51 protein-coding genes (1 of these 51 running past the window's edge) are annotated in these 57671 nt (G+C 32.5%); 29 read left to right on the top strand and 22 right to left on the bottom strand.

Features of this window, described 5'->3' with window-relative positions:
• The 14 genes from BHU68_RS15360 to BHU68_RS15295 all read left to right on the top strand — a co-directional run.
• Positions 1–1148, top strand: the 3' portion of a protein-coding gene (locus tag BHU68_RS15360) for a glycosyltransferase family 4 protein (RefSeq protein ID WP_069472163.1). It extends 10 nt beyond the left edge of the window; the window shows 1148 of its 1158 coding nt (coding positions 11–1158); the start codon falls outside the window, past its left edge; its stop codon occupies positions 1146–1148.
• Between the two features lie 23 nt (positions 1149–1171).
• Complete coding sequence (locus BHU68_RS15355; RefSeq protein WP_069472162.1) at positions 1172–2302, top strand: glycosyltransferase family 4 protein; 1131 nt, start codon at positions 1172–1174, stop codon at positions 2300–2302.
• Positions 2299–3414 carry a glycosyltransferase family 4 protein gene (locus tag BHU68_RS15350; RefSeq protein ID WP_069472161.1) on the top strand — a complete coding sequence of 372 codons (1116 nt, stop codon included), beginning with the start codon at positions 2299–2301 and terminating at the stop codon, positions 3412–3414. Before BHU68_RS15355 ends, BHU68_RS15350 begins: the two co-directional genes overlap by 4 nt.
• A complete protein-coding gene (locus tag BHU68_RS15345; RefSeq protein ID WP_069472160.1) occupies positions 3411–4268 on the top strand; it encodes an FkbM family methyltransferase in 858 nt (285 codons plus the stop codon). Before BHU68_RS15350 ends, BHU68_RS15345 begins: the two co-directional genes overlap by 4 nt.
• Positions 4265–5272 (top strand): glycosyltransferase family 4 protein, encoded by a 1008-nt coding sequence (locus BHU68_RS15340; RefSeq protein ID WP_069472159.1) that lies wholly within the window; start codon positions 4265–4267, stop codon positions 5270–5272. The genes BHU68_RS15345 and BHU68_RS15340 overlap by 4 nt, the downstream gene beginning before the upstream one ends.
• Before the next feature lie 10 nt (positions 5273–5282).
• Positions 5283–7013 (top strand): asparagine synthase-related protein, encoded by a 1731-nt coding sequence (locus BHU68_RS15335; protein WP_069472158.1) that lies wholly within the window; start codon positions 5283–5285, stop codon positions 7011–7013.
• Positions 6982–8121 (top strand): glycosyltransferase family 4 protein, encoded by a 1140-nt coding sequence (locus tag BHU68_RS15330; protein ID WP_069472157.1) that lies wholly within the window; start codon positions 6982–6984, stop codon positions 8119–8121. The genes BHU68_RS15335 and BHU68_RS15330 overlap by 32 nt, the downstream gene beginning before the upstream one ends.
• Before the next feature lie 15 nt (positions 8122–8136).
• Entirely contained in the window at positions 8137–9243 is a 1107-nt protein-coding gene (locus tag BHU68_RS15325) for a glycosyltransferase family 4 protein (protein WP_069472156.1), read from the top strand.
• Complete coding sequence (locus BHU68_RS15320; RefSeq protein WP_141698913.1) at positions 9233–10672, top strand: hypothetical protein; 1440 nt, start codon at positions 9233–9235, stop codon at positions 10670–10672. The genes BHU68_RS15325 and BHU68_RS15320 overlap by 11 nt, the downstream gene beginning before the upstream one ends.
• Before the next feature lie 119 nt (positions 10673–10791).
• A complete protein-coding gene (locus tag BHU68_RS15315) occupies positions 10792–12924 on the top strand; it encodes a bi-domain-containing oxidoreductase (RefSeq protein WP_069472154.1) in 2133 nt (710 codons plus the stop codon).
• Between the two features lie 15 nt (positions 12925–12939).
• On the top strand, positions 12940–13962 hold the full coding sequence (locus BHU68_RS15310) for an SGNH/GDSL hydrolase family protein (RefSeq protein ID WP_069472153.1): 1023 nt from the start codon (positions 12940–12942) through the stop codon (positions 13960–13962).
• Between the two features lie 5 nt (positions 13963–13967).
• The gene (locus BHU68_RS15305; RefSeq protein ID WP_069472152.1) at positions 13968–14996 is read left to right on the top strand and encodes a hypothetical protein; all 1029 of its coding nucleotides are present in this window, start codon (positions 13968–13970) and stop codon (positions 14994–14996) included.
• A 3-nt stretch (positions 14997–14999) separates the two neighbouring features.
• The gene (locus tag BHU68_RS15300; RefSeq protein ID WP_069472151.1) at positions 15000–16670 is read left to right on the top strand and encodes an alginate lyase family protein; all 1671 of its coding nucleotides are present in this window, start codon (positions 15000–15002) and stop codon (positions 16668–16670) included.
• Entirely contained in the window at positions 16667–17407 is a 741-nt protein-coding gene (locus BHU68_RS15295; RefSeq protein WP_069472150.1) for a WecB/TagA/CpsF family glycosyltransferase, read from the top strand. Before BHU68_RS15300 ends, BHU68_RS15295 begins: the two co-directional genes overlap by 4 nt.
• Here BHU68_RS15295 and BHU68_RS15290 read toward each other — a convergent pair whose 3' ends face one another.
• From BHU68_RS15290 to wecB, 5 genes are read right to left on the bottom strand one after another with little or no spacing between them, the layout of a single operon-like run.
• Entirely contained in the window at positions 17408–18601 is a 1194-nt protein-coding gene (locus tag BHU68_RS15290) for a hypothetical protein (RefSeq protein ID WP_069472149.1), read from the bottom strand. It lies immediately after the preceding gene.
• A 1-nt stretch (position 18602) separates the two neighbouring features.
• Entirely contained in the window at positions 18603–19718 is a 1116-nt protein-coding gene (locus BHU68_RS15285) for an MBOAT family O-acyltransferase (RefSeq protein ID WP_253180910.1), read from the bottom strand.
• Complete coding sequence (locus BHU68_RS17960) at positions 19719–20102, bottom strand: hypothetical protein (RefSeq protein ID WP_253180909.1); 384 nt, start codon at positions 20100–20102, stop codon at positions 19719–19721. It lies immediately after the preceding gene.
• On the bottom strand, positions 20092–21303 hold the full coding sequence (gene wecC, locus BHU68_RS15280; RefSeq protein ID WP_069472148.1) for a UDP-N-acetyl-D-mannosamine dehydrogenase: 1212 nt from the start codon (positions 21301–21303) through the stop codon (positions 20092–20094). Before wecC ends, BHU68_RS17960 begins: the two co-directional genes overlap by 11 nt.
• Positions 21293–22441, bottom strand: a complete 1149-nt coding sequence (wecB, locus tag BHU68_RS15275; RefSeq protein ID WP_069472147.1) for a non-hydrolyzing UDP-N-acetylglucosamine 2-epimerase — start codon at positions 22439–22441, stop codon at positions 21293–21295. The genes wecC and wecB overlap by 11 nt, the downstream gene beginning before the upstream one ends.
• A gap of 136 nt (positions 22442–22577) precedes the next feature.
• Between wecB and BHU68_RS15270 the strand changes: the two genes are divergently transcribed.
• From BHU68_RS15270 to BHU68_RS15205, 13 genes are all read left to right on the top strand, one after another.
• The gene (locus BHU68_RS15270) at positions 22578–23513 is read left to right on the top strand and encodes a polysaccharide deacetylase family protein (protein ID WP_069472318.1); all 936 of its coding nucleotides are present in this window, start codon (positions 22578–22580) and stop codon (positions 23511–23513) included.
• Positions 23514–23515: 2 nt separating this feature from the next.
• On the top strand, positions 23516–24925 hold the full coding sequence (locus BHU68_RS15265; RefSeq protein ID WP_069472146.1) for a lipopolysaccharide biosynthesis protein: 1410 nt from the start codon (positions 23516–23518) through the stop codon (positions 24923–24925).
• 595 nt (positions 24926–25520) lie between these two features.
• Positions 25521–26240, top strand: a complete 720-nt coding sequence (locus tag BHU68_RS15255) for a hypothetical protein (protein WP_069472144.1) — start codon at positions 25521–25523, stop codon at positions 26238–26240.
• An 18-nt stretch (positions 26241–26258) separates the two neighbouring features.
• Complete coding sequence (locus tag BHU68_RS15250) at positions 26259–27044, top strand: polysaccharide deacetylase family protein (RefSeq protein ID WP_069472143.1); 786 nt, start codon at positions 26259–26261, stop codon at positions 27042–27044.
• Positions 27041–28186 carry a glycosyltransferase family 4 protein gene (locus tag BHU68_RS15245; protein WP_069472142.1) on the top strand — a complete coding sequence of 382 codons (1146 nt, stop codon included), beginning with the start codon at positions 27041–27043 and terminating at the stop codon, positions 28184–28186. Before BHU68_RS15250 ends, BHU68_RS15245 begins: the two co-directional genes overlap by 4 nt.
• Positions 28187–28188: 2 nt before the next feature.
• The gene (locus tag BHU68_RS15240; RefSeq protein WP_216092575.1) at positions 28189–29352 is read left to right on the top strand and encodes a glycosyltransferase; all 1164 of its coding nucleotides are present in this window, start codon (positions 28189–28191) and stop codon (positions 29350–29352) included.
• A gap of 45 nt (positions 29353–29397) precedes the next feature.
• Positions 29398–30960, top strand: coding sequence for an MBOAT family O-acyltransferase (locus BHU68_RS15235; protein WP_069472140.1), 1563 nt, complete (start codon positions 29398–29400; stop codon positions 30958–30960).
• 13 nt (positions 30961–30973) lie between these two features.
• Positions 30974–32149 carry a hypothetical protein gene (locus BHU68_RS15230; protein ID WP_069472139.1) on the top strand — a complete coding sequence of 392 codons (1176 nt, stop codon included), beginning with the start codon at positions 30974–30976 and terminating at the stop codon, positions 32147–32149.
• An 85-nt stretch (positions 32150–32234) separates the two neighbouring features.
• Positions 32235–33281, top strand: coding sequence for a glycosyltransferase family 4 protein (locus BHU68_RS15225; protein ID WP_069472138.1), 1047 nt, complete (start codon positions 32235–32237; stop codon positions 33279–33281).
• Positions 33271–34491: a hypothetical protein gene (locus BHU68_RS15220; RefSeq protein WP_141698793.1), complete on the top strand. Its 1221-nt coding sequence runs from the start codon at positions 33271–33273 to the stop codon at positions 34489–34491. Before BHU68_RS15225 ends, BHU68_RS15220 begins: the two co-directional genes overlap by 11 nt.
• A gap of 36 nt (positions 34492–34527) precedes the next feature.
• Positions 34528–36414 carry an asparagine synthase (glutamine-hydrolyzing) gene (gene asnB / locus BHU68_RS15215; RefSeq protein WP_069472136.1) on the top strand — a complete coding sequence of 629 codons (1887 nt, stop codon included), beginning with the start codon at positions 34528–34530 and terminating at the stop codon, positions 36412–36414.
• Entirely contained in the window at positions 36411–37523 is a 1113-nt protein-coding gene (locus BHU68_RS15210; protein ID WP_069472135.1) for a glycosyltransferase family 4 protein, read from the top strand. Before asnB ends, BHU68_RS15210 begins: the two co-directional genes overlap by 4 nt.
• A 135-nt stretch (positions 37524–37658) precedes the next feature.
• Positions 37659–38672, top strand: coding sequence for a hypothetical protein (locus BHU68_RS15205; protein ID WP_069472134.1), 1014 nt, complete (start codon positions 37659–37661; stop codon positions 38670–38672).
• Here the strand turns inward: BHU68_RS15205 and tgt are convergent.
• Positions 38649–39734: a tRNA guanosine(34) transglycosylase Tgt gene (tgt, locus tag BHU68_RS15200; protein ID WP_069472133.1), complete on the bottom strand. Its 1086-nt coding sequence runs from the start codon at positions 39732–39734 to the stop codon at positions 38649–38651. The two genes, BHU68_RS15205 and tgt, sit on opposite strands and share 24 nt — an antisense overlap.
• 17 nt (positions 39735–39751) lie before the next feature.
• Complete coding sequence (locus BHU68_RS15195) at positions 39752–40180, bottom strand: DUF29 domain-containing protein (RefSeq protein WP_102135572.1); 429 nt, start codon at positions 40178–40180, stop codon at positions 39752–39754.
• Positions 40181–40656: 476 nt separating this feature from the next.
• Between BHU68_RS15195 and BHU68_RS15190 the strand changes: the two genes are divergently transcribed.
• Complete coding sequence (locus BHU68_RS15190; protein ID WP_069472132.1) at positions 40657–41082, top strand: hypothetical protein; 426 nt, start codon at positions 40657–40659, stop codon at positions 41080–41082.
• Here BHU68_RS15190 and BHU68_RS17800 read toward each other — a convergent pair.
• From BHU68_RS17800 to pstA, 13 genes are all read right to left on the bottom strand, one after another.
• Positions 41072–41371 carry a hypothetical protein gene (locus BHU68_RS17800; RefSeq protein WP_069472131.1) on the bottom strand — a complete coding sequence of 100 codons (300 nt, stop codon included), beginning with the start codon at positions 41369–41371 and terminating at the stop codon, positions 41072–41074. The genes BHU68_RS15190 and BHU68_RS17800 overlap by 11 nt on opposite strands.
• Before the next feature lie 36 nt (positions 41372–41407).
• Positions 41408–42004: a class I SAM-dependent methyltransferase gene (locus BHU68_RS15180; protein ID WP_069472130.1), complete on the bottom strand. Its 597-nt coding sequence runs from the start codon at positions 42002–42004 to the stop codon at positions 41408–41410.
• Complete coding sequence (locus BHU68_RS15175) at positions 41991–42761, bottom strand: exodeoxyribonuclease III (protein ID WP_069472129.1); 771 nt, start codon at positions 42759–42761, stop codon at positions 41991–41993. Before BHU68_RS15175 ends, BHU68_RS15180 begins: the two co-directional genes overlap by 14 nt.
• Before the next feature lie 3 nt (positions 42762–42764).
• Entirely contained in the window at positions 42765–43466 is a 702-nt protein-coding gene (locus BHU68_RS15170; protein ID WP_083234132.1) for a methyltransferase family protein, read from the bottom strand.
• A gap of 193 nt (positions 43467–43659) precedes the next feature.
• Positions 43660–44772 (bottom strand): peptidase inhibitor family I36 protein, encoded by a 1113-nt coding sequence (locus tag BHU68_RS15165; RefSeq protein ID WP_069472127.1) that lies wholly within the window; start codon positions 44770–44772, stop codon positions 43660–43662.
• A 110-nt stretch (positions 44773–44882) separates the two neighbouring features.
• A complete protein-coding gene (gene tilS / locus BHU68_RS15160; RefSeq protein ID WP_069472126.1) occupies positions 44883–46118 on the bottom strand; it encodes a tRNA lysidine(34) synthetase TilS in 1236 nt (411 codons plus the stop codon).
• Between the two features lie 3 nt (positions 46119–46121).
• Positions 46122–46880, bottom strand: a complete 759-nt coding sequence (locus BHU68_RS15155; protein ID WP_069472125.1) for a TorF family putative porin — start codon at positions 46878–46880, stop codon at positions 46122–46124.
• 49 nt (positions 46881–46929) lie between these two features.
• Positions 46930–47658, bottom strand: coding sequence for a TorF family putative porin (locus BHU68_RS15150; RefSeq protein ID WP_069472124.1), 729 nt, complete (start codon positions 47656–47658; stop codon positions 46930–46932).
• A 78-nt stretch (positions 47659–47736) separates the two neighbouring features.
• Positions 47737–48273, bottom strand: coding sequence for a hypothetical protein (locus tag BHU68_RS15145; protein WP_069472123.1), 537 nt, complete (start codon positions 48271–48273; stop codon positions 47737–47739).
• A 225-nt stretch (positions 48274–48498) separates the two neighbouring features.
• Positions 48499–48861 (bottom strand): response regulator, encoded by a 363-nt coding sequence (locus tag BHU68_RS15140; protein WP_069472122.1) that lies wholly within the window; start codon positions 48859–48861, stop codon positions 48499–48501.
• A 75-nt stretch (positions 48862–48936) separates the two neighbouring features.
• Positions 48937–49641 (bottom strand): phosphate signaling complex protein PhoU, encoded by a 705-nt coding sequence (phoU, locus tag BHU68_RS15135; RefSeq protein ID WP_069472121.1) that lies wholly within the window; start codon positions 49639–49641, stop codon positions 48937–48939.
• Positions 49634–50449 (bottom strand): phosphate ABC transporter ATP-binding protein PstB, encoded by an 816-nt coding sequence (gene pstB, locus BHU68_RS15130; protein ID WP_069472120.1) that lies wholly within the window; start codon positions 50447–50449, stop codon positions 49634–49636. Before pstB ends, phoU begins: the two co-directional genes overlap by 8 nt.
• Positions 50449–52053, bottom strand: coding sequence for a phosphate ABC transporter permease PstA (gene pstA / locus BHU68_RS15125; protein WP_069472119.1), 1605 nt, complete (start codon positions 52051–52053; stop codon positions 50449–50451). Before pstA ends, pstB begins: the two co-directional genes overlap by 1 nt.
• Before the next feature lie 146 nt (positions 52054–52199).
• Here pstA and BHU68_RS15120 point away from each other — a divergent pair, with 146 nt between their 5' ends.
• Complete coding sequence (locus BHU68_RS15120; protein WP_171899470.1) at positions 52200–53948, top strand: ATP-dependent nuclease; 1749 nt, start codon at positions 52200–52202, stop codon at positions 53946–53948.
• Between the two features lie 383 nt (positions 53949–54331).
• Here the strand turns inward: BHU68_RS15120 and BHU68_RS15115 are convergent, their stop codons facing one another.
• Positions 54332–56563 (bottom strand): ABC transporter permease subunit, encoded by a 2232-nt coding sequence (locus BHU68_RS15115; protein ID WP_069472118.1) that lies wholly within the window; start codon positions 56561–56563, stop codon positions 54332–54334.
• A 61-nt stretch (positions 56564–56624) separates the two neighbouring features.
• A complete protein-coding gene (locus BHU68_RS15110) occupies positions 56625–57416 on the bottom strand; it encodes a GxxExxY protein (protein ID WP_069472117.1) in 792 nt (263 codons plus the stop codon).
• Positions 57417–57671 lie beyond the last annotated feature (255 nt).

Raw genomic sequence — 57671 nt, 5'->3', positions numbered from 1 at the left:
TACGTGTAGGTATTATAACTGAAAACCACTTCCCCCGTTTAGGGGGAATGGAAATTGCATCTCACAATCTTGCTCAATCTTTAAATAAATTACCAGATGTAAGTGCAGCAATTTCGTGCAGCACTATGCCAGAAATTCCACAAAACTATCATTACCCTTATAAAGTTTACAGAAGTAAATCTTTTTCAATACTAACACCCATACTCAATTGGAAAAACATTGAAAAAATGATAAAAAAAGAAAAAATTAATATTTTACATGGACTAATGTTTCATGGTGGCGGAGCTACAGCCATAGAAATAGGCAAAAAATTTAACTTACCAGTAATAGTACAATCACATGGATCAGACGTTCAAGTAGTGCCAGAAATTAATTATGGAGCCAGCCTCAAGCCTGAAATTGCCTCCAAAATAAATAATGTCATTCAACATGCTGACAAAATCATTGCAATAAGCAATATAAATAAACAAATGATATTAGCACGAGGTGGAGCAAAAGAAAAAATTAGCGTCATACCCAATGGTATTCAACATGAAGAAATTGGAGCCATTCCTTTTGAAGATATACGAAGCCGCTATAATCTGACACCAAGCGACTTTGTGTTACTCACAGTTGGGCGCAACCGCCCGATTAAGAGAATGGAACTACTTTTCAAAGCAATAGCATTAATAAAAGATAAAAATCCACAAATAAAATGTATTTGTGTTGGACCAAAAGCTGATTTATCTAAAATGGTACAAACATACCATTTAGAACAAAATATCATACTAACAGGCTCAATACCAAAACAATTAACTATAAACAACCCACCATATCCAGAACTAATTAACTTATATCGCAACTCAAATTTATACGTATCAGTATCTTACATAGAATCCTTTGGGCTAAGCGCACTAGACGCTTTATCAACAGGGACTCCAGTGCTAGTGGGTAAAAAACATGGAATAAGAGATGCAATCACAGAAGGCAAAACAGGATTTACTTTACAACAAGAAACACCAGAATATTTGGCAGAAATGTTGCAAATAATATCTACACAAAAACAACAACTAGAAACACAAAGAAATAACATTAGAAACTCAGTATCACATTTAACATGGGATAACATAGCTAAACAATTAAGGAATATGTATCTCTCACTAATTTAATTAACCGGATGAATTGAATTACCATGAAAATAGCTTTTTTAGCCGAATCATTTTTATCTGACAAATCAACAGGCATTAATGGCTCTCAAGTGCAAATGTACAACTTAGCATTAGCCTTCAAAAAAGCAGGATTAGAGGTACACTATATTACTTTAAGCAATGCTTATACAAGAAAGAATGAAATCATAAATGGAATTAATATTTCTTGGATTCCAAATAGACATTTTTTATTTTCTTGGATTCAAAATATAAAAGTTTTTAAGCAAATTTTAGATAAAATACAGCCAGACATTTTATATCAAAGAGGACGTTCTCCTCTTACTTATACAGCAGCTAAATGGGCTAAAAAAAATCAAAAAAATTTTTTTTGGGGAAGTAATGGCGAAAATTCCTGTGAATTTTGGAAACAACTGAAACAATTAAAAAAATCACAAAAAGCCTTATGGCGTAAATTACTACTTTTTCCTGATATGATAATACAGGATATACTAATTCACAAAGGCATTCATGGAGCCACTAAAGTAATTAATCAAACCTACCATCAAAAAAATGAACTTTGGAAAAATTTCAAAAAGACGGGCATAGTTCTTCCTTCCTACTTTTTACCACCAACAACCAAACAGCAACAAAAGAAAAAAATAGTACTCTGGTTAGCTAATTTAATTCCAAATAAACAACCAGAATTATTTATAAAATTTGCTGAACAAAATCAAGATTTAGAATGGAAATTCATTCTAGCAGGTGGTACCAATAATAAAAAATATTGGCAAAGCTTATTACATCAAGCTGCTAAATTGAAAAATCTACAAATGATAGGAAGAGTAGCATTTGAGGAAAATAAAAAATATTATTCTCAAGCCTCTCTCTTTGTAAATACCAGTATCAATGAAGGTATTTCTAATACCTTTGTGCAAGCATGGCTAAATAGTACCCCTGTCTTATGTTTCAACATTGACCCCAATGACTGGATAAAAACACATAATCTAGGATATTGCGCCCACGGCAATGAAGAACAATTTTTGCATAATGGAAGAAACTTATTAGAAAACTATGAACACATAGAATCAATGCAAGAAAATTGTCAACAATTTGCCTTAGAAACATTTGCAGCCAAGGAAACCATTGATAGCTATCTGAAACTTTTTAAATCATGAAAAAAATCTGCTTTGCAATGAACTATTTATATAAGCAAAGACTTGGTGGCGCTGAAGTACAAGCTTGGTTATTAGCCAAACAATTAGCCAAAAGCGGTCATCAAGTTACTTATATTGCTGAAAATCTAAATAATTCATCAAAAAAAATAGAAACAATTGAAGGCGTAGAAATTCACTGGATACCGAAACGGTATTATTTTGATATTCTCAATCACAATATTTATTCCAAAACATTAAAACAAATATCTCCAGATATTATTGTTCATCGTTATACATCTCTTTATACCGGTATAATTGGAAATTACGCCAAATTACATAACATACCATTTATTTGGATTTGCACAGATGATGGCATTCCGTTTAAAAATTACTTTAGACAACGTCAACAAGCAATCTTTCAACGTAGTTCAAAAAATGTTGTTACCAAATTAATAACACAATCATATAGTTTTATAAGAGATACATATAAAAATTATGGAATGAAATATGTAACACATCCTTGTGTACAAAACCAAGATCAATATGAATTATTATTAAATAATTTTGGTTTAAAAGGAAATTTCATCCATTCAGGTCATGAAAAACCCAAATCTAGCCATCGCGCTGATCCACCTATAATTCTTTGGGTTGGTAATTTGGGACCACGTAAAAGACCAGAAATATTTATAAAACTAGCCAAACAATGTTCTAAACTAAATCTACGTTTTCGGATGATTGGCACACATCCTGATAAAGCACGATTAGATAAATTATTTTCTGAGAACTTAACTAACTTAGAATGGAAAGGTGCCTTACCATTAGAAGAAACCTTAACTGTGTTTGATCAAGCATCAATACTAGTATCAACCTCAACTTATGAAGGCTTTCCTAACACATTCGTTCAAGCATGGCTAAGAGGAATACCAGTTATTAGTTTTGGAATCAATCCAAATGAAGTTGTGACTAAACATAACTTAGGAAAAATAGTTGACTCCATTCCAGAAGCACAACAAGCAATTATACAATATATATCAAACGATACATCTACAGAACGACAAACAATTAAACAATACGCACAACAACATCACAGCATAGAATCAGTTGAAAAACGATTTTGGGAAATATTATCATGAATATAACATGGCGTTTTAGAGAAAAATTACTAGGATTTATTGGTATTAATAGAATAGTTCATAGACTCGAATTAAACAATAAAGTTTCAATTTTACGAGCTAGACAAGAAATATTAAATTCAGAAAAATATAAAGATGACAAACGACTAGCAAAATATGGATTTAAAGCCTATTCACAAGGAGATGAAGATGGAATGATTCAAGAAATTTTTCAAAGGATAGGCACAAAAAGCAAAACATTTGTAGAATTCGGAGTTGGTAACGGACTAGAAAACAATACAATATATTTATTATATCAAGGATGGAAAGGATTGTGGATTGAAGGTGATAGCCAACAAGTTAAATTCATTAAAAATAAATTTGCAAACCCCATAAAATCTAAACAATTAAAACTAATACAAGATTATGTAACTAAAGACAATATTGAGGATCTACTTTCACAATTTCCAGAAAGCAAGGAACTTGATTTGCTAAGTATTGATATAGATGGCAATGATTATCATATATTTGAAGCAATTAATTCTATTAAACCGCGCGTTATAGTTATGGAATACAATGCTAAATTTGCTCCACCGGTTAAATGGGTTATGAAATATAATTCAAAGCATCTCTGGGATGGCACCGATTATATGGGAGCATCATTAAAATCCTTTGAAAAATTATTTGACGAAAAAGGATATGTATTAGTTGGATGTAGCATCAACGGAGTCAACGCCTTTTTTGTCAGAAAAGATTTAGCAGAAGATAAATTTAGTCAACCTTATAACGCAGAAAATCATTATGAACCAGCTAGATTTTGGTTGAAATATCCTTCTGGTCATGTTGCTAACTTTAACGATTATCTATCACAATGAAAAAAATAATTTGGCAAACTCCATCTTCCATATTATATGAATCAGTTAATAATCAAAAGATGGTAAACAAGATACCCGGTGGACATGCCTATAACTTTCAAGCTTGTATGGCAATGAAATCGGATTTTAATATTTCTATTGATTCCCCAGTAGTAAGACATAAACAAGAAAGCATAATCCCATATTTGTGGCGTATAAAAAGACATCGCGCTGATGCAGATCTTATAATTAAAGATGCTTTTACGATTACTTGGGGTAACAATAGCAGCTCACCTCAAATTGGCATGATTCATCATCTAGCAGATGAACTCAAAAATAACTCTTTCAAATATCGTTGGCATTTTCGTAGATTAGAAAAACGACTCAAACAATTAGACTATGTAATTACAGTATCCAAATATTGGGAACAACGACTACAAAGCTTAGGTTGCCAAAATACTAAAGTTATTTATAACTCTTTTGATTTAAAAGAATTTCAATTTTCTGCGACAGAAATAGCAGAGTTTAAGGAAAAATATCAATTAAACTCAGATAAACAACTTATTTATATAGGAAATGCCAAAGCCAACAAAGGTGTAATAGATGTTTATAAAGCATTAGGTACTGAAAAATTTAACCTGATTATGTCAGGTCCAAAAGACCATAACCTATCCTTACCAGTACATCATTTAGATTTGCAAAGAAAAGACTATTTACGTCTCCTAAAATCTTGTGATCTAGTTCTCACTATGTCCACTATGATGGAAGGTTGGAATCGTACCGCACATGAAGCGATGTTATGCAAAACACCTGTTATTGGAACCGGTATTGGTGGCATGAAAGAACTTTTAACTGAAGGGCGACAAATTATTCAACCTCAGTTTCAAGGATTAACTGACACAGTACTATCAGCATTACAACATAAAAAACCATTATCTAAAGATGGATTTAAATATGTACAACAATTTGATATGGATTATTTTAATACTGAATGGCAACAGTTTATGAAACAAATTCTTGGATAGGATAAACAACATGAAAAATAACAACAATTATCCAGTAATATTTGGTAAATATTCCTTTAAAGAATCATCAAACAAAATTTTTATATCTCAATTAGGTGATTCTAAAGAAATACTGCAACTAAAGGATGAAACAAGCCAAAATAAATTTATACTATTTGGGCGCGTATATACTCCTATTAAAGTCAATCATTATGAAGCTGATATTAATCAAAAACTACAAAAATTATCAAAGACTGATTTAAAAAATCTTCAAGGTAGTTTTATTCATATAAAAGCAATTAATGGAACAACTTTAAAAATATCCACTGACAAATATGGTTTCAAGCCCCTTTTTTATTATCACCATAATAATGAACTATATTTTGCCACGCATCTTAGTGGATTAAAAAAACTGTTAAATAATAAGTTACCTGAAATATCTACAGACGCGCTATTACATTATTACAATTTTGGCTTTACTTCAAATAATCAAACACTCTTAGAGGGTATCTATAAAATACCACCCGGTTCTACTTTAACAATAGAAAATAACAGCTTCAAAATATCCCCATATTTTGATTTGGTTGACTTATATCAACCAGATAAATATCAACAATACACAGAAAAAGAACTTGCAACCACAATAGACAACTACTTATTAGATTCCATAAAAAGTCAGATACCTGCAAATAGTAAAGCTGTAGGACTTTCTATAAGTGGCGGTGTTGACTCTGGTTATATCGCGCAAAAAATAGTTCAATGCAATGTACCCCTGATTAGCTACAATCTAGCCTATGGAGATTATTATGATGAATTTAGCAGAGTAGATTTTTTAGCCAAAAATTTAAATATAGAAGTTAAAAAACTTACTCTTACCGCAGAACAAATAATTAACAATTTTGAACAAGTAAATGCTTTCAGTAGTGAACCAATAGGACTTAATAACGCTACCATGCGCTTTGTAGTAAAAGCGGCACAACAAGATAATGTTACCACATTATTTGATGGTGATGGTGCGGATAGACTATTTCTAGGTATGAACCGACAGCTTCAATATAAAAAAATCATTAATCTCTATCATATTCTAAAAAAACTACAATTACTACCTATTGCTCAACAATTTTTAAAAAATATTCCAAATAATGAATTTAAAAAATTATATATTAACTTTCAAAATTGGAATAATGGATTATGCCCTTACCCAGAAAGAGATATGGGAGGTTTAAAAAAATATGATCAACAATATGAACAGAAATTATATGATTTAGCTATAAAAAATTATAGAACACAATTTGAAACTAAATTTGGAACCAAAGAATTTGGCAAATTCTTTACCTACCAATCTATCCTAATGTGCCCAGAAATGTTTTTCTCTGCACCTTCTGAAATTCAAACACAACTTCAACAATTTCCAGTTTCCGCTTTTTGGAGTGATCAAATGGTATCCTTAGCTTTAAGCTTAGATACCAAATGGAAACTTAAAAAGAATACAACTAAATACATTCTAAGAAAAGCAGCAGCTAAAAATTTAGATCCTAAATATTGGATGCTACCCAAAATTGGCTTACAGAATGCATACCACTATCTAAATCAATCCAGCCAAAATTGGATTACAGAACAAAGAAAAAAAGTACAAGCTTCAGACGAATACAAAATATTACAAAACCTTTTGCCCAATACAGAAGTACAAGCAGATAAATTGATTAGCTTAATCATTTGGAAACAACAAAATGAGATTACCACGCATTCTACTGATAACTAACATACCAAACCCATACCGTATTCCGTTATTTAATGAATTAAACCAGCAATTATTAGCTGAAGGATACGCGCTAAAAGTAGTATTTGGTGCCCTTGGTTATAGTAGAAGACAATGGAATATTAATCTGGAAGATTGTGAGTTTGATTATATTGTTCTACCTAGTAAAACTATTAAGAGTGGGGATAATGAGAATGTTATATTTACCTACCCTCAGCTTAACAAACTATTGAAGGATGAACAGCCAGTTGCCATTGTCACCAATGCTTTTTCCATAGCTACCACAAAATTGTGGCTACGAAATTTAATAATACCCACCCCATATATCATATGGTCTGGTGGTATCAATAATAAGTATCGTCAGGTATCAAAATATAGAACATGGCAACGAAAACTTTTAGTAAAAGGGGCAAGCGGCTTTATAAGTTATGGAACAAAGGCTAAAGAATATTTAGTATCTCTTGGTGCCGATGCTTCTAAAGTTCATCTTGGAATAAACACAGTAGATACCAAGTTTTTTGCACAACAAGTAGAACGTTTGCGTGATAACACAAACAAAAATAAACTTCTTTATTTGGGTCATTTAACCCAAGGGAAACGTTTAGATTTATTGCTTAAAGCAATAAAGATACTTTCAAAACAAAATCTTGATTTTATGCTCTATCTGGTTGGAGATGGACCAGAAAGAAAAAAACTGGAAACCTTAGTAAAACAATTACGTATAGATAATTTTGTTAGATTTGAAGGATTTAAGCAGAAGCAAGATATACCTAATTATCTAGCACAATCATGTTGTTTTCTTTTTCCTTCACAATATGACATTTGGGGACTTGTTCTTGTTGAAGCAATGGCTTCAGGTGTAGCTAGCATAGCCTCTATTCACGCTGGTGCTACAAGTGATCTTATTCAAGATGGTAAAACTGGATTTGCTATGGATTTCTCCGATCCACAAAAAGTTGCTGAGCGAATTAAATGGATATTAGAACATCCAGAACCAGCAAAAGCTATTGGAGTTGCTGCTCAAAATTTTATTAAGGAAAAAGTTAATCTGCACGTTTCTGCACAGGGCTTTGTTGATGCACTATTGTCATGCAGCAATGCTGGTAAATAAATAAGGTATTAAATAATGAAAAGAAAAATTATATTTCTTGGCCCACTTCCACCGCCATATATGGGACCAAGTCTAGCAACAGAAGTACTACTAAATTCTAAATTAAAAGATGAATTTGATTTAATTCATCTGGATACTTCAGATCATAGAGATTTAAAAACATTAGGAGCTGTAGATTTTTGGAATCTTTATTTGCCATTAAAGTTCTATTTTAACTTAATTAAATTAATTTTTACTAAAAAACCTGATTTCGTATATATACCTATTAGTCAAACTACATTAGGCTACTTAAAAGATTCAATATTTATAATTATATCTAAGCTATTTCGTAGAAAAGTGGTTTGTCATCTTCGTGGTGGTAACTTCCAAAATTGGCTAAATGCAGCAAGTTCTGCAACTAATTGGTATGTGATAAAAGTACATTCCCTTGTTGATGCACAAATAGTTCTAGGTGAAAATTTAAGATATTTATTTAAAGATATAGTTCCAGATGAAAAAATATTTGTTGTACCTAATGGTAAAGATATTTATAACCCTAAATATGATCAACACAATGAAAATATAAAAGTGCTATTTTTAGCAAATATGAAAAGAACAAAGGGAGTTCTTGATGTTTTTTACGCAATACCACAGGTATATGGAAAATTTCCAAATGTAGAATTTTTATTTGGCGGTGACTGGAATGAAGAAGATGTCAAAAAAGAGATGGAAACCTATCTACTGAAACACCCTAATCTACCAATTAAATTACTTGGAATGGTGTGTGGAAAAGAGAAGTATGATTTACTTAATACAGCAGATATTTTTGTATTCCCGACATATTATCCACCAGAAGGGCATCCATGGGTTATCATAGAAGCAATGGCGAGCCAATTACCAATTATTACAACAGATCATGCTGCGATTTCAGAATCAGTAGAGAATAATATTAATGGTTTTCTTGTAGAAAAGCGAAATTCCGATGATATCGCAGAAAAATTAATGATCTTACTTCGTAATAATAAATTACGAAAAAATATGGGACTAGAAAGTTTAAAACTTTATCAAGAAAAATTTACAGAAGAAAAGATGATACAACGTATCTCTTTAGTTTTTAATTCAATTTTTGAATGTGAAAAATAACCATATCATAACATCTGTATTAATAATACTATTTTTAATTAAGCCAACTATAGATTTAACATGGACTTTTAGAGTAAGCTTGCCGGGAATTTCAATTTCTCCTTTGCATGTAGCTGGTCTGTTTGTATTAATTTTTTTTGGTATTCAGTATCTTAAAAATACAGATATTACTGCGCCTTATGCAATAATTTTTGCGATTTTCATTATTGTTAATATTATTTCCGTAATAATAGGATTATTTTTTTATAAATTCACTATTATGGGAATAATGGATATTATGATTCGCATATTAGATTCCTACATTATATACAATGTTGCATTCCTTGCCGGAACCCTAGATAGAAATATTAATTATAATAAATTAATTAAGGCTATTATGATAGGTTCAAGCATAGCGGTGATTATTAACCTTATCGCTATAAAGCTAGGATACGGAGGTATAAAAGATGGCGCAGCAAGTATTAATTCCGATTTACGTGAATCAGGGCTATATTTTGATGCTGGTGGTATGTCAAATGTAGCCCTGTTTAATATTATATTTACAGTGTTATTTTTACATCTCTTGGAAAAAAAGACCAAAATTATAAAGAAGTTATTTTGGTATATTTTTTGTTTAACAATCATTGTTATATGCGTATATGTAATATTTTTAGGGCTATCTCGTTCAGTAATGTTGCAATTAGTTCTTTTTACATTTTGTTATATATTACTGGTTCAAAAAGCAGCCGGCAAAATAGTACTGTCTTCATTGATTGTAATTGTGGTTATGGGTGGCTTAATTCAGGGTTCTACCTACGATAGATTGTTAGCTAGGTTTCAGGGAGATATGCAAGTCTTTGAAGAGAGCGAGGAAGATGTAGTAGAAGAAACAGAAGGTGTCTCACTGGGGAAATATGAGCAACTAGGTAACAATAGAGGTAAAAACTGGGCTCTAGCTCTAAATTCACTTATTGATCGAACAGTAATTGAGATGATATTAGGCAATTTTAGAGGTACGGCTGCTCATTCTGATTATCTAGATGTTTTAAGTAGAAATGGTATTATTGGTCTGATTCTTTACTTATCCCTATTATTCGGTTTATTCTCGAAAACTCTTGCATTAACATTAATTGGCAGAACTGGCGAACAACATGACATGATACATATATGGGCATGGATGCTAATTACTTTGTATATAGTTTATGCCCTCCCATTTCGTCCTCTTATGTACACAACAACTGCTTGGTATATGTGGGCAATGCTTGGGTTTTCCATGGCACTGGCTGAGGGTGGAAGCAAATCCTCGTCTATGAATGAGTATTCAACAGTAAACAATATATTATCAAAACGTAAAGTCATACTAAGTATTCGCTTACCTAAGAAAAAACCATTGTTAATTATAAGGAACGGGGTAATGGATAGTAAAAAACTAAATAGGGAGTACGGATAATACTGATCCATTATTCATAAGTTCCAGTTCTTCATTTATTCAAAAAAATACTCATATGCACACTATTTGCATCCTAAAATAAGAAAAAATTTTCTACTATTATAGCATGAGGTTTACCTATGAAACAAATTGTACAAAACTACCGTACTGGCGAATTACAAGTCGAAGAAGTACCTGCTCCTAACTTACAATCAGACGGATTATTAGTCGCCACTGAATTTTCTCTAATCAGTGCTGGTACCGAAAAATCAACTGTTACAGTTGCTAAAAAAAATTTAGCTGGCAAGGCAATGGAACGACCTGATTTAGTTAAAAAAGTTATTACTCAGGTACAAAAAGATGGTTTAGCTGATACTATGAAAATGGTTTTTGGGCGACTCGATAAACCCGGAGCCTTGGGTTATAGTTGTGCCGGAATCGTAAAAGCAGTTGGTAATAATGTTACTGGTTTTTCAATTGGAGATCGAGTAGCATGTTCCGGACAAAACTATGCTTCTCATGCTGAATTAAATTTCATTCCAAAAAATTTATGCGTCAAAATTCCAGATGGAGTATCTTCAGAAGCAGCCGCTTATGTAGCATTAGGCTCAATTGCCTTACAAGGTGTGCGTCAAGCAGAACCTAAATTGGGAGAGTTTGTTGCCGTTATTGGCTTGGGTTTACTAGGTCAATTAGTAGTACAAATGTTAAAAGCCAATGGTTGCATTGTAATAGCAACAGATATTGATCCAAAAAAATTAGAATTAGCCAAAAAATTAGGTGCTGATCAAACAATTTTAGCTGAAGAATTAGAAAATGTAGTCACTAGTGTCACACAAAGTCATGGTGTTGATTCTGTCATCATAACAGCTAGCACCAAAGATAATACACCTATAGAAGTAGCTGGAGAAATATGTCGTAAAAAAGGTCGTGTTGTAATTGTTGGTGCAGTAGGTATGAATGTACCACGAGAATCTTATTATAAAAAAGAACTTGAGTTACGTCTATCAACCTCTTATGGCCCCGGACGCTATGATACTCAATATGAGGAACAAGGACAGGATTACCCTTACGCTTATGTTCGTTGGACAGAACAACGTAATATGATTGCATTTCTCAATTTAATTCAACAAGGAAAAATAGATGTCAAAAGCCTAACATCACATAGTTATGCAATTGAATCAGCGCAACAAGCCTATGAATTAATAATGAAGAATACCGAACCATATCTAGGAATATTATTATCTTATAACATAAACACATATAAAGATAAACACAAAATAAATATTATTGCTAATCAAAAAACAGAATTAGTAAATATTGGACTTATTGGTGCTGGCAATCATATTCAAGATAGATTATTACCACATTTAAAAAAATTAAATGATATTCAAATAAGTGCAGTTTGCACAGGAACAGGAATTAATAGTAAAGCACTAGCAAAAAAAATCAAAGCCTCTTATTGCACTAATGATTATAAAGATATTTTAAAAGATAAAAATATTAACGCAGTTTTAATTGGTACACGCCATAACAGTCATGGACAAATAACTCTAGAAGCTCTTGAAGCTGGAAAACATATATTTGTTGAGAAACCTCTATGTTTAACAGAAGAAGAATTAGAAAAGATAGCAGCAACTTATGCTGATAAAAGTTTGCAAATAATGGTCGGATTTAATCGCCGTTATTCTTCACATGGAAAAACAGCACAAACATTTTTTGCCGATCATAAAGAACCATTAGTAATGGCATTTAGAATCAACGCTGGAGCAATTCCAGAAGAACATTGGATTCAAGATCCAGAAATTGGAGGTGGGCGTATTATTGGAGAAGCTTGCCACTTTATAGATTATATGCAATTTATTTGTGGTGCCAAACCTGTTTCTGTTTATGCAAAACGAATTAGTCATCATAGCTCCGGTATTACAGATGATCAAAGTATTTTATCTTTAAGCTTTGCTGATGGTTCCATTGGAACAATTATTTACGCTGCTGGTGGAGATAAAGCTTTAGCTAAAGAACATTTTGAAGTATTTGGAGATGGCAAATCATTAGTAATGGAAGATTTTACTATTTCAGAATTCTATGAACGTGGTAAAAAAACTAGCTTTAAAACTCGTAAATGCGATAAAGGTTTTAAAGATGAAATGTTACAGTTTAAAAATATTATCCTGAATGGAGATTCAATTCCATTTGATGAAATTTATGCAACAACTAAAGCCAGTTTGTTAGCTGTTAAAAGTTTTCAAACCGGAAAAAGCTATAATATATAAATCAAGGTATCAGTTATGAAAAAATTCTTCTTTAGTATTATATTATTTTTAATAGTTATTGTTTCTACAATAGTTTTGAGCGAAATAACAATAAGAATATTTGCTCCACAAGCAATTGTTCCAAGATTTGTTGAAAGTGCCCCTTGGGGTATTCGGAAAGTCATTGCTAATGTAGATGCTATTCATAAAACAGATGAATATCATTATCGTTATAGAACTAATTATCAAGGATTTAGAGCTACAAAAGAATATAGTCTCAATCCTGAAGATGGAGTTTATCGAATTGTGGTTCAAGGAGATTCAGTGACTCTTGGTCATGGTGTCAAAGATAATGAAACTTTTTCTGCGGTGCTTGAGGATATGCTAAGAAAAAAAGGTATCAATGCTGAAGTTATTAATATAGGGGTTTCAGGTTTTGGTACAGCTGAGGAACTTATTCAGTTTGAGAATGTTGCTAAAAAATATAATCCTAATTTGATAATTCTAGCTTATTTTCAAAATGATGATAAAAATAATCATGTTTCTAAATTATACGAAGTAAAAGATGCTAAATTAGAACGAAAGTTGGAAACATTTCAACCGGGTATTTATTTAAGAGATAGAATTAGTGCAATACCTTTTTATAATTTTTTATCTCAAAATTCACATTTATTAACTTTTTTTAGAAATTATTTTAGTAGCTATATTTTGCGACAACTAAAAGAACAGATTCCTGAGAATGTTAAATCCAAAAAATCAAATGAAGAGGCTAGCCTGCTAACACAATTATTACTTAATAAGTATATAGAAAATGTTACCAAATCAGGTACCAATTTGATACTTCTTGACATTGTTGATAAACGCTTTCAAACAGATTTTCCTAAAAAGCAGCTTGTACTTAATGAACATACTAAAATAGTTGAAACATCTTCTAAATTTATAAGTGCTAAGGAAAATGGCATCAAATTATACTATGATGTTGATAGTCATCCTATAGCCGCCGGACATAAATTGATAGCGAAAATTCTTACTGAAAATATCCTTGATATTGAGAAATAAAGATTATGCCTAAATCAAATCAAAGAAATATCAACATTGATTTAACTAAAGGCGCACTAGTGATAGCAATGATATTTTATCATTGCACATTTAATATCTCTGCTCAATATTTATATATTGCACATAATATAACAGAAACACTAGAATTTTTACATTATGCCTTTTTGTTTATTTCAGGATATTTGTGTGGATTTCATTATTTACCTTTGTCAATAGTTGGTTCTTCTCATAAAGTTGGACAAAGGTTAAGAGTACGTGCTCTCAAAATATTTTTAATTTTTATTTTAGGCAATCTAACATTGTATGTTCTTGGCTTAACTTACTCTATTGACACTCTTTTAAAAGAAATTACATCATTTCATGATGTGGCAACAAATTTTATTTTAAACGTCAATGGTAGTTTTGCAGCATTTGAAGTTCTTTATTATATAGCTGCCTTTTTGTTTCTCATTTCATATATTCTTACTCCAATTCGCATACTGGTTTTTTGCGCTTTGATGGCTTTCATAGTATGGAATTTTTCCGAGCATCTTTTTTCATTCGTATTCATTGGTTCCGTTGGAATGTTATTAGGTTGGTTGAAAACCAGAGGAGTATTTCAAAAAATTGAGCAATTTTTAGAAGCTGGAAATGGCGTATTTCCAATTATACTATTCCTATTATTTCAGATATATAAGTCGAATATATATATCTTCTACCAAGAAAATACTCTCTTGGTATTGTTTATGCTTATATTAGAAACTTTATTATGGTTCGCTACCTTTATCAGTATTATAAAGTTACTGAAATGGTCATGGCTAACTAATATGTTAGTGATATTTGGAAAATACACCTTGTTTGCATACATAGTTCAAATGTTTTTAATTCGTATTGGAGCTGCTATTTTAGGAAAACTTGGTGATTACGATATTATCTTCTATACGGTTAATCTTTTAATAAGCACAATACTACTTTATATAGTAATTTTATTATTAGATAATTGGCGAAAGAATCAAATATTAGTGAATAATATATACAAACGGATTTTCTTATAATAAATGAACTTGCCTAAAAAACTTGCTTGGTATATAAAACGTTTTAGTGTAATGTCGCCTCATGATGTTTTACATCGTGTAGGTGAACAATTTACATTAAAAAAATTATATTTGAATTATTTATTCAATAAACGTAGCTATAGTTATTCGATTGAATCGTTTGCATTTTGTTCAAGTGCTAAATCTCGCCTTCCTATTCTGAAATGGAATTTTAATGCTGATGTATTAGAACTATCTGGTTCTAATACAGATCGCTGGCCCCGGAAATTCTTTAACTCAATTCCTTATCGAGATGGAAATCCTTATGGCGATATTCGCGTTGCTTGGGAGTCAGCGCGTTTACAGCACTTGATTGAAAATCAATCCTGTGAAAAGCAATTTTTATCTTGGGTCAAAGACAATCCTCCTTTATTAGGAATTCATTACATTTCAGTAATGGAATGCGGCTTACGTATTTTATCTGTTTGTTATGCCTTAGATAAAATGCGAGACAAATTAGAATCTCCAACTGAAACTTGGAATGCTTTGCTACAATTAGTAGAATCTCATGCGACGTTGATTGAAAAAAGACTGTCACTATATTCTTCTGCTGGTAATCATACCATAGCTGAATGTGTTGGATTAATTTATGCCGCTGTACTATTTCCTGAATTTAAAGCAGCTAAACGTTGGAAAAAAAAGGGCTTAAGCATTTTAGAACAAGAAGCAGCGCGACAAATTTTACCAGATGGCGGAGGATTAGAACAATCTTTTTGGTATTTACTATTCATTACTGATTTATGTGGTTTAACCATAAAATTATTAGAACATTATGATGAAGTGGTACCAATAAGTATTAATTCAGCTTATATTCGTGCAACAAAATTTCTCAATAGTTTTGCCAACTCTCCAAAAGAATTACCAAGTATTGGTGACACTGATAATGGTTATGCGCTCTCACCTTATTTAGATATTTCTTGGAATCATAATAGCTCCAATACTGTTTGCAAGACGTTTGATAATAGTGGCTATACTCTTATTCAAGGGAAAACCTTTAAATTGATTTTTGATCATGGATCATTAGGTATGTCACCATCTTATGGACATGGACATGCTGATGCTTTATCAATAATCTTACAAGTTGATGGTGAAAATATTTTAGTTGATCCCGGTACTTATAGTTATACAGGTAATTGGCGACATTATTTTCGTAGCACTAAAGCGCATAACACAATCAATATTGATAATCAGGATCAAGCCAGCCAAGAAACCGCTTTTATGTGGTCAAAACCATTTCAATGCCAATTAGTCCATAATGATGGTAAATTTTTACTTGCTAAGCATAATGGCTATCAATATATTTCTAATATTATTCATTGGCGCGGTATTATCTATTACCCTATTGGTATATTCATAATATGGGATCATATTACTGGAGAAGGTAGCCATAATATTGAATTAAATTGGCATTGTCGTTTACCTATTGATTTATCTATTGAAAGCAGTCAATCAATTCAAAACATTAAAACTTGGCAATCTAATTATTATGGACACAAACAACCTATTAATACCATTAGAGCATCAACTACCAATCAACTTCCTCAAACTTTAATAACTCGTATAAATTTAAATGCAGCGGCAGCAAAAATTAATATTAATGATGATATAGAAAAATTTCAGGAATGGATAACATGAAACCAAAACGAATAAATATACTAGGCACACCCGTAGATTGTGTAACAATGTCAACAGCTTTAGATTATGTAGAAGACATCATACTTAAAGCCAATAAGCCCTCCTCAATTCTGGCGATCAATCCTGAAAAAATCATAAAAGCTAAAAAAGAACCCTTACTATTGAAATCACTAAAGCAGGCAAAACTAGTAATTCCTGATGGAGTTGGTGTAGTATGGGCAGCGCGTTTATTAGGATTAGGCAAAATGAAACGTGTACCCGGTGCAGAACTTATGCCTGCAATATGTGAACGCGCAGCACAAAAAGGCTATAAACTCTTTTTGTTCGGCGGCAAAGCAGAAGTGAATGCACGAGCAGTCGCAGTATTACGAAAGCAATATCCCGGTATTCAAATAGTTGGTCATCATCATGGTTATGTATCAAAACAAGAAATGCCTAATTTAATTGAAAAAATTAATACTTCGGAAGCTGAAGTGTTATTTATTGCGCTAGGTAGCCCCACACAAGAACTTTGGATGGAGCAATATTTTCCGAAATTGAAAAATATTAAAGTTTGCCAAGGAGTAGGTGGAACCTTTGATGTAATAGCCGGTACAATACGACGTGCGCCGTTAATATTTCGTCAATTGTCATTAGAATGGCTATACCGTTTAATATCACAACCACGTCGTTTTTTTCGGCAAGTCGCATTACCCAAATTTGTTTATAAAATTTTTGTATGCAGACTTACCCAATAACTATTTACGTAGCTTTGCTGTTTCTTCAGCAAGCTTTTTAACTTCAGCAGCATCAATAGGATGAGATTTACGATATTGTTGCTGCTTAATACGAATATCAGCTAAATGTTTATCAATATTTTTAGCATTGATTAACACTCCAAAATCTTCAGCTATTTTAGCTTCAAACACGCTATTCAATACTATATTTCCAAGTTCTTGTTTATAATGAGAAGATTCCCAATACCATTTCATATTATCTGTTATAGTTTCAGTAGTATAAGCATTATAACCACTAAAATCCCATAATGGAAATGGTTGTTTGCCATATTTTTTCGCCTGCTGTTCATTTATAGTTACTACTTCTCGTTTCCATTGTTCAAATTTAGACCATAAACCTACTGCGTGCAGAGCTTCCCAAAGACGAGCATGTGATGGAGATATAAGCATACGTAAATCAATCTTATCACGATAGGCAATATCAAGTAATTTACGTAAATTATCAAAACTTGATTGCCCGGTTTCTGGAGCAAAAAATTGATAATTATGGGGACGTTTATACCATGTTTTATTCATATGTTTTTTCTCAACCTTACGAAATAGTTTTCGTAGTCCACCTAATAGTTGAATCTTTTCAAGATTCTGATTAGCTTCTAAATCATTTTCATTAAATAATATTTGGATGCTGTCGTTAAGTGTATCAATAGAACCTAACATGAGAAATTTTTTATAACTAGAAAACTGGGAATTTATATTTCCATTAGCTGTTGTAATGAAACTTGACTCATCAAACCCCTGTTTGCCTTTTTGATCAAAGGCATTAAACATAAGAAAATCAAGTCCTAATACAACTCGCTTTTGAGCTTCTAATGCATGAGCATGTTGAAAGTAGCGTAATGTTTCATACATATTAGTACCATGATGAGCAAGATTATAAACTTCTTGACAATCCCATCCTGGATGATTTGAATTTAAGCCATATATACTACGAGATGATCCCAAAATAATACAATTTGGTTTTTGTTTATAAATATTCCAAGCATTTGCCATGCGTAATTTGCCAGCTGATATTGATTTGAATTTATTGATTCCTTTTATCTCAAGACTATGATAAAATCCATAAGGATTCATAAACCAATTAAAACTCACAATAGTTATAATAGCTGTAGCCATTAATATCACAGATATTTTTAAATAAGATTTTGATTTATTCATATTAAAATTGAAAATATAAAAATTCAGACATACGAGTTAAATTGAGTATGGTGTAAATACTCAATGTTGTGATACTGATTGCCCAAATAGGTGAAGGTTTCCATTGTGATTTCATAAACTCTTGAGTGTTTGGAAAGTACCAAACCAAAATCAGTAGTAAAAATAAATCTTTTACTTCTTCAAAGCCTTTAAAGAAGTTCATAGGCATAAATAACCATCCTTGAGCCACTAAATAATTTCCTAGTCCAGCAATATGGTTGAAAGAAGCTAAATAATGTTCAGGTAATGCAAACCCATTGATGCCTATCATGCCAGATAATATATTAATTGCAGCATCAAAGCTTTCAGCTCGAAAAAATACCCAAGCAACAACAATTGCTATAAAAGTAATCAGTTGCGACAAACCACGCCCCCACCAACTGGAACGGCTAAGATCATGACCTAATGCACTACGTACTGTATGCCAAGCATGATTAATCATCAGATAAAAACCATGTAAGGCTCCCCATACAACAAAAGTCCATCCAGCACCATGCCATAAACCTCCTAACAACATAGTAATCATAAGATTTAAATAGCGTCGCATTTTACCTTTGCGACTACCTCCTAATGGAATGTATAAATAATCACGCAGAAAACGAGAAAGTGTAATATGCCAACGTCGCCAGAATTCAATTATATTGACAGCTTTATAAGGAGAATGAAAATTAAGCGGCAAACGAACCCCAAACATTCTGGCAATCCCTATTGCCATATCAGAATAACCAGAAAAATCAAAATACAATTGAAAAGTATAAGCTAATGCGCCTCCCCATGCCTCAAAAAAAGTAAGCGCAACACCTTGTTCAGCCGCTGCAAATACTGGAGTTGCATAAATAGCTATTCCATCAGCTAGAACCACTTTTTTAAATAATCCTAGAAAGAAGATTGTAAGACCAACCGCTAAATGTTCATGATTCAATTTATAAATTGTATTTTTGGCAAATTGAGGTAACATTTCTCGGTGATGAACAATTGGTCCAGCTATTAGTTGCGGAAAAAATGTTACAAATAGGCAATAATGAAGAAACTTATATTCCTTAGTTTCACCTTTATAGGCATCGACTAGATAAGTAATTTATTGAAAAGTAAAAAAGGAAATAGCTAAAGGTAAGAGAATAGTTTCTAAATGATAATTAGTTCCAGTAAGTTGATTTAAGTTATCGACAAAGAAATTGGCATATTTAAAATATCCTAATAGAAATAAATTAACCCCAATACCAAAAGTTAGAGTGAGTTTATGAGTTTTGTTAGCTAAAGCAACGCCGATTGCATAATTAAACAGAATGGAAATTAACATTAACCCAAGATAAGCCGGATTCCACCAAGCATAAAAAAACAAAGATGCTCCTACTAGCCATGCAATGGCGATTCTATGATGTCCCTTGCCACCTATACTAAAAAATATGATTAAGCTAATAGGTAAAAATAAAAATATAAACTCATAAGAATTAAATAGCATTATTAAAAATTCCACAAAAATCTAAAACTATTTTGTCCTGAATTTCCAATGCTAAAAATTCTCTATGTTTTACTAAAAATACAATAATATCAGCTTGTTCAATTGCTTCTTTATAATTATATAATTTCAATTTATCATGATGTTTTATATTTGGTTCTACTGCTAATATATCTAATTGTAAAGATTTAGCAATATATAATGCAGGTGATTCTCTTAAATCATCAATATCAGGCTTAAAAGCTAAACCCATACACGCAATTTTAGGTTTTTTATTTTGTTCTAATTCAAAGGCTAAAGCTGTTGATTTAATCTTTTCAATTACCCAATCAGCTTTATAATCATTTACTTCACGAGCTGTTTTAATTAATTTAGCTTGTTTTGGATCACTAGCTACCAGAAACCAAGGATCAACAGCAATACAATGTCCACCAACACCACAACTTGGTTGTAAAATATTAACGCGAGGATGACGATTAGCTAATTTTATTACTTCATGCACATTAATGTTGTGAACATCACTTAATATAGATAATTCATTAGCAAAAGCTATATTTACATCTCGATAACTATTTTCTACCAATTTACTCATTTCAGCAGTATTGCTATCAGTTTCCAAAACTTCACCGCGCACAAATGTCTGATAAAATTCCTTAACCTTTTGTGTTGAAGCAGCATTAAATCCACCTACTATTCGATCATTTTCTATCAATTCCACCATAATTTTGCCCGGTAATACTCGTTCAGGGCAATAAGCTAAAAATATTTGTTCAACATCAACACCAGCTCTTTTTAAAGTTTCATAAATTTGCGCGGTAGTACCAACTGGTGAAGTAGATTCTAAAATTACAATATCACCGGGTTTAATATAAGGGACAATTGCTTCAGTAGCCGCTAAAACATATTCCAAATTAGGTTCTGGAATATCACCACCATTCACATAAAAAGGTGTTGGTACACATAACATAAAAATATCAGCCGCTTGTGGCTGAGTATAAGCTTTTAATTTGCCAGAACATACTGCTGATTTTACAAAATTAGCCAAATCAGGTTCAACTATATGAATCTTACCCTGATTAATGATATCTACTGCTGTAGAATTAACATCAACTCCAATTATTTCATAACCAGTATTAGCTAATAAAGCAGCAGTAGGTAAACCGATATAACCCAATCCAACAACACAAATCTTTTTATCTTTCATAGTTATTTTCCTTTAAAGCATTAACAATACGGGCGCAAGCATGACCATCTCCATAAGGATTATGTGCTTTTGACATGCGAGCATACAATTTATCTTGCTGAAGCAAATTTAATACCTCTGTTACAATAGTTTCAGATTTAGTACCTACCAATTTAACTGTACCTGCTTCTACCGCTTCTGGTCGTTCAGTTGTATCACGCATGACCAAGACAGGTTTACCTAGACTAGGTGCCTCTTCTTGAATACCACCACTATCTGTTAAGACCAAATATGCGTGACTCATAAGATATAAAAAAGGTTCATAATCCAATGGTTCTATTAGATGAATATTGCTGACTCCGTTTAAAAGGCGTTGTACTGGTTCACGAACATTAGGATTTAAGTGCATGGGATAAATAATATGTACATTTGGTTGCAGTTCAGCAATTTGTTTCAAAGCAAAGCAAATATTTTCAAAGCCATTACCAAAATTTTCTCTACGATGACCTGTGACTAAAATAAATCTTTTTCTCTCCAAGTCTATATTCAATACGTTTGCCATCTGTATTTCTAACTGCTTACGACGCAGTGGTTCTGTCTTAATTCGTGCCAATACCCACTGTAAAGCATCAATAACAGTATTACCAGTAACTACTATTTGTTTGGCAGGAATATTTTCTTGCAACAAATTTTGCTGACTAGAGATTGTAGGAGCAAAATGATAATTAGCAATTTTAGAAGTTAATTGGCGGTTTAATTCCTCTGGATAAGGAGAATACTGATTATAAGTTCTCAAACCTGCTTCTACATGCCCAACAGGAATACGATGATAAAATGCTGCTAGAGAGGCAGTGAATGTAGTTGTAGTATCGCCATGTACCAACACCCTGTCTGGTTTATATTGTTGCAAAACATTTTTCAGTTTTAAGAACATAGCGGCAGTCATATCGCAAAGAGTTTGATTAGGCTGCATAATATCCAAATCAAAATCAGCTTGAATATCAAAGATATTCAATACAGAATCCAACATTTGTCGATGTTGTGCTGTGATACAAGTAGAAGTAACAAAATTACTTGAATTAGCTTCAAAGGCTTTCACTAAAGGAGCCATTTTAATAGCTTCCGGGCGAGTGCCGAAAATAAATAGAATTTTTTTCATATTAATATTAGTCAATTATATAATTATAATACTTGATAAAAAAGCATAAAATATTCCAACATAATCTCTTATAAATTAAGGTATGATTTATGCTTTTTATGTAAGAAAAACATTTATAAAATCAGCATATAAATTTATGAATAAACAAGCATTTATTATTACAATTGATACAGAAGGTGACAATCTATGGCAACAGCCACGCGAAATTACCACTAAAAACGCAGCATTTCTACCTAGATTTCAATCACTTTGTGAACGCTATGGTTTTAAACCTACATATTTAACCAACTATGAAATGGCTCAATCTGAGCAATTTGTTGAATTTGGCAAAGATGTGCTTCATCGTGGCACAGGAGAAATTGGTATGCACCTTCATGCTTGGAATTCTCCACCTCTGATTCCACTCACCAGTGATGACTTTAAATATCATCCATTTTTGATTGATTATCCAGAATCAATAATGCGCGATAAAATCGCATTTATGACGGATTTATTAGAAGATAAATTTCAAACCAAAATGATTAGTCATCGCGCTGGAAGATGGAGTTTTAATGATATTTATGCTCGACTATTGATCGAACAAGGATATTGCGTAGATTGTTCTGTTACACCTCATGTATCATGGAAAACAACTTTAGGTGATCCAAATGGAGCTGGAGGTACTGATTTTTCTGAATATCCTGAAAGTGCTTATTTGATTGAAAATAAATTACTTGAATTACCAATGACGATTATAAATCACAATCGTTCACAACTAATTAACAAACTATCAGAACTACCAAAAATTGGACGCTTTATACGACATAAATTGCCTCAAAGAACATGGCTACGCCCTAATAGACGCAACCTAAAAGCAATGTTAAAACTTGTAAAACAAGCAGCAGTAGAAAAACGTCCATACATTGAATTTATGCTTCATTCATCAGAATTCATGCCCGGCGGTAGTCCAAATTTTGTAAATGAATCACAGATTGAAAAATTATATCAAGATATGGAACAATTATTTAATCTAATACAACAAAAATGTTTTGTTGGAATGACACTAAAAGATTACTATAAACAGGTAACATGATAATGAAACCTATCGGGCATATTGCCACTGGCTCCATAATTCAACAGATTTTATCTATCATAATTTTTATTATTCTGACTCGTCATCTTGGTGCAGAAGGATATGGGATGGTTGCAGCCGCTTTAGCATTAGCAACTTCTATCTATAACTTTAGCAATGTCTGGATGGCACCTTATATGATAAGAGCAGGGGCAAAACAAGTATTTCATTATAATAAGCTTGGAGATGTCTATGTTACAACTGGTGTTATATCGTTTATCCTAATGGTCTTAGGATTAATAATAGTCATTCTTTTAGAAAGCTTCAAGATTATAAACCTCAATATTTATGCTGATCTACCTTTATTAATGATGCTGTTGTCAGGTTTATTTTTCTTGAACTTATTCAGAATAGGTCTCCAATCAACTCAATCCTTTCGTGGATATGGATACTCACTATGGATGGATAAAATATTTTACTTAGCCGCCATTATAATACTGTTTTTTTACTGGCAATTAGAGAGCAAAAGTGCATTATACGGCAATGCTGTTGCCATGTTGTTAATCGGTATATTAGGGCTGCTTTATTTTGCTAAAACCCATATCAGCCTTAAGATAAAGTCTTTTTGTTGGCGTGAGTTTTTTAAAACAACAAGTCCTGTATTGTTAGCGACTATTGCACTTTACTTCTCTTCGCCTCCCTTTGTGATCCTGCTTGCGGGCAATTTATCTGGACTAGAGCAAGCAGGGTTTGTCAGTGTCGCGTTTGTGTTATTTGGATTTTTTTTACAACCTATACAATGGATAACACCAACTCTGTTACCAAAATTTACAATAGCAATAGAATCTGGCAACGAAGAAATATTACAGGAAAAAATTGATAAAGTGGTTTTCCCTTTCATTATTTTCTACAGTATTGCTGTAGTAGCGTTTATTATGATTACCCTCTCAACACCACTTATTCCTTATATGATTGGCGAAGATTTTCGTCAGGGTATTCCGGTTATTGTTGTAATTATTGGCACTGTTGTTGCTGAAGTTTTTCATCTGTTAGTTATTTCGATGCTGTATGCTCGCCATCAAGAAACACTAATTCTTATTGCAACCGTTGCACGTAGTCTGTCTTTTTTATTGATAGCTATATTTTCAGCTGATTCACAACTGCTAATTATTGGTTTTTTAGTGAGTTCTTGGATTTTCGTTGCCGTGGAAATATGGGCATTGAGGGACTTAGTATCTTGGAAAATAAGGTTCACAATATTGATACTTTTTGGATTATTTATAACACTCTCTTTTTTGATTTTTATGACAGCTAATCAAACAGTATTGTCTGCTTGTGCTTTTATTTTGCTTATACTAGGAATAATGGCATTTGAACATCGAGTATTGTTTTGGAATTATGCACGAAAAGCAGTGGGACAACCTGCGATATAAACTGCTCATAAATGCCAATTAAATTTAATTACAACTAATTATACGAGGATTTATATATGAACCAAAACACTACCATAGACTTCTATACATCAATTAATCACAAAAGTTGGTGAAATGCCAAGAGAGTTAAAATGTATATGGATGATGAGGATATCCAAACACCAGAACAAAACTATATAGGTATGGATTATTCTCCATAAATGGTTGAATGCTGTCGTCAACGGTTTCCAGACATTGAATTTATGGAAGGAAATGCTTGTGATCTCAGGCGTTTCCATGATGGGAATTTTTATATCGTATTTTTGTCTTACAATGGCATTGATTATGTATCTATCTCATAAAGATAGGCTTCGCATTCTTTCAGAGATCTATAGAGTACTTAAAGATGGAGGATTTTTTATTTTTTCAAGTCATAATCTTGATGCAGATCGGCGATCCGCTTGGTATTTTCATAACCTGAGATTGTCTTATAATCCGTTTCGTTCTCTGTGGCGAATTTTAAGGCATTTTATAGCCTTAGTTAACCATCTACGACAAAAATGCACGATGTTTATGGCGATAACTATGCCATCATTAATGATCAAGGATTTAAATCATGCTTATATTAAAAATTAAAAAAGGTCCTTTTACCTCTAATATTAAATGGTTTTGTCCACGCCCTCGGATAAGAGAAGCATTTGGATTTTTTGAATATAGACAGAGTCTATATCAAAAACCAGTATTAGGTTTTCACTATGATAGTTTCTACACAATCCAGATTGATCTAACTAGCGATGAAAAAACTCTACTAGCTAATTGTAGAAAAAATACCCGCTATGAAATAAATCGTGCGCGACGAGAAGGTGTGAAGTTTCAGATAGGAAATGATATTGATGAATTTATAAAATTCTACAATGAATTCGCCCTTTCCAAAAATATGGCACAAATATCAAACTCAGATTTAAAACTATTTACCCCCAAACTTTATATCACAAAAGCACTATATCAAGAACAAATTCTTGTTATGCATACCTATTTGTTTGATGATGATATAAAACGTGTACGTTTACTTCATAGCGCATCCTTATTTCGTAATTGTGATGATTCCATAAAGCATCAAATTATCGGACGTGCTAATCGCTTTTTACATTTTGAAGACATGTTATATTTTAAAAAGATAGGTGTCAAGGTTTATGATTTTGGAGGCTACGCAGTAGATGATATTAATGAGGAACGTGAAAAAATCAATCAATTTAAAAAAGGTTTTGGTGGAAAGATAGTTAAAGAACCGAACTATTATTCTTATCCTCTTTACCTTTATTTATGTATGTTTTAAAAAACTATTTAATAAATCATGAAACAATTTATAAAACAAATATTTTTTATTACTTTAGAATTTTTTTTAGTAAACAAACTATTCAGGTATTTAAATAGAGGAAAAATAAAAGTATTACTTTACCATAATATAGTAAGTTCAGAACAAAAAACATTATTTAGTAATGCAATCACAGAAAACATATTTCGTAAACAAATAACATATTTACAAAAAAACTACAATTTTATCAGTTTATCTCAGCAAGGTAAATGGCATCATATTTCCAAGGTAAAAGTCAATGTCTTACTTACTTTTGATGATGGCTTTATTAATAATTATGAAATTGTATTGCCAATTTTACAGGAATTTGGAATTCAAGCATCTTTTTTCCTAATTACCAAATGTCTTGAAGAAAGTAATGTACCTTCATTTATTCAAAATCCAGAAAGCCATCAAGAATTTAGAACTATTAATATTAATCAAGCTAAATATATGCTAAAACAAGGAATGAATATTGGTTCACATAGCCTATATCACAATGACAATTCCAAATTGTCTGTAAAAGATTCTGTACAGAATGCAGAGCAATCAAAACAATCTCTTGAAAAAATGCTTGAAACTCCAGTTGAATGTTTTGCCTTTCCTTGGGGATTTTATAGAGAAGAACAAATTGAACCAATAAAAAAAACATTTAGTCGTATCTTTACAGTCAAACATGGTTTTAACTTCAAGGAAGATCAGATTCTTAATAGGAATGAAGTAGATGGTCTTTACCACTTATATGCTACAGCTTCAGGTGCATTAGATTACTTTAAAAAACAATGAAAATTCTTCATATCATCGAATCTCTTCCCATAGGGGGTGCTGAACAAGTACTAATTAATTTGGTACCAAAATTATGTGATCGCGGTTTGAATTGTGAAGTTGCTGCTTTATGGTCACCTTATACTTTAGCATCTAAATTAGAATCACAAAATATTCAAGTACATCGTTTGAATATACCTTCTCGTTGGTCTCTTATAGAGGCAAACTTTAAGCTAAATAAGTTATTACGTAAAAAACAGTATGACATAATACATGCACATTTGTTTTTTTCAGAATTTTATACAGCTCTTACTTATCCATTGTTTCCATCAGCGCGTAGAGTAGTTTCTTTTCATAATTTAGCTTATGCAAGCTATCCTGCGAATACCTTGTGGAAAAAAAATCGTAAGCAAATGCATAGTTTTCTTATTCGTAACTGTATAGATGCTCAAATAGGAGTGAGTACTGCTGTTGCAGAACATTATGCGGCTCATTTGAAATTAAAAAATGTAAATGTCATTCATAATGGATTTCCAATTGATGAATTATATCCTTCAGCAACATTGAACAAAAAAGAAATACAAGCGCGTTATAACATTCATAGTCATGAATTTGTCATTATTGTACCCGGGCGGTTGGTTCCTGAAAAAGATCATGCTGTCTTATTACAAACCATTAAGATTCTAAAACAGAAAAATTTATGTCCTAAAGTACTTATTTTTGGTGAAGGTCCATTGAAAGATTGGCTTTATCAAAAAATACTTAAAGAACAATTATTAGAACAAGTAATTGTGCATAAGCCTATACCTCACCAAGAATTAATGCGCGTAGTGCAAGCAGCGGATATTTTTGTTTTACCTTCAATATATGAAGGATTTGGATTAGCTCATGCTGAAGCTATGGCTATGGCAAAACCAGTAATTGCTACTCGCGTTGGTGGATTAACAGATTTGATTGAAAATGATGTTTCTGGAATATTAGTACCACCAAAAGATGCAGATTCATTAGCGAATGCAATTGCACAATTGATGAAGGATGATTATAAAAGAGAACAATTAGGACAAGCGGCTCGTAAAAGGATCGAAACTTGTTTTAGTGCGAATGTTATTGCTGATCATTATGTTAATTTTTATAACAAAATTCTTACTAATCAACAAAAATAATTATGGCACGTGTACTTTATATCACCTATGATGGTTTATTAGAACCTTTAGGACAATCACAAGTTCTACAATACTTAAAAAAACTTGCAGAATCTCACGAAATTACACTATTAAGTTATGAAAAAGCAGCAGATTGGAAGAATATATCTAAGTTAGAAGGTATTAGATGGATCCCTCTACGTTATCATAAAAGTCCAACAGCTTTGGCAACTAGCTATGATTTGCTCAGGGGTTTGTTTGTATGTACTTATCTAAGTATTCGTTATCGCATACAAATTGTTCACGCTAGAAGTTATGTTCCTTCCGTTCTTGCCTTGGCATTGAAACGAATTTTTAAGAAACGTTTTATATTTGATATGCGTGGTTTTTGGGCTGATGAGAAAAGAGATACAGATACTTGGCAGCCTAATTCGCGTATTTATAGAGTTTCAAAGTGGTTTGAAAAGCAGTTTTTAACTAATGCTGATGTAGTGGTTTCACTCACTCATGCTGGTGTTTCTACTATGAAACAATTTCCTTATCTGAAGGATAGTTTGCCTCGTTTTGAAGTTATTTCTACTTGTACTAATCTGGAGTTATTTCGTCCTATTCCTCAACAGAATAACAAGTTATTTACTTTGGGATATGTTGGAACAACCACTAATTGGTATATTTTTGATCCTGTAATCGAGTGTTTTAAGATTTTATTACAAATCCGTCCAAATAGCCGCTTTTTAATTATCAATAAGGGTGAACATGAATATATTAAAGAACGTTTAAACGCTCATGCGATTTCAAAAGATCAAGTAGAACTCAGAACAGCAGAATATAGTGAAGTGCCACTATTAATGTCTGAAATGGATGCTAGTATTTTTTTTATTAAACCTGTGTTTTCTAAATTGGCATCAGCACCTACTAAATTAGGAGAATTTCTAGGGTGTGGTATTCCTTGCATAGTTAATGCAGGGGTTGGAGATATGGGTAAAATTTTGAATGAAGAAAATGTTGGTATTGTTATAGATGAATTTTCCTCCCAAGAACTCGAAAAAGCAGTATTAAAATTAATTAAATTAATTGAACAATCTCAAATTCAGACACAATGTATTACAGTTGCATCTAAATATTTCTCTTTAGATGAAGGCTTTAAGAAGTATAATCAAATTTATAATTCACTGCTTTTGGACTAAGAATTGCTATTAAATGATTCATTTAATTCTGTTTGAGGTCCATGAATGTTATTTAATTCTTACGCCTTTATTTTTATTTTTCTACCTGTAACACTTCTGGTATTTTTTAGTATAGGTAATAAAGGATATCATCGTATAGCTATTGCTTGGTTGGTAGCTGCATCATTATTTTTCTATGGTTGGTGGAATCCTGCTTATCTGAGTTTGATCTTAGGGTCTATTTTATTTAATTATGCGGTAGGTGTTGCTTTGAGTAATTTACAAGCGCAATCTACCGCTAGTAATTTAACCAAAATCATCCTATTTTTGGGTATCTTAGTCAACCTTTTGCTGCTAGCTTATTTCAAATATGCTAACTTTTTCGTTGACAATCTTAATAATTTAAGCGGCAGTAATTTTCATCTACACACGATTATTCTGCCATTAGCCCTTTCTTTTTTTACCTTTCAACAAATTGCCTACCTAGTTGATGCCTATAAAGGCGAAACTAGCGAATATAATTTCCTTCATTATTGTCTATTTGTTACCTTCTTTCCGCAACTAATAGCTGGACCAATTGTTCATCATCGTGAAATGTTGCCACAGTTTGCTAAAAATACAATTTTTAAATTAAATCATCAACATTTGGCTGTTGGTTTAACGATATTTTTTCTGGGTTTATTTAAAAAAGTAGTTTTGGCAGATGGTGTAGCAGTTTATGCTACACCAGTTTTTGCAGCCGCTGAACAGGGTGTTATGCTAACTTTTTTTGAAGCATGGGCTGGTGCTTTAGCTTATACCTTCCAATTGTATTTTGATTTTTCTGGCTATTCTGATATGGCGATTGGGATTGCTAGAATGTTTGGCGTTCGTTTACCACTTAACTTTCATTCTCCTTATAAATCAGTAAATATCATTGAATTTTGGCGACATTGGCATATAACTCTTTCTCGTTTTCTTAGAGATTATTTGTATATTCCTTTGGGCGGCAATCGCAAAGGCAAGTTTCGGCGTTATATTAATTTGATGATAACGATGTTACTTGGAGGATTATGGCATGGTGCTGGTTGGACTTTTGTTATGTGGGGAGCTTTGCATGGTTTTTATTTAATAATTAATCATGTTTGGCGGGCATTACGTCGCGCTTTGGGACATGATATGAATCGTTCTAGTTGGTGGGGGCGGAGCTTGTCTCTATTGATTACATTTATGGCTATTGTAGTAGCTTGGGTATTTTTTAGAGCAGAAAGTTTTACCGGTGCCATCAATATATTGCAAGGAATGAGTGGTGTCAATGGCTTTTATTTGAATGCTGAATGGCTATCTCAATTAGGCTCATTAGGAGTTTATTTACAAGAACTAGGTATTGTTTTTGCGCCAATGGCTATGAATTTTAATAAATTCTGGATTATGAGTATCCTATTAGTTTGGTTTATTGCTTGGTTTATGCCAAATACCCAACAATTGTTATCGCGTTATGAACCAGCTATTTATAGTGGAGAGATAAAAGGATGGAAATACTTACAATGGCAGCCTTCACTAATTTGGACGCTTAGTATTGCTATTGTTGCGACAGTTGCGATACTTAATTTAACTCGTATCAGTGAATTTTTGTATTTTAATTTTTAGGATAGTGGCAGTAATGAAAAACTCAAAAAATTACATAAAAGAATTGCTAATTTTAATAGTAATTTTTGTTATAAGTAGCGCGAGCTTCAATTGGATTATGAATCCTTATGGGATATTTAACAGTCCAGAAATTGAAAAAATAAATCAGCTCAAACCAGAATTTTTTACTCATTTGCGTCTTGCAAAAGCATGGGCTGTTTATAAACATAAACCAGATGGTATTATTTTAGGGAGTTCTCGCAGCGAATTTGGTTTAGATCCTAATCATTCTGAATGGAATACTCAATCTGTTTATAATCTTGGTCTAAGTGGTGCCAATATGTATGAGGTATTAAGGTATTTTCAACATGCTCATACAATTAAGCCTCAAAAACAAGTTATATTAGGTGTTGATTTTTTTATGTTTAATATATTTGCATCAAATCATGCTGATTTTGATGAATCTAATTTAGCTATGAATCCTAAGTTTTATAGCGCGAATAAATTATTTACTCTTATTTCCATTGACACGATTTGGTCAAGCATAAAAACACTGCTTAAACAAACAGAAGTAAAATTTTCCTATTTGTCTAATGGGCAACTACATTGGACTAATTATATTAGAACTGTCCGTAAACAAGGCGGACACACACAATTCTTTCTTTTAACTGAGGAAGAGCATATGAACAACACATGGCTTAATAAACCACGAAAACAATATAGTTTTGTTCATCCAAAAACAGGAGAATCCACTCTTAAATATTTTTGCCGTTTTCTTGAGATAGCCTATCGTGATGATGTTGATTTACGCCTACTTATTTCACCATCTCACGCTCGTCTATGGGAAGCATTATATTCTGTAGGTTTATGGCCACAGTTTGAACAATGGAAACGAGAAATGGTACGAATCAATGCAGAACAAGCGAATAAATATGGTAAAACACCATTTCCACTTTGGGATTTTAGTGGTTATAACAGCTTTACCACTGAAAAAGTTCCGCTTTTAGGAGATACAAATACAGAAATGAAATGGTATTGGGAAGCTTCCCATTATAACAAAATACTCGGAGATTTGGTCTTATATCGCATATTTGGCGAACATACCACAGCAAATGATTTTGGAAAATTGCTTGAATCTAAAAATATTGAGCAACAACTAGCTAAAATAAGAATTGAACAGCAAGATTATCGTGTATCTGTTGATCACTAGAAAAAACGGTACTTAAATTGCTTTAACTATATATATTCAGGTGTTCTGTTTGAACTTATCAAACTAATGATCAAATAATAATGAAATGAAAATACTTTTTTTAACCAGATATGATAGCAAAGGAGCAAGTAGTCGTTACCGCTTTTTACAGTATATCCCCTATTTAAAAGCAGCAGGATTTGAATGTATAGTATCGCCGCTATTTGATAACAAATATTTAAACAATTTATATAGCTGTAAGCAAAATAATTTTATTAATTTATTTATTTATATAATACGTAGATTATCTGTATTAGTAACTACAAATAAATTTGATTTTGTAGTCTTAGAAAAGGAAGTAATTCCCTTTGCACCTGCGTTTTTAGAACAATTTTTAAACTTAATGAGAGTACCTTACATAGTTGACTATGATGATGCTATATTTCATCAATATGATTGTCATACAAATCTGATAGTACGAACTATATTAAGGAAAAAGATTGCTGTTGTAATGCGTAATGCACGACTAGTGATTGCCGGTAATAATTATATTGCGAAATATGCACAGCAAGCTGGTGCTAAGCAGGTGGAAATAATTCCAACAGTAATTGATATTACTAAATATTCATTAAGAGAAAGCAAAAAAAATGATGTTTTTAAGATTGTATGGATTGGTTCACCTAGTACATATCAACATGTAGAAGCTATTTTGCCTGCATTAGCTAAAATCTGTAATAGTAAATTGTTATTGATTGGTGCTGGTAAAAGAGAATTTAATGAATCTTGGATCGAAGTCCGCTCTTGGTCTGAAGTGAGTGAAATTAAAGATATTCAATCCGCTGATGTTGGTATTATGCCGCTACCAGATACAGCTTGGGCGCGTGGCAAATGTGGTTTTAAATTAATTCAATATATGGCTTGTGGTTTACCAGTTGTGGCTTCGCCAGTTGGTGTCAACGCTGAAATTGTTGAACATGGTAAAAATGGTTTTTTGGCTTCAAGCATAGAGGATTGGGTAAGTTCTTTAAAAAAATTATACAATAATAAAAGTTTACGTACTAGCATGGGAAAATGCGGTAGAAAAAAAGTAGAGGATCATTATTGTTTGCAGGTAACTGCACCGCGTATTGTAGAGTTATTTTATGATGGATGACTATTTAGTTGGATTATTTTGGGCATTAGTTTTAGGTGCCAGTATTCTTTTATGGCCTATTTCCTTTGTAGATAAGCGTGCATTATTAAATGTTTGGGGAGTAAAAATTTTTACTACTCTTGGTGTTATGTTAGCTTATGAGAGTCGTTATGAAGGGCAACTAGATGCAGTAAGATATTATCAGGAATCGGCGATGGGCGGTTTTGCTTGGGAAAATTTTGAGTTTGGTGAAGGAACAACTAATATTTTTAATTTTCTAAGCGTATATAACATGATTTTACCTGATTCCTATCATGCTATGAAAGTTACTTTTGCTATGGTAGGAATGATTGCAGTATATATATTCTATCGGGCAGCGGTCCTGTTTCTACAACGCGATGATATTCGTGTTTTTTATGCCCTAGCTTTGTATCCAACTATATTGTTCTGGTCATCAATTCTTGGAAAAGATCCTCTAATTCTGTTAGGTGTATCATTCTACACATATGGTGTAGTGGGTTGGCGAAAATTTGGAACAATCCAGTATTTATTGTGGGGCGCATTCGGACTATGGTTTAGTGCATTTATGCGACTTTGGTATGGACCTATATTATTAGCACCTTTAATAGTATTTGTCATTAATAAAAACAATGGTATAACTAAAAATTTAATATTTATCACGCTTATAGTAGGAAGCTTTGTAGTTACATTGACTTTATTTGCTGAACGATTTTCAATAGCAAATACTCAAGATATTCTTGCTCAAACAAATCAAATATCTAAAAATTTTTCTGCTGGGGGTTCTGCACAAGCTGTTAATACTTTTAATTCGCCAGCTCAGTTATTGGCATTTATGCCTATAGGCATGTTTACAGCCTTATTCCGACCATTACCGGGAGAAATTTTAAATCCTTTTGGTTTGATAGCTGGATTTGAAAATTTATTTGTATTGTGGTTGTTGGTAATAGCTATTAAACAAATTTCAATAAAGGATTTGCAAGAACCACTAATTTTGTGGGCTATAGCATTAATAATAATATGGGCTGCAATATATGCTTTTGTATCGTCTGGAAATTTAGGTACTGCGGTACGTTATAGGTTATCAATGTTACCAATATTATTATCATTATTACTTTATCTTTATTTTAAATCTAGTTATGAAATAAAAAAGAAATTTCAGGATTCAAAATTATTAAAGCATAAAAAAGTAATTTTAAAATTTAAAACTTAAAAATAAAAAAATATATGAACTTTGAAGGTGATTTTTATGTGTGGATTTGCTGGTTTTATTAGCGTTGAAGCTGGTAATTTAAAAGATAACTTAATGAATATGATCCAAACTTTAGCGCATAGAGGACCGGATGATCAAGACATTTGGTTGGAGGCTGGAGTGGGGTTAGCTCATCGACGTTTATCTATTCTTGATTTGTCTCCTGATGGAAGACAGCCTATGTTGTCTCCTTCCGGGCGTTATGTAATTGTTTATAACGGTGAAGTTTATAATTTTAAAGATATCCGTTCTCAATTAGCAGGTATTGCATGGCGTGGGCATTCAGATACTGAAGTTATTTTAGCGGCTATTGAGACGTGGGGACTTGAAGCCGCTTTACAAAAATTTATTGGTATGTTTGCCTTTGCATTGTGGGATAAACATACACAAACTATGCATTTAGTGAGGGATCGACTTGGTATAAAGCCTCTTTATTATGGTTGGTCTGGAAAAACTTTTTTATTTGGTTCTGAATTAAAAGCATTAGCTGCTTGGCCAAAGTTTAAAGAATCTATTAATCGCAATGCACTAGCACTGTATTTAACACATAACTATGTTCCAGCACCATATTCTATTTATGACAATATTTATAAATTGCCTCAAGGACATTTGATCAGTATCAGAGCTGATGATATAAATCCTCAACCTAAAGCTTATTGGTCAGCACAAAATGTTATAGCTTTTAATGGTAGTTCAGAAGAAGCAATGGAACAATTGGAATTTTTGTTAAAAGATTCTATTCGTTTACGTATGATATCAGATGTTCCTTTAGGAGCATTTCTTTCAGGTGGTATAGATTCTTCTACAGTAGTTGCTTTGATGCAGAGTATGAGTTCTAATCCTGTGCGTACTTTTTCTATCGGTTTTAATGAGGAAGGATATAATGAGGCTAAAGATGCTAAAGAAGTGGCGCGACATTTACAGACAGAACATACTGAATATTATGTAACTGCTAATGAGGCGATGCAAGTAATTCCCAAATTATCAACTATATATGATGAACCGTTCGCGGCTTCTTCCCAAATTCCAATGTATTTAGTATCGCAACTGGCAAAACAAGATGTTACTGTTGCTTTATCTGGAGATGGGGGGGATGAGTTATTTGCTGGTTATAATCGCTATATATGGGCTAATAAAATTTGGAAGAAAAGTCATAGAACCCCGCGTTATTTGCGACAAGTAATAGCTGCTATGATTAAGTCTTTACCTCCACATGCTTGGGATAGGTTTTTTAAGTTGTTTGCATTTAAACATGCTTTACCAACTGATAAGGTATATAAAATTGCTAATGTACTAGGATCTAAGACGGATAATGATGTATATCGTAATTTAGTTTCTCATTGGGATGATGTTGAGTCTGTGGTATTAGGTGTTAAGGAAGAGAATTTGAATAATAATTTGATTGCTGATCAAATTCCTAATTTTACGGAGCGCATGATGTTTCTTGATTTAATGACTTATTTACCGGATGAAGTACTAGTTAAAGTAGATAGAGCTACTATGGCTACAGGTTTAGAAGCTAGAGTACCGTTACTAGATCACCGAGTGGTAGAATTTGCATGGCAATTACCTTTATCTTTTAAGTTGAAAGATGGTCAAGGTAAATATTTATTGCGGCAAATATTATATAAATATGTACCCAAACAATTAATTGAACGTCCTAAAATGGGTTTTAGCGTTCCAATTGATAAATGGCTTCGAGATTCATTACGTGATTGGGCTGAAGAATTATTGAATCCTGAACGTTTAAAAGCTGAAGGCTTTTTTAATGAATCAGTTATTCAAAAAAAGTGGATTGAGCATGTTTCTGGTAAAAGGAATTGGCATAATCAATTATGGGGCATTTTGATGTTTCAAGCTTGGTATAGCGGGAGAACAAGATGAAAGTTTTGTTGTTTGCCAATACAGATTGGTATCTGTATAACTTTCGATTACCTTTAGCAAACTATTTGAAAGATCAAGGTTTAGATATTGTATTAGTTTCACCTGCTGGTTCTTATAGTAGCCGTTTAAAAGCTAAAGGTTTTCGTTGGGTTCCAGTCAATATGGAACGTCGTAGTTTAAATTTTTGGACAGAGTTTAAATTATTAATTCATCTTACAAAATTATATGCTAAGGAATCTCCAGATTTAGTTCATAATTTTACTCTTAAATGTGTTATTTATGGTTCAATAGCGGCGCGTTTAGCAGGTATTCAGCGACAGATCAATGCAATCACTGGCTTGGGTCATATATTTACAAGTAATAATTCATTAGCTAATTTATTACGTCCATTTGTTAGTATGCTGCTTCGTATCATATTACATGGTTCTAAAAGTCGTTTAATCTTACAAAATCATGATGATTATCAAATTTTTACTCAAAATGGTTTATCTAAGCCTGAAACAACACGTTTAATTCGTGGATCTGGTGTAGATACTGAAAAATTTAAACAGCTTACTGTAACTCATAATGGTAAATTTAAAGTTCTTTTAGCTACTCGTTTATTATGGGAAAAAGGAGTTGGAGAGTATATTGAAGCTGCAAGACTATGTAATCATGATGCTATAGAATTTTGGCTAGCAGGATCACCTGATGATGGTAATCCTGCTTCAGTATCCCAACAACAGGTTATAGCATGGCAAACTGAAGGAGTTATTAACTTTATTGGTCATATAGAAAATATAGAAACCATATTAACTCAAATTGATTTAGTAGTTTTGCCCAGTTATAGAGAAGGAGTACCTCGTATTTTGTTAGAAGCGGCTGCTTGTGGTTTGCCAATTGTTACTACTGATGTTCCGGGTTGTCGTGAAATTGTTGTAGATGGTGTAAATGGTTTGTTAGTTCCTTGTAAAGATTATATTGCTCTTGCTAAAGCGATTCAATATATGAAAGAGAATTTTTCAGAACGAGTACGGATGGGGGCTGCTGGTAGAGAAAAGGTTGTTAAGGAGTTTGCTCAAAATATTGTTTTGAAAAATACTTTTGAAGTGTATAAAGAATTGTTGTAGTAATAGTATTGGAATAGTTTCTGCTTAATATACTTTAAAAAACGCAAGTGATTATATATTATATATACTCACTAAAAAGGAGTTAAAACATAAAGTTAGGATTGTTATATTTTTACATTAATCTGGTAATAATTCATGGCTAATTTAACAAATTTTATCATTGCTTTTTTAATTACAGCAATTCTTTTATATGAGTTACAACCTTTAGCAGTACGTATTGGTTTGGTTGATTCTCCTAATGAACGTAAATTTCATAAGGGTCAAATACCTCTTATCGGTGGTATTGCAATGTTTTTTGGTTTTATATTGGCATTATTTTCTTTGAAAGAGGTGGTTGGTTTAGAACCGTTGATCGCCAGTGCCGCGATTTTAATGATCGTTGGTATTTTAGATGATATTCATAATTTATCTGTTTCTATACGGTTTTTTGCACAAGTCGTTGCTGCACTGTTTATGGTTTTTGGTGGCGATATTATCTTACAGAATCTTGGTGCTATTGGTTTACAAGGTTCTGGTATTGAGTTAGGTTATTTTACAGCTTTAATATTTACTGTGTTAGCTGTTATTATGGCTATTAATGCTCTTAATATGTGTGATGGCATTAATGGTTTGGCAGGCGGTTTAACTTTAATTACTTTGTCTGCTTTGGCTTTTATTGCATGGAATGCGAATTTAATACATTCTATGAATGTTTTATTGTTATTAATTGCTACTGTAGTTGCTTTTTTAAGATTTAATCTTCGCGCTTTGGTGTTTATGGGTGACGCTGGTAGTATGTTTTTAGGTGTGGTTGTAGTGTGGTTTTTAATCAGTTTCTCTCAAGGAGAACAACGTGCTATGACAGCGGCAACTGCTTTATGGATTTTTGCATTGCCGCTACTTGATACTGGTAGTATGACTATACGCAGGTTAGTTAAGGGTCATTCTCCTTTTAAGCCTGATCGTGGGCATCTGCATCATTTGTTCTTAGATGCAGGTTTTAGTGGTATTAAAACTCTGTTTATTATATTGTCATTAGCAGTTAGTTTGGCTGTAGTTGGTATTTTCGGTTTATATTTTGATGTTGCTGAAGTCATTATGTTTTGGGGATTTATAAGTTTATTTTTTGTTTATTTTTGTTTGGTTTCATGGATGAATAAATTGGTCTAATTTATGTTCTGCAATAGCTTGTCTTAAATTTTGCATTAGTGTCTGATAATAATGCAAATTATGTACGGTGTTTAAATGGCAGCCTAATATTTCTTTGGTTTTGTCTAAGTGATGTAAATAGGAACGGCTGTAATTTTGACAGGTATAGCAGTTACAATTTGGATCTAGGGCTGTAGTGTCACTTTTATATTTGCTATTACGAAGTTTTACTACACCTTCACTAGTAAATAAGTGTCCATTGCGAGCATTACGAGTGGGCATTACGCAATCAAACATATCAATACCTGCACGTACTGCTGCTACAATATCGGCTGGTGTTCCTACTCCCATTAGGTAGCGAGGTTTATTTGTTGGTAATTGTGGAGCTAGGCTGGTTAATATACGTTGCATATCATCTTTAGGTTCTCCTACTGATAATCCTCCAATGGCATAGCCATCAAAGCCTATGTCTAATAAGCCTGCTAAAGATTCTTGACGTAGGTGTTCATACATGCCTCCTTGTACTATGCCAAATAAAGCGGCTGGATTATCAGCATGTGCTGTTTTAGAACGCGCTGCCCATCGCAAAGATAGTTGCATAGAATCAATAGTTTGTTGTTCTGTAGCAGGATAAGGGGTACATTCATCAAAAATCATGACAATGTCAGCACCTAAAGCGCGTTGAACTGCCATAGATTCTTCTGGTCCTAAGAAAACTTTGGATCCATCTATTGGTGAATTAAATGTAACTCCTTGTTCACTAATGGTCCGCATTTTGCCTAAGCTAAATACTTGAAAACCGCCAGAATCGGTTAAAATAGGACGTTGCCAGTTCATAAAGTCATGTAAGTCTCCATGAGCGGCAATGATGTCTGTGCCGGGACGTAACATCAGGTGAAAGGTATTACCTAATAGTATATCGGCACCAGTAGCACGTACTTGTTCAGAAGTCATGGCTTTAACGGTGCCATAAGTGCCTACTGGCATAAAGGCTGGAGTTTCAATAGTGCCGCGTGTAAAGTTTAAACGCGCACGACGGGCATTACCATCGGTGGTAATAGATTCAAAAAAATTTTTAGACATTATTTTCATTATTTAGGTCAAAATTCCATATCCACAATTTCTGTATATGTCCACGGGCATTGTATGGGAAAGCTTGATTCTGCTAAGCCAGTTTTATCAGCGGCATCTCCTCTTGCAAGATCATAAGCATCTGCTATAACTGCATTTAATTTGCTTTTTAAGCTCGGGCTTTGTTGTAATCTTTTTACGATTCTGCGCCGCTGTTTCTTAATGGTTAGAATCCAACTACGAGTTTGAAGATTAGCTTGATATTGCCATTTTAGCAAATGCATTAGTAATACTGTTAATCGAGATTCTAATTCTCGTAATTCTGAATTACCCATACTTTCCACTTCCTCTATCAAAGTCTCCAAATCTATTTCATTAAATCTTCTGGAACGAAGCAAACTAATCTGTTGTTGCGTCCAACTATAAAAATATTTTTGATTAATATTTGTCATATTCATACAAATACCTCTTAACTAAAAAATGCGTTTTTTTACATATTTTACCAAATTATGCCACTTGATGTTTAAGTCGGTGTTTGAATGCGTAACATTACAGATCTGTAGGCTATTCTTAGTTTTATTAGTATGTTGATAATAAAAAGGTAGTACAACGAATTAAGAAATAAACGAAATTATTGTGAGTTGACACTAGGAATCCATAGTCAATTGTTTAAATAAATTTTTTCTCAGAATCAACACGCACAATTTCAAGATAATAGAAATAAATGATAAAAAAAGTATTAACGCTAAGATTTACGTGTATTGATTTATACGCAATTACTTGTTTTTATTCTTATTATATTGTGAATTATTTTTGCATGTATTATAGGATATAAATATTATTTATTAAACTTAATATATATCTTAAATTCATCATACACTTTACATAAATTTAGGATTTATATTTTTTTTATATTAACTAGGTATACCTAATCATGAAAACATATAACTACTTACAATTAACAATCATTACCTTATTATTATGGTGGATTAATCCTGTTTATAGTTCGGATTATATTTCGGATGATTGTGTAGCTGAGTATGATACTGAGAATGGGATAATTTATATTCCTTGTTTGCGTGTATATAATATTAATACAGATACAGAGTCTAATGAGGTTATAGGTTATTCTGTTCCTAATTATGTTGTATATTTACAAAAAAATGAGGATGATTCTTTTACACCTACTAATCTTTATCAAGATAGTAATGTTCCTGAAGATACAGAATGTGAAACATTGTATAATCCTTACCCTCCAGCAAAAGCTATTATTCAATGTATTTCTGACAAAAATGATACAAGTATATATTCATTAATTCTGGAAGTAGTTAATAATACTTTTGTTATTGTTACTGAATGAAATGATTATGTTCTGACAGGAACAAATATCTACTACATATCAATAATTTATAATTAAATTTTTTCTCAGAATCAACACGCACAATTTCAATATTCTGAATTGCGCGACATACATTACCCATATGCGCCGCCATCTTCTTACCTTTAAAACCACCTCCAGCTTCAACACCAGCCTTTTTAAATTGCCCACTAATCGGCTTATTTACACGCTTACGACGACTTCCACAAGTAACTTGAACAGCTTGATAATCTTCTGTAAATATGCGAATATTTATTTGATATAAGTACAACGGATTTTCGGAATAAACGGATTTCAGTTAGCTGGATTATTTTAGATAAACATCATATCGAGTATTTTTACTTTCAATACAAAAGCTTGGTTTATGATCATTTAAGTTTGTTGCAACTTTTGGGCGTTTTACTACTACTCGTTTACAACGAGATTCTAAAGCTGCTTCTAATAAAGCTGCTGCATCTACATCTTCTCCTACTATTGTTCGTAATAAACGCATTTCTTGTTTTACCAAAGCAGATTTTTGACGATGCGGATACATTGGGTCTAAATAAATTACATCAATATTCTCAATTAAACACAATTTATATAAGTAATTTGTTGCATCTTCATGAGTCAGTTTTAGTCTTTCGATGATCGGAGCTATATCTGTATTATTTTTAGCGCGTTCTAAGCTTTCAGATAATAATGCTGCAACTACTGGTGATCGTTCTAACATGTGAACTTTGCAACCTAAGCTTGCTAATATAAAAGCATCTCGCCCTAATCCAGCAGTGGCATCTACTACAGTAGGATTCGCAGCTTTTTTTAAGCCTATGGCTTTTGCTAAGGCTTGTTTACGCCCGCCACCATTGCGGCGACGGTAGTCTAAACTGCCTTTGGTAAAATCTACATAGTCATTCAATTTCATAATCAATAGTTAGCGGCGCATGATCAGAAAATCTTTGTTCTTTATAAATATTTGCACTTACAATTTTATCTTTTAATCCCGGTGTAATAATCTGATAATCAATCCGCCAACCAGTATTATTTGCCCACGCCTTACCTCGATTTGACCACCATGTATATTGTTGTTGTTCCTGATTGACAACACGAAAAGCATCTACAAATCCCGCAGAATCAAATAGTTCATCCATCCAAGCACGTTCTTCTGGCAAGCAACCTGAATTTTTTTGATTGCCACGCCAATTTTTTATATCAATCTGACGATGAACAATATTCCAATCTCCACATATGATATATTCTTTACCTGAGTGTTTTAATTCACGTAAATAAGGCAGGAATTTGTCCATAAAGGCAAATTTAACAGCTTGCCGCTCAGCACTAGCACCTCCAGAGTGCATATATAAAGAAATAATATTTAAATTAGGCAAACATACTTCTAAGTAACGCCCTTCTTTATCAATTTCAGACCATCCAATGCCTATTTTTACTTCATCTGGTTTCTCACGACTATATACAGCTACGCCACTATAACCTTTTTTTTCTGCATCATGGTAATAACAATGATAGCCATCTGGATGAAATATCGGATCAGTTAATTGATCTTCTTGTGCTTTAGTTTCTTGGATACATACTACATCAGCCTTTTGCTGTTCTAACCAGTCAAAAAAGCCTTTTTTAGCGGCAGCGCGAATTCCATTTAAATTAACTGTAATTATTCTCATAAATTAAAACCAAGGAATTAAACGTTTAGTTTTCTGAATATAATCCAACCATTCATCTTTATAATGCTGCATTAATCTTTTTTCTTCCCTAGCAATTTGTTCAAGTAAAGCAGTGCTAGCAAATAAAGCTAATAACAGTCCTAAACTAGACACAAAAACTAAAGGAATACTAATACAAATCATTATCAAACCAACATAATATGGGTGACGAATATATTTAAAAGGACCATCTGTAATTAATTGATTTTTCGCTAATTTACCAAATTCTAATACCTTCTTAGAAATATGAATAGCTTTCCAAAATATAAGTATATTACCTAATATAAATAACATCAAACCTAAATATCTAAAAAAATCGCCTCCTGCTAATAACATCCATGCTTTTCGATCTGAAAATGGCGAAATTATTAAAAATAATATAACCGCCATAATACCAAGGTATCCAATTAAACAATTTTCTTTAATTGGACATGTATTTGATAATACCCCGCTATGAAACATCCATTTTGGTGAAATAAAAAAAAACATCACTATAAATTGCGCTATTAACAATGATAATAAGGCTACTCTCGCCGGATGTGCCAATAATCCACTTATATCATCCATTCCCCAACTAGCTAAAATAATTCCAAAAATAATAATCGCTATACTAGAAATAACCATGAATTTTATCATTGTCATGATTTTCATAACGAAATTAAACATTTTTATTAATCCTATTAATTAATATTTATAAAAAAAATTATATTCTTAGATTATTATTTACTAATATTCCGATATAATCAAGTGAAATTTACTTGATATTGGATTTTGATGCAAAATTGATACAAGAAAAAAGGGAAAGGTAAAGGAAGGGAATTTAATGGTACCTAAGTACCATTATTTAATCTAAAGGGAATTATCTTACTCTGAGAGAAGAGTATTGATCATTAACACTTCTACCTATCCAAGGAGTGTTTGTAGTATAAACACGTTTATAACCTCGATAGTTAATATGTTGAAATAACACAGCTTTTGCACCGGGAGATACTTTGACTGAAGAAACTTGATCATTGATATGCAATTGTACAAAGTTAGGTTTATCTGCTCTGAAACACTTTCTCCAACCTTTATAATTAGCGTGTTGATATAAACAAACGGTGTGTTTTGGGATACGTTTAGACTTTACCTTCAGAGAAGAATATTGATCATTAACACCTTTACCCACCCAAGCAGTGTTTTTAGTATAAACACGTTTGTAACCTTGATAGTTAGTATGTTGAAATAACACTGCTCTTGTGCCGGGAGATACTTTGACTGAAGAAACTTGATCATTAATACCTAATGATACAAAGTTAGGTTTATCTGCTCTGAAACACTTTCTCCAACCTTTATAATTAGCGTGTTGATATAAACAAACGGTGTGTTTTGGGATACGTTTAGACTTTACCTTCAGAGAAGAATATTGATCATTAACACCTTTACCCACCCAAGCAGTGTTTTTAGTATAAACACGTTTGTAACCTTGATAGTTAGTATGTTGAAATAACACTGCTCTTGTGCCGGGAGATACTTTGACTGAAGAAACTTGATCATTAATACCTAATGATACAAAGTTAGGTTTATCTGCTCTGAAACACTTTCTCCAACCTTTATAATTAGCGTGTTGATATAAACAAACGGTGTGTTTTGGGATACGTTTAGACTTTACCTTCAGAGAAGAATATTGATCATTAACACCTTTACCCACCCAAGCAGTGTTTTTAGTATAAACACGTTTGTAACCTTGATAGTTAGTATGTTGAAATAACACTGCTCTTGTGCCGGGAGATACTTTTATTGAAGAAACTTTATCATTGATACCCAATGATACAAAATTGGATTTATTTGTGCTGTAACACTTTTTCCAACCCTTATAATTAGCATGTTCATATAAACAAACTGTTCCTGACATTGCTTGCATAGAAATGCTGATCATTGAAACGCCTATTGCCAATGAACATGATTTGAGTATTGAATTACGACTCAACATATTAATTTTCCTATAAAAATTATGATATTTGTTTAACAACGGAAACCATTATAATCATAATGTTTTAAAAAAGCAATAACTTTATGTATTTTATTTTATTATGGTTACTATTAATTAGTAATCCATTCAATATCCCAGCCATTTTCTTCAGCAATACCGGGAATAGCTACCAGTACATTATCTAAATAAATAAAAGGGATAAATTGACGTTGCCAAGGTGGCAATCCTGCCGCTTGTAATAATTTTTTCACTACGCGCTGATGCTTATTTAAGCGAATAACTTCTCCGCCTTGTCGAAACCGTATTTCTAATTCAGTGCCGCTTGGTAAAGCTTGTGTTAATTTTAAGTTACCTAGAGGTAAACGCGGCGATGGGGAGGAAACTAACCATTTTATAGTTTTTGTAGGGGAAGGTGGAGGGGGTAGGTTTGGCATGGCAAATAAATTTCTACGATAGCGGCGTATTTCCGCACCTTGCCAACTTACTAGTGGCTGACTATCAGCTTTTGCCGTCATTAAGTTGCTAACAATTTGTTGTAATTGTTTAGTTGTAGGAGAGGGTAAAGCAAGTTTTTTGATCCAAAATCTTAAAACATTTTTTTGTCGTGCAGCAGAAAATTTAGATAGTTTATCTAAACTCAAGATGTCAGCCTTATGCCCTTGGCATTGTTGTAAATCTTGTGCAGCTAATTCTTGTATTAATTCATTTGCTTCTGCTTGATGACTAGCAGCGCGGCTTATTATATGACTAACACTTGCCCAACGTTGCTGAAGCCTAGGCATTATTTCATGACGTAAAAAATTACGATCAAAGCGAGTATCGGCATTACTACTATCTTCTATCCATTTTAAGTTAGCCGCTTGAGCATATTGATATAATTCAGCACGAGTATATCCTAATAAAGGGCGAACTAACCAGCCTTTATTTTCAGGCATAGCTGCTAAACCGGCAACTCCACTACCACGTAATAATTGTAATAATAAGGTTTCAGCTTGATCATCAGCATGTTGAGCGGTTAAAACTACATCGTCAGGCGTGATTGTTTGAAGAATTGCCTGATAACGAGCTGTTCTAGCCTTAGCTTCAAGACTTTCTCTAGCGGCAACTTCAACCTTAACTTTGATAATATCACAAGGCACATCTAAGGCTTTACAAACCTTTTGGCAATGTTCAGCCCAATAATCAGCGTCTGGATTTAAACCATGATTAATATGAATCGCGCGTAATTGAAGATCAGATTGGGCGAGAAGATGTAATAAGACATGTGAATCTAAACCGCCACTATAAGCTACCCATAAACGCTTAGTTGATGGGCAGATATGCAGGATATCAGGAAGGGAAAGCAACTGCTAGAAATCTTTACTTAATGCAAAAACAAGAAGTTGATCTGTTTCAGCATCACTATAAGCAACAGAAGCATCAAATCCAGCTATAGAATAAGAGACTTTAGCACCATAATAAAGGTAATCATCTCCAGCTTTATCGTTATCTTCAATTAATTGTTGACCAATTTCTCCACCAACACCTAAACCATTAGCAAATGTATAATTCACATTTAAACCATAATGATGAGATGTACCTGCACCAGAAAACTCGGGAGAAAAATCATATAGTAAATTGAAAGTCACACCCTCTGAAATTAAATAAGGTAGTTTTTCTAATCCAAAATCTGTATCTTTTTTGGTGGTATAACTTAAATTTATGCTGTATTCAGTCGTATCATAATTTAAGCTACTAGCAGCTCCGGGGTAGGTATAACGATTAGCTTTAACAGTATAACTTAAACCATCAAGGTATTGATCTAAATTATCACCATAACCTACATAAAAATCTACTTTAATATCAGCACGATCATTAGGGATTACAGTCTGATCTTCTAATAACTTAACATTAGAAGCCCATGTGCCGAATATAAAATTACTATTTTTATGTTCAAAATCCAGCCCACCTTGTACAGCAAAACCTTCATTAGTTTGTGACTTACCGCGAAAGACATAATCACTTGCCAATGTCATATTACCAGTAATATCAAAAGAACCTAGTTCTGCTGCTTGTACAATATTTGTTAATAAAGCACCTACTATAATGCTTTTATATGGGAATTTCATCCATTTTTCCTTTTATTATTATTGTGATTAGATGCAGCAGAATTAAAGTTTAAAGACTTCTACTTAAGGTAAAGAATATCCGTTCATCTGCACCTAATGTATCAGAATTGTCTAAATCAGTATCACTATAAGATACTGAAGCATCAAAACCGAAAATACTATAAGAAGCTGAGACACCATAATAAAGGTAATCATCACCAGCTTTATTATTATCACTAAACATTTGTTGACCAACATGCCCACTGAAACCAATACCATTAGGTAAAGAATAACCAGCATTTAACTTATAATGATGAGCAGAATCAACATCTCCAAAAAATTCTGGAGCAAAATCATAGGCAAAACCTAGATCAATACCTTGTGGAAGTTTATAACCTAAAGATAAACCCAATTCATAAAAGTCGTAATTCAAACTACTAGCGGCACCGGGATAGCCATAACGACTAGCTGTTACACCATAACTAAAACCTTTAATTTCACCACTATAACCAGCATAAACATCAAGTTCAAGATTAGCACGATCTTCTTCACTAACATTGGTTTCTTTATAATTAACGTTAGAAGCCCATGTGCCTATTGAAAAACCACTTTTATGCTCAGCATCAAAGCCGCCTTGTAATGCCCATTGTTCATTAGTTTGCGAAATACCGCGCCAAACATAATCACTCGTCAAAGCTACATTTCCGCTTAATTTGAAACCTGCTACTTCTTCTGCTTGAGCAAGAGGAAGGTTTACCAGTAAAGCACTAGCCATTACTATTTTGTGTGACAATTTCATAATATACTCCTATTGCAATATTAAGACCAAATTATATATATAGAATATATTAAGATATTCTATATATAAAAACAAGGTTTATTTAAACAAAACTTCTCGTTGAATAGTAGGATAAAAAGTGAAATTTTCGATTTCAACTTGCCCTTGATAAATCCAGCCACGTTTTGCCTTTGTACCTACTTCAGTGGTGCCTGAAATTATCATTTCAAAGTCAGTTTCAGGATTGGCAATTACATTAAATAAATCAATTAAGCGATCCATTGTCTTTGTATCATTTTTACCAATATATACTTCTAACTTCTGTTCCTTGAAAGTTAAATTACCATTTTTACTTGGCGGCAAAATAAATAATTCTGATTTAGTGCTACCAAAATAAATGCTTTTATCATTATCGTCTTTAAAAGTAATCTTAAAATTCGTATTTCTGAATTTTAATTCCATTTTAGCAGTGGTACTAAATTTCACAATCAAATTCGCCTTAAAAGCATCATCTGTTTTTTTGAGGCTAATACTTTTAATCGCATTAATATCTATTTTATCCACTATATCAATGGGTAAAGCATTTGCAATATTCATACTCAAAAGACTTACTGCAACTATTGTTTTTAAATACATATGTTTCTCCAATAATAGATTTAAAATAAAATTATAACATGAATTATCAGCAATATGGAATTATCCTTGCATTTTTCATGCTATATGATTAATTAATAAACTTAATATTATGGCAGATGTCAAGATAAATACCTTACCTATGGGATGTTGTTTGCAAGAATATCAACTGAAAAAAATTCTTGGGATAGGTGGATTAGCTGCTATTCAGTTTGATGTTGTGATTTATTATCCTATAAAAGTTTGTATCTTGCCTAATAAGCGTTGCCATTCAATAGGTTTAGGTTCATAATCATCACAACCAGCGGCAATAGCTGATTCTTTATCACCACTCATTGCATGAGCTGTCAACGCAATGACAGGTATATGTTGAATTTCTGGTGACTGCTTAATTTCTCTGGTGGCAACCCAACCATCTTTAATAGGCAAACTCAGATCCATTAAAATTAAATCAGGCTGTTCACTATAAACCATATTAACGCCTTGTTCACCATCAGCGGCTGTTATAACTTCAAAACCTTTATGTTGCAAACGAATCATTAGCATATCACGATTCATTTCATTATCTTCTACGAGTAAAATTTTAGACATGTTTGTTATCCTGTAATTGCTGAGAATTTATCTACTATGCAAGAGGTGTACAACTCAACAGGATAACAGCAGGGATTAAGAGGTTTCTTGTTTCAGTTGATCTAAACTAATATGACGAATATCCTTACCTTCTACATAATAGATAATGTACTCGCAAATATGACGTGAATGTGCTGCCACTCGTTCAAGGGCACGCGCTGACCATAATATATTTAATACTATTGGAATAATACGAGGATCTTCCATCATATAAGTAATGAGTTGACGACTGATATTATCATATTCTTGATCAATCTTTAAATCATCTTCCATTACTTGTATTGCCATATCTACATCAAAACGCGCAAAAGCGTCTAAAGTATTATGTAGCATTAATTGCACATGTTCGCCTAAATGATTCATGGCAATAAAATATTTTGCTGGAGTTTCACCTTGCATTTGTAAAGTCATATGTGCAATACGTTCAGCTTGATCACCAATTCTTTCTAAATCTGGTATGGTTTTTATAATAGCCATTACTAAACGTAAATCACTAGCGGCAGGATGACGAATAGCTAAAATGCGTGTACTTTCTTCATCAAGTGATACTTCTAAAGCATTTATTTTGTAATCATTATTATATACTTGTTGAGCCAATTCGGTATCATGCTTTGTTAAAGCAGTCATGGCATTTGTCAATTGTTCTTCGACTAAACCACCCATACTCAGAACTTTATTCTTTAATTCAGTTAACTCTACATCAAAACTATGAGATATATGTTTTCTAGCTAGTTTAGCCATAACGCCCCGTTATATAATCTTCTGTTTGTTTTTTGCTTGGATTAGTAAATAGTGTGCTAGTATCTCCAAATTCAATTACTTCTCCAAGATACATAAACGCAGTATAATCAGAGACACGCGCCGCTTGTTGCATATTATGAGTCACAATGATTATGGTATAATCAGATTTTAACTCATTGATTAGTTCTTCAATTTTCAGTGTAGAAATTGGATCTAATGCTGATGCTGGTTCATCTAATAACAATACTTCTGGTTCAATTGCAATTGCTCTTGCAATAACTAAACGTTGTTGTTGCCCACCAGATAAACCAAGTGCATTGTCATTTAAACGATCTTTGACTTCATTCCATAATGCTGCACCTTTCAGAGATTTTTCTACTACTTCATCTAAAATACGACGGCTATTTATTCCTTGAATACGTAAGCCATAAGCAACGTTTTCATAAATAGATTTAGGAAAAGGATTGGGTTTTTGAAATACCATTCCTACACGTCGTCGTAGATCAGCAACATTTACATTCTTATCATAAATATTACTACCATCTAATAATATTTTACCTTCAATACGAGTAGTATCTACTAAATCATTCATTCGATTAAAACAGCGTAACAATGTGGATTTGCCACAGCCACTTGGTCCAATATAAGCAGTTACACGCCGTTGTGGAATCTGCATATTAATATTATTTAAGGCTTGTTTTTCGCCATAAAATAAATTTAAATCTTTAACTTTAAGGGTAATAGTTTCTTTATCGAAATTATTGATTTTTTTGCCTCTATGAAGTGAGGATATATCAATTTTATTCATTATGCAGTTTCCAATGCTTTATATTTTTCGCGCAAATTATTACGTATCCAAATAGCAGCTAAATTCAAAATAATAATCACTGCCACTAATAAAAATGCTGTTGCATACACCAATGGTCTTCCTGCCTCTACATTAGGGCTTTGAAAGCCAACATCATAAATATGAAATCCTAAGTGCATAAATTGGCGATCTAAATGTAAAAATGGTGCTTGTGCATCTACTGCTAATGATGGTGCTAATTTTACTACCCCTACTAACATTAAGGGTGCAACTTCACCAGCAGCACGGGAAATCGCTAATATTAAACCCGTCATCATTGCAGGGCTTGCCATTGGTAACACTGTACGCCATAAGGTTTCTGCTTTAGTTGCGCCTAAAGCTAAACTACCTTCACGAATAGATCGTGGAATTCGGGATAATCCTTCTTCAGTAGATACTATTACAACTGGTACTGTTAATAATGCTAAGGTTAATGATGCCCATAAAATTCCGGGTGTACCAAATGTCGGTGCTGGCAAGGCTGCTGAAAAAAACCATTCATCTATATTCGATCCTACAAAATAGACAAAAAATCCTAAGCCAAAAACCCCGTAAACAATTGAAGGAACCCCTGCTAAGTTATTGACTGCAATACGAATAGTAGTGGTAAGCCAATTTTGTTTAGCATATTCATGCAAATATATAGCTGCAATAACGCCAATTGGTGTAACAATAATTGACATTAAAATAACCATTATCACGGTGCCAAAAATAGCGGGAAAAATACCACCTTCGGTATTGGCTTCACGAGGATCATCACTTAAAAATTCCCATACTTTCATGCCATAAAATTGGATTTTATCCATTACTGACATGGCGTTAGGACGATAGGCATGTACAATTTTAGCTAGTGAAATTTCAGTGATACGCCCATCCATAACTTTGGCAGTTAAGCTATCGCGATTCATGGCAAAATATAGTTGTCTTAATTTTTTATTAAGCTTTTCAGAACGCGCTAGTAAAGCCGCTTTTTTCTTTTCTATTGCTGCTAATTTAGCTGGATCATTATCATTATTCAATTCTAATCGTCGCTTGTCTAAACGTAAAGCTTCTAAATCAGCATTAATACTACCAATTTTAGATTTCTCGATTTCGCGAATCCAACTATAAATTTTTAAGGTACGTTTGAGACGCTTGTGTAATTCCTTCCAAGCGGCTTTACCTTCAGCAACAACTTTATCTTTTTGCTTAACTGCGACTAAATAACCATAAAAATTACCCCATTCACGGCGTTCAATTACCATTAAGTCTTTAGGATATTGTTTATTTTCAAATTGATCTGCAATTAACCAACGAAAATCAGAACCAAATAAATCACGATTACCGGTTTTCAATAAATAACGAGTGACTATATGAGAATCTAATTTAACTGTTTTTTCATCATAAATTTCACCTATAATATGAGTTGATTCATAATCTGCTTCAATAACATTTTTCGGCCAAAAATGTCCTAAACCATTGACAGCAATCAGAAATAACAAACCTACAACCGCAAGGATACTAACGGTGACAGAAGCCGCTGTCAACCATATCCAAGGATCACCACTTTTCCACCAATTTTTCATAATTAACCTGTTAAAGAAAATAATACTATTATATTATAGTAGTAAATTATTATGACAACAATATGAACTATAGATTTCCATTCATTTTTTATGAGTATATTGAGTTTAGAAAAATTTATATTTGCATTAATAAAGGTTTCCTTATTTTGAAAAAAATTCATTACCTTAAAATACAGAATTTTAAGTTATTTGAACAAACAATTACTATTGAATTAGATCAACCTTCTGTATTAATTGGACCAAATAATTCTGGTAAAACTACCGTGATTCAGGCTCTTGCATTGTGGCGATTGGCAATTACAAAATGGTATGAAGCCAGATTTAATAGTAAAAAATCTTCTTCAATTGCATTAAATCGTTTAGATATTCCACCAGTGCCGGTGCCACATGCTAAATATTTTTGGCAAAACTTATCTTTGCGCAAACAAAAATTGCCTATATTAATGACTATTAGTGTTGGTATTGAATTTAATGGGAAGGTTATAGAATGTAGTTTAAATTTTAAATATTCTTCTTCTGAGGTTATTTATTTTCAACCAGCAAAGGATTGCATTAATAATAAGCCATTATTAGAATATCTAAATGAATTAAAAATAGAAATATTATATCCAATTGGGAATATTGCAATTGAGGAGCCGCTATTACAAGAAGGTAGAATTAATGTATTAATTGGTGAAGGTAAGACTTCTGATGTTTTAAGGAATTTTTGTTATAGAATAATCGAAAATGATGAAAAGCATAATACTAAAGATTGGCTAGAAATTACCCAATTAATGCAAAGATTATTTCAAATTACTTTAAAAAAACCAACTTATCTTAATAGTAGAGGTTCTATTGAATTAAAATATTCTACTGTTTCTATTAAAAATGGCTTAGATATAGCTATTGCTGGTAGAGGGCAACAACAAGTATTGTTATTAATTAGCTATCTTTTTCTTCATAAAAATACTGTGTTATTACTTGATGAACCTGATGCTCATTTAGAAATCCTTCGTCAACGACAAATTTTTATGTTATTAAATCATATAGCTGAAAAACATGATAATCAAATTATAATTGCAACACATTCTGAAGTGATTCTGGAAAATGCTATTGAAAGCAATTTGGTAATGTTAATTGATGGTGAAGCGAACAATTTAGCTAAAAAACCTGTGATTAAAAAGGCATTAAAAGATTTCGGTATTGAACATTATTATAAGGCAAAAATTACTCAAAATATCTTATATGTTGAAGGTAGTACAGATATTGAAATGCTTAAAGCATTCGCAGATTTGCTAGATCATCCTGCAAAAAATTTCTTGACTAATAAATTAAATTATTATTTTGTGAAAGATAGTGAACCACAAGCTTCTTTTGAAAAAGAAATTGATAAAGCAACTGGTAGTTATCATTCTCATAAAGAACATTTTTATGCTCTAAAAGCTGTAATACCGGCATTAAATGGAATTGCGATTTTTGATGGAGATAATCGACAACATATTGATGATATTAAAAATGATTTAGTTACTGTATATTGGAAAAGGTATGAATTAGAAAATTATTTTATAGTTCCTGAAGTAATTGAAGCTTTTGTGAAAGCGAATTATAATTCCTCAAGCATAAAAGAAGCAATTAATAAAGCCATTTTAGTAGATATTTTTAATAATGACAAACAAGCCTATACGGCTTATTTAAAATTAGATGCGGCACTTCAGCGGCAAACTTTTATTAATAATGCTAACCATAAAAAATTAAGCGCGTTTTTAGATCATGTTTGGGAAAATTTTGCTAGATTAACTAATGAACCACGCTTATTAAATAAGGGGCAATATTATCAATTAATTCAATATTTACCTAAAGATATGGTAGATGCTGAAGTGTCTGAAAAGCTAGATTTGTTCGAGTCGATACAATGAAAATATTATGTCGGTACGTATAACTCTTTTAACATCAGTTACATAATATTAAGTACAGCGAATTACGTGGATAAACTAATAAAGTTTAATTTAAATAATTTGTTTATCCACGTAATTCGTTGTACTTATTTTTGTTAATAAACTTTTGCGTACCTACTTATACCATATAAGTAGAACTTTCAATAAAAAATGAGTTTAGAAGAGTTTATATCTGCATTAACTAAAGAAGATTTAGAAAAAAGAGAAAATAAAATTCCAAGTTTACAATTTATTGTACTAAGATAGATGATTTAAAAGATATTTATAAAAACTTGTGTTTTGTGAAAAATGAAATTTTTCAAATTAAGACCTGACAGGTTTTTAAAACCTGTCAGGTCTGAATATCACAATGAACTATATTTGCGTCGCAGACGATGACGAACAACTTCTGCAATTGTGTTAAAGAAAAAAGTAAAAATAAACAGAACTAAACCAGATAAAAATAAAATTCTATAATGTGTACTAGCTACTTCAGATTCTGGCATTTCTACAGCTATATTTGCTGATAAGGTACGTAAACCTTCAAATAGATTAAAGTCCATAATCGGGGTATTACCAGTTGCCATTAATACAATCATGGTTTCACCAACAGCTCTTCCCATGCCGATCATAATAGCTGAAAAAATACCGGGGCTAGCTGTCAATATAACTACTCTCACCATAGTTTGCCAAGGCGTAGCACCTAAAGCTAATGAGCCTATTGTTAAATGTTTAGGTACGCTAAATACTGCGTCTTCTGCCATTGAAAAAATATTAGGAATTACTGCTAAGCCCATTGCAATTCCAACAATTATTGCATTACGTTGATCGAAATCAACACCAAGTTGAGTGGTCAACCAATTTGGCATATTGCCATCGAAAAGCCAAACTTCTATAGGATAACTTAAACTAAAAGCTGACCATGTTACTAATAATATTATTGGAATCAATAAAGCTGATTGCCAACCTGTTGAGATTTTATGTTTAAGTGATTTGGGCAAATTGTGCATCATAAAAGCAAACACTAGTACAGCAATTGGTAACAACAATAACAACATGAAGAATCCCGGTAAATTCTTTTCCATTAATGGTGCTAACCATAAACCAGCAATAAATCCGAGAATAACAGTTGGTAAAGCCGCCATGATTTCAATGCTAGGTTTTACTATAGAACGCATTTTTGGATCCATAAAATATGCTGTATAAATGGCACCAAATATTGCAATTGGTATGGCAATTAACATTGCATAAAATGCGGCTTTTAAAGTACCAAAAGCTAAAGGTATTAAACTAAATTTAGGCTCAAAATCATTATTTGCAGAAGAAGATTGCCAGACATAATCAGGGGATTCATAGCTTTCATACCATACCTTACCCCATAATGCTGACCATGAAATTTCAGGGTGTTTATTATGCAAATCCCAAACATGCAATTGCTTATTATTATCAGCTATTAATAGTCTATCAGCGCGTGGAGATATAGAAATCTGTTTAATAGCAGCATCAGTAACTTTTTCTAACATTATTGTACGATGTGCAGTCGAATGATAAATCCCAACATTACCATTATTATCAGCGGCTACAAAACCTTTGCGACGTTCTTCAGTGGCAATTGAAATTATAGGAGCAGACTGATCATTAAATTGACGAATTTTGGTAAGTATATAATTATTATTTTTGTCACGCACAGGGAACCATTGAGTAATGCGCCCCTTAGAATCACCTACTAATAATGAAATATCTCCAGTTAGAAATTCTAAAGCAGTAATTTTAGTATTGACATCGACTACACGCAGACGCTGTAAAATTTTAGGAGTCTTAGTTCTAATATCAATATGAGTAATTTGACCATTTTGATCAGCTAGATAAATGACTGTTTGTTCTTTATCTAATAATAAATGACTTATATCTATTGATGGTAAAGCTAAAACACTACTAGAACTACGTTCAAATTCACTAGATTCACTTAAAAATGATTCTTCTTTAGTAAAAGTTGCTAAGACTAAATCTTTATCAATAGTAATAGCGGCTAAAGTATTCCTTGCACCTTGTAATTGAATATCGAGATGAGTTAAAGCACGCCGCTTATCATCAACTACAATTGGTTCCTTACCTAAAGGATATTGAATACTAGGAGTAATAACACGCACATCATTAGGGTAAGTAATTTTATAATTATGCTTTACCACCACAGCTCGCCCATCATTTAAACCAAAAGCTATAATATCTGTAGCAGGATCAGCAACAGCAAAACTAGTTATTGAGGCATCATCAGGTATAGCAATTTTATACTTAGAAATTACCTTACCATCTTTCAAACTAAAAAAAACCGCTTGAGCGTCATTAGTAAACCGAACACCAAGCTCATTTTTTTCTTCGGTAGCAATATATATTGAATCAGAGCTGCTAAATTGTACAATATGATTCATACTTGCCGGCAAAAACAGCGGCAAGACAACATATAACAGGTAAAAGAAAATCAGACTAATAGCAATAATAATGCTGATACCGCCCAAAGTCATGCTATATTTGGCGATTTGATCTTTCAGCATACGCCATTGTCGAGTTGACAAAACAAAAGAAGAATTAGTATTCATATTGTATATATTTATAGTAGATTATTATGACAATAGTGTGAACTATAGCTAAAAATTTTAACTAATATACAGTTTCTATTACTAACTGTTCACCATAAAAATTAGCTAACATTCCAACTTTCATTCCTAAATGTTTCATCCGTGTTTTCATAACAATTCCCATAATCTTATCCATTGATTCCATTGCAAACACAGCCAATAAAATTTTATTTTCTACTCGAATCATTTGAACCTTTTGTTGACCAACACAATGAGTTTTATAAAATAAATTAATTTTACGTATATATTCATAACCAATACTCTGAGACTGTAATTCAATCATCACAGCTTGTCGATAAACTCGATGAATAAAGCCAATTCCTAAAACAAAATGTACTCGATACAATGCTTGAAAAAGACTATCGAGTAATGCAGGATATAAAGTATTTACAGTTGGTGTTTTCGGTTGCCATTTAAAATTGACTTTCTTGTTCCTAATAAAATTAGGTAAGCGTTTGTCTTGTAAGGAATGGGTACCGAAATTCACAATAATTCCTAAATCAGCATCAGTCAGTTTAAGGTAGGAAATAGTTTGAGCTTGATGAATAGGCATAATATTAGGTGCTACTTTAAATTCAAGGATGATTTTTCCGTTTTCAAGCCAATGGTCAACATAAAAAATGCCGGCTGGTGTATCTCGGTAAAGCACATAGAATTGTTTTTCAGATTCAGAGATGATGCCTTGTTCTCTTAATCCATAAGATACAGCTTGTTGATAGAATTTTTCAGGGAGTTTTGGACCTAATTTATTATAAACGTCAATCAAAATCCCTCGAACAATAAAACTTAGTTCTTTATGAAGTAAATCTGACATAATTGTTAATTATTAATTGTTAATTGTTAATTGTTGAGTACAGCGAATTACGTGGATAAACTAATAAGGCGAAAAGATTTTAATTCGTTTATCCACGTAATTCGCTGTACTCATATTAGAATGAAACTATATAACTTTTAATTTGCGCATCAATAATATATGCACTTAGCTCTTTATGAAGTAAATCTGACATAATATATAATATATAATTGTTGAGTACAGCGAATTACGTGGATCTGTCTCTTATACACATCT

This window comes from Candidatus Marithrix sp. Canyon 246 (assembly GCF_001723685.1).
In the GTDB taxonomy this organism is placed as follows: domain Bacteria; phylum Pseudomonadota; class Gammaproteobacteria; order Beggiatoales; family Beggiatoaceae; genus Marithrix.
Note: the sequence above shows the minus strand (reverse complement) of the source record. Positions and strands in the feature narration are given on the sequence as shown.

Bases quoted from the DNA above. Each gene is read 5' to 3' on its own strand.
- BHU68_RS15315 (WP_069472154.1), top strand. From the start codon at position 10,792: ATGAAACAAATTGTACAAAACTACCGTACTGGCGAATTACAAGTCGAA.
- BHU68_RS17960 (WP_253180909.1), bottom strand. From the start codon at position 20,102: ATGCTATTTAATTCTTATGAGTTTATATTTTTATTTTTACCTATTAGC.
- BHU68_RS15175 (WP_069472129.1), bottom strand. From the start codon at position 42,761: ATGAGAATAATTACAGTTAATTTAAATGGAATTCGCGCTGCCGCTAAA.
- BHU68_RS15195 (WP_102135572.1), bottom strand. From the start codon at position 40,180: ATGAATATGACAAATATTAATCAAAAATATTTTTATAGTTGGACGCAA.
- BHU68_RS15355 (WP_069472162.1), top strand. From the start codon at position 1,172: ATGAAAATAGCTTTTTTAGCCGAATCATTTTTATCTGACAAATCAACA.
- BHU68_RS15235 (WP_069472140.1), top strand. From the start codon at position 29,398: ATGTTATTTAATTCTTACGCCTTTATTTTTATTTTTCTACCTGTAACA.
- BHU68_RS15150 (WP_069472124.1), bottom strand. From the start codon at position 47,658: ATGAAATTGTCACACAAAATAGTAATGGCTAGTGCTTTACTGGTAAAC.
- BHU68_RS15110 (WP_069472117.1), bottom strand. From the start codon at position 57,416: ATGTCAGATTTACTTCATAAAGAACTAAGTTTTATTGTTCGAGGGATT.
- BHU68_RS15290 (WP_069472149.1), bottom strand. From the start codon at position 18,601: ATGAATAAATCAAAATCTTATTTAAAAATATCTGTGATATTAATGGCT.
- BHU68_RS15205 (WP_069472134.1), top strand. From the start codon at position 37,659: ATGGCTAATTTAACAAATTTTATCATTGCTTTTTTAATTACAGCAATT.
- BHU68_RS15140 (WP_069472122.1), bottom strand. From the start codon at position 48,861: ATGTCTAAAATTTTACTCGTAGAAGATAATGAAATGAATCGTGATATG.
- BHU68_RS15340 (WP_069472159.1), top strand. From the start codon at position 4,265: ATGAAAAAAATAATTTGGCAAACTCCATCTTCCATATTATATGAATCA.
- BHU68_RS15325 (WP_069472156.1), top strand. From the start codon at position 8,137: ATGAAAAGAAAAATTATATTTCTTGGCCCACTTCCACCGCCATATATG.
- BHU68_RS15270 (WP_069472318.1), top strand. From the start codon at position 22,578: ATGAATAAACAAGCATTTATTATTACAATTGATACAGAAGGTGACAAT.
- BHU68_RS15295 (WP_069472150.1), top strand. From the start codon at position 16,667: ATGAAACCAAAACGAATAAATATACTAGGCACACCCGTAGATTGTGTA.
- BHU68_RS15225 (WP_069472138.1), top strand. From the start codon at position 32,235: ATGAAAATACTTTTTTTAACCAGATATGATAGCAAAGGAGCAAGTAGT.
- asnB (WP_069472136.1), top strand. From the start codon at position 34,528: ATGTGTGGATTTGCTGGTTTTATTAGCGTTGAAGCTGGTAATTTAAAA.
- BHU68_RS15330 (WP_069472157.1), top strand. From the start codon at position 6,982: ATGAGATTACCACGCATTCTACTGATAACTAACATACCAAACCCATAC.
- BHU68_RS15350 (WP_069472161.1), top strand. From the start codon at position 2,299: ATGAAAAAAATCTGCTTTGCAATGAACTATTTATATAAGCAAAGACTT.
- BHU68_RS15115 (WP_069472118.1), bottom strand. From the start codon at position 56,563: ATGAATACTAATTCTTCTTTTGTTTTGTCAACTCGACAATGGCGTATG.
- BHU68_RS15190 (WP_069472132.1), top strand. From the start codon at position 40,657: ATGAAAACATATAACTACTTACAATTAACAATCATTACCTTATTATTA.
- BHU68_RS15305 (WP_069472152.1), top strand. From the start codon at position 13,968: ATGCCTAAATCAAATCAAAGAAATATCAACATTGATTTAACTAAAGGC.
- BHU68_RS15145 (WP_069472123.1), bottom strand. From the start codon at position 48,273: ATGTATTTAAAAACAATAGTTGCAGTAAGTCTTTTGAGTATGAATATT.
- BHU68_RS15335 (WP_069472158.1), top strand. From the start codon at position 5,283: ATGAAAAATAACAACAATTATCCAGTAATATTTGGTAAATATTCCTTT.
- BHU68_RS15265 (WP_069472146.1), top strand. From the start codon at position 23,516: ATGAAACCTATCGGGCATATTGCCACTGGCTCCATAATTCAACAGATT.
- phoU (WP_069472121.1), bottom strand. From the start codon at position 49,641: ATGGCTAAACTAGCTAGAAAACATATATCTCATAGTTTTGATGTAGAG.
- BHU68_RS15155 (WP_069472125.1), bottom strand. From the start codon at position 46,880: ATGAAATTCCCATATAAAAGCATTATAGTAGGTGCTTTATTAACAAAT.
- BHU68_RS15165 (WP_069472127.1), bottom strand. From the start codon at position 44,772: ATGTTGAGTCGTAATTCAATACTCAAATCATGTTCATTGGCAATAGGC.
- BHU68_RS15245 (WP_069472142.1), top strand. From the start codon at position 27,041: ATGAAAATTCTTCATATCATCGAATCTCTTCCCATAGGGGGTGCTGAA.
- wecC (WP_069472148.1), bottom strand. From the start codon at position 21,303: ATGAAAGATAAAAAGATTTGTGTTGTTGGATTGGGTTATATCGGTTTA.
- pstA (WP_069472119.1), bottom strand. From the start codon at position 52,053: ATGAAAAATTGGTGGAAAAGTGGTGATCCTTGGATATGGTTGACAGCG.
- BHU68_RS15250 (WP_069472143.1), top strand. From the start codon at position 26,259: ATGAAACAATTTATAAAACAAATATTTTTTATTACTTTAGAATTTTTT.
- BHU68_RS15230 (WP_069472139.1), top strand. From the start codon at position 30,974: ATGAAAAACTCAAAAAATTACATAAAAGAATTGCTAATTTTAATAGTA.
- tgt (WP_069472133.1), bottom strand. From the start codon at position 39,734: ATGTCTAAAAATTTTTTTGAATCTATTACCACCGATGGTAATGCCCGT.
- BHU68_RS15300 (WP_069472151.1), top strand. From the start codon at position 15,000: ATGAACTTGCCTAAAAAACTTGCTTGGTATATAAAACGTTTTAGTGTA.
- wecB (WP_069472147.1), bottom strand. From the start codon at position 22,441: ATGAAAAAAATTCTATTTATTTTCGGCACTCGCCCGGAAGCTATTAAA.
- BHU68_RS15345 (WP_069472160.1), top strand. From the start codon at position 3,411: ATGAATATAACATGGCGTTTTAGAGAAAAATTACTAGGATTTATTGGT.
- BHU68_RS15240 (WP_216092575.1), top strand. From the start codon at position 28,189: ATGGCACGTGTACTTTATATCACCTATGATGGTTTATTAGAACCTTTA.
- BHU68_RS15210 (WP_069472135.1), top strand. From the start codon at position 36,411: ATGAAAGTTTTGTTGTTTGCCAATACAGATTGGTATCTGTATAACTTT.
- pstB (WP_069472120.1), bottom strand. From the start codon at position 50,449: ATGAATAAAATTGATATATCCTCACTTCATAGAGGCAAAAAAATCAAT.
- BHU68_RS15170 (WP_083234132.1), bottom strand. From the start codon at position 43,466: ATGTTTAATTTCGTTATGAAAATCATGACAATGATAAAATTCATGGTT.
- BHU68_RS15180 (WP_069472130.1), bottom strand. From the start codon at position 42,004: ATGAAATTGAATGACTATGTAGATTTTACCAAAGGCAGTTTAGACTAC.
- BHU68_RS15255 (WP_069472144.1), top strand. From the start codon at position 25,521: ATGCTTATATTAAAAATTAAAAAAGGTCCTTTTACCTCTAATATTAAA.
- BHU68_RS15220 (WP_141698793.1), top strand. From the start codon at position 33,271: ATGATGGATGACTATTTAGTTGGATTATTTTGGGCATTAGTTTTAGGT.
- BHU68_RS15310 (WP_069472153.1), top strand. From the start codon at position 12,940: ATGAAAAAATTCTTCTTTAGTATTATATTATTTTTAATAGTTATTGTT.